This window comes from Glutamicibacter nicotianae (genome assembly GCF_006539525.1).
In the GTDB taxonomy this organism is placed as follows: Bacteria; Actinomycetota; Actinomycetes; order Actinomycetales; family Micrococcaceae; genus Glutamicibacter; species Glutamicibacter nicotianae.
The window spans coordinates 1-40,992 of the sequence record NZ_BJNE01000019.1 but is presented as its reverse complement, the minus strand read 5'-3'; the positions used below and the strand labels follow the sequence as shown (position 1 = coordinate 40,992).

General features: G+C 62.5%; 39 protein-coding genes. 15 read left to right on the top strand and 24 right to left on the bottom strand.

Annotated features, from left to right (window positions below; genetic code table 11):
* Positions 1–52 precede the first annotated feature (52 nt).
* The 6 genes from proC to ANI01nite_RS14950 form a co-directional block, all read right to left on the bottom strand.
* Positions 53–895 carry a pyrroline-5-carboxylate reductase gene (proC, locus tag ANI01nite_RS14975; RefSeq protein WP_141358936.1) on the bottom strand — a complete coding sequence of 281 codons (843 nt, stop codon included), beginning with the start codon at positions 893–895 and terminating at the stop codon, positions 53–55.
* Between the two features lie 4 nt (positions 896–899).
* On the bottom strand, positions 900–1,724 hold the full coding sequence (locus tag ANI01nite_RS14970; protein ID WP_038991673.1) for a sugar phosphate isomerase/epimerase family protein: 825 nt from the start codon (positions 1,722–1,724) through the stop codon (positions 900–902).
* Between the two features lie 53 nt (positions 1,725–1,777).
* Entirely contained in the window at positions 1,778–2,797 is a 1,020-nt protein-coding gene (locus tag ANI01nite_RS14965) for a Ppx/GppA family phosphatase (RefSeq protein ID WP_038991675.1), read from the bottom strand.
* 32 nt (positions 2,798–2,829) lie between these two features.
* Positions 2,830–5,619 carry a type I DNA topoisomerase gene (gene topA, locus ANI01nite_RS14960; protein ID WP_141358934.1) on the bottom strand — a complete coding sequence of 930 codons (2,790 nt, stop codon included), beginning with the start codon at positions 5,617–5,619 and terminating at the stop codon, positions 2,830–2,832.
* Between the two features lie 149 nt (positions 5,620–5,768).
* The gene (locus ANI01nite_RS14955; protein ID WP_255314566.1) at positions 5,769–6,341 is read right to left on the bottom strand and encodes an ArsR/SmtB family transcription factor; all 573 of its coding nucleotides are present in this window, start codon (positions 6,339–6,341) and stop codon (positions 5,769–5,771) included.
* Positions 6,342–6,364: 23 nt separating this feature from the next.
* Positions 6,365–7,954 (bottom strand): DUF7059 domain-containing protein, encoded by a 1,590-nt coding sequence (locus ANI01nite_RS14950; protein WP_141358932.1) that lies wholly within the window; start codon positions 7,952–7,954, stop codon positions 6,365–6,367.
* Positions 7,955–8,027: 73 nt separating this feature from the next.
* On the opposite strand from ANI01nite_RS14950, the gene ANI01nite_RS14945 reads away from it, so the two are divergent.
* The gene (locus tag ANI01nite_RS14945; protein WP_038991680.1) at positions 8,028–8,606 is read left to right on the top strand and encodes a GNAT family N-acetyltransferase; all 579 of its coding nucleotides are present in this window, start codon (positions 8,028–8,030) and stop codon (positions 8,604–8,606) included.
* 51 nt (positions 8,607–8,657) lie between these two features.
* Here the strand turns inward: ANI01nite_RS14945 and trhO are convergent, their stop codons facing one another.
* Positions 8,658–9,557, bottom strand: a complete 900-nt coding sequence (gene trhO, locus ANI01nite_RS14940) for an oxygen-dependent tRNA uridine(34) hydroxylase TrhO (protein WP_038991681.1) — start codon at positions 9,555–9,557, stop codon at positions 8,658–8,660.
* Positions 9,558–9,722: 165 nt separating this feature from the next.
* Between trhO and ANI01nite_RS14935 the strand changes: the two genes are divergently transcribed.
* Positions 9,723–10,379, top strand: coding sequence for a GNAT family N-acetyltransferase (locus tag ANI01nite_RS14935; protein WP_038991682.1), 657 nt, complete (start codon positions 9,723–9,725; stop codon positions 10,377–10,379).
* Positions 10,380–10,477: 98 nt separating this feature from the next.
* Positions 10,478–12,808: a DEAD/DEAH box helicase gene (locus tag ANI01nite_RS14930; RefSeq protein WP_141358930.1), complete on the top strand. Its 2,331-nt coding sequence runs from the start codon at positions 10,478–10,480 to the stop codon at positions 12,806–12,808.
* 14 nt (positions 12,809–12,822) lie between these two features.
* Here ANI01nite_RS14930 and ANI01nite_RS14925 read toward each other — a convergent pair whose 3' ends face one another.
* The 7 genes from ANI01nite_RS14925 to ANI01nite_RS14895 form a co-directional block, all read right to left on the bottom strand.
* Positions 12,823–13,218, bottom strand: coding sequence for an Rv3654c family TadE-like protein (locus ANI01nite_RS14925; RefSeq protein ID WP_141358928.1), 396 nt, complete (start codon positions 13,216–13,218; stop codon positions 12,823–12,825).
* Positions 13,215–13,550, bottom strand: a complete 336-nt coding sequence (locus tag ANI01nite_RS14920; RefSeq protein WP_141358926.1) for a TadE family type IV pilus minor pilin — start codon at positions 13,548–13,550, stop codon at positions 13,215–13,217. The genes ANI01nite_RS14925 and ANI01nite_RS14920 overlap by 4 nt, the downstream gene beginning before the upstream one ends.
* Before the next feature lie 3 nt (positions 13,551–13,553).
* Positions 13,554–13,736: a DUF4244 domain-containing protein gene (locus ANI01nite_RS14915; RefSeq protein WP_038991688.1), complete on the bottom strand. Its 183-nt coding sequence runs from the start codon at positions 13,734–13,736 to the stop codon at positions 13,554–13,556.
* A 126-nt stretch (positions 13,737–13,862) separates the two neighbouring features.
* On the bottom strand, positions 13,863–14,402 hold the full coding sequence (locus tag ANI01nite_RS14910; RefSeq protein ID WP_141358924.1) for a type II secretion system F family protein: 540 nt from the start codon (positions 14,400–14,402) through the stop codon (positions 13,863–13,865).
* Positions 14,399–15,073, bottom strand: a complete 675-nt coding sequence (locus tag ANI01nite_RS14905; protein ID WP_073705835.1) for a type II secretion system F family protein — start codon at positions 15,071–15,073, stop codon at positions 14,399–14,401. Before ANI01nite_RS14905 ends, ANI01nite_RS14910 begins: the two co-directional genes overlap by 4 nt.
* Before the next feature lie 3 nt (positions 15,074–15,076).
* A complete protein-coding gene (locus ANI01nite_RS14900) occupies positions 15,077–16,318 on the bottom strand; it encodes a TadA family conjugal transfer-associated ATPase (RefSeq protein WP_141358920.1) in 1,242 nt (413 codons plus the stop codon).
* Positions 16,315–17,439 (bottom strand): CpaE-like family protein, encoded by a 1,125-nt coding sequence (locus tag ANI01nite_RS14895; protein ID WP_170214666.1) that lies wholly within the window; start codon positions 17,437–17,439, stop codon positions 16,315–16,317. Before ANI01nite_RS14895 ends, ANI01nite_RS14900 begins: the two co-directional genes overlap by 4 nt.
* Positions 17,440–17,526: 87 nt before the next feature.
* Between ANI01nite_RS14895 and ANI01nite_RS14890 the strand changes: the two genes are divergently transcribed.
* Positions 17,527–19,176: a bifunctional 3'-5' exonuclease/DNA polymerase gene (locus ANI01nite_RS14890; RefSeq protein WP_141358916.1), complete on the top strand. Its 1,650-nt coding sequence runs from the start codon at positions 17,527–17,529 to the stop codon at positions 19,174–19,176.
* A 6-nt stretch (positions 19,177–19,182) separates the two neighbouring features.
* On the opposite strand, the gene ANI01nite_RS14885 is transcribed toward ANI01nite_RS14890, so the two are convergent.
* Together ANI01nite_RS14885 and nth are read right to left on the bottom strand one after the other, a co-directional pair.
* A complete protein-coding gene (locus tag ANI01nite_RS14885; protein WP_141358914.1) occupies positions 19,183–19,860 on the bottom strand; it encodes an NUDIX hydrolase in 678 nt (225 codons plus the stop codon).
* Positions 19,857–20,651: an endonuclease III gene (gene nth, locus ANI01nite_RS14880; RefSeq protein WP_038991694.1), complete on the bottom strand. Its 795-nt coding sequence runs from the start codon at positions 20,649–20,651 to the stop codon at positions 19,857–19,859. Before nth ends, ANI01nite_RS14885 begins: the two co-directional genes overlap by 4 nt.
* Positions 20,652–20,854: 203 nt before the next feature.
* On the opposite strand from nth, the gene acs reads away from it, so the two are divergent.
* Positions 20,855–22,831, top strand: a complete 1,977-nt coding sequence (gene acs, locus ANI01nite_RS14875) for an acetate--CoA ligase (RefSeq protein ID WP_141358912.1) — start codon at positions 20,855–20,857, stop codon at positions 22,829–22,831.
* A 130-nt stretch (positions 22,832–22,961) separates the two neighbouring features.
* Positions 22,962–23,414: a type II 3-dehydroquinate dehydratase gene (aroQ, locus tag ANI01nite_RS14870; protein WP_038991696.1), complete on the top strand. Its 453-nt coding sequence runs from the start codon at positions 22,962–22,964 to the stop codon at positions 23,412–23,414.
* Between the two features lie 9 nt (positions 23,415–23,423).
* On the opposite strand, the gene ANI01nite_RS14865 is transcribed toward aroQ, so the two are convergent.
* Positions 23,424–24,614: a MarP family serine protease gene (locus tag ANI01nite_RS14865; RefSeq protein ID WP_038991697.1), complete on the bottom strand. Its 1,191-nt coding sequence runs from the start codon at positions 24,612–24,614 to the stop codon at positions 23,424–23,426.
* Between the two features lie 204 nt (positions 24,615–24,818).
* Between ANI01nite_RS14865 and ANI01nite_RS14860 the strand changes: the two genes are divergently transcribed.
* The gene (locus ANI01nite_RS14860) at positions 24,819–25,496 is read left to right on the top strand and encodes a Crp/Fnr family transcriptional regulator (protein ID WP_022874282.1); all 678 of its coding nucleotides are present in this window, start codon (positions 24,819–24,821) and stop codon (positions 25,494–25,496) included.
* Positions 25,497–25,566: 70 nt separating this feature from the next.
* Here ANI01nite_RS14860 and ANI01nite_RS14855 read toward each other — a convergent pair whose 3' ends face one another.
* The 3 genes from ANI01nite_RS14855 to sp36 form a co-directional block, all read right to left on the bottom strand.
* Positions 25,567–26,481, bottom strand: coding sequence for an NUDIX hydrolase (locus ANI01nite_RS14855; protein ID WP_038991698.1), 915 nt, complete (start codon positions 26,479–26,481; stop codon positions 25,567–25,569).
* A gap of 61 nt (positions 26,482–26,542) precedes the next feature.
* Positions 26,543–27,019, bottom strand: coding sequence for a RidA family protein (locus tag ANI01nite_RS14850; RefSeq protein WP_073705829.1), 477 nt, complete (start codon positions 27,017–27,019; stop codon positions 26,543–26,545).
* Positions 27,020–27,051: 32 nt separating this feature from the next.
* The gene (gene sp36, locus ANI01nite_RS17270) at positions 27,052–27,207 is read right to left on the bottom strand and encodes a Sp36 family protein (RefSeq protein WP_141358910.1); all 156 of its coding nucleotides are present in this window, start codon (positions 27,205–27,207) and stop codon (positions 27,052–27,054) included.
* 139 nt (positions 27,208–27,346) lie between these two features.
* On the opposite strand from sp36, the gene ANI01nite_RS14840 reads away from it, so the two are divergent.
* The 4 genes from ANI01nite_RS14840 (at position 27,347) to ANI01nite_RS14825 (ending at position 34,437) form a co-directional block, all read left to right on the top strand.
* Complete coding sequence (locus ANI01nite_RS14840) at positions 27,347–29,560, top strand: transglycosylase domain-containing protein (protein ID WP_255314567.1); 2,214 nt, start codon at positions 27,347–27,349, stop codon at positions 29,558–29,560.
* A 120-nt stretch (positions 29,561–29,680) separates the two neighbouring features.
* Positions 29,681–30,634: a metallophosphoesterase gene (locus ANI01nite_RS14835; protein WP_073705827.1), complete on the top strand. Its 954-nt coding sequence runs from the start codon at positions 29,681–29,683 to the stop codon at positions 30,632–30,634.
* 174 nt (positions 30,635–30,808) lie between these two features.
* Positions 30,809–32,632: an ABC transporter ATP-binding protein gene (locus ANI01nite_RS14830; RefSeq protein ID WP_141358906.1), complete on the top strand. Its 1,824-nt coding sequence runs from the start codon at positions 30,809–30,811 to the stop codon at positions 32,630–32,632.
* Entirely contained in the window at positions 32,629–34,437 is a 1,809-nt protein-coding gene (locus tag ANI01nite_RS14825; protein WP_141358904.1) for an ABC transporter ATP-binding protein, read from the top strand. The genes ANI01nite_RS14830 and ANI01nite_RS14825 overlap by 4 nt, the downstream gene beginning before the upstream one ends.
* Positions 34,438–34,448: 11 nt before the next feature.
* On the opposite strand, the gene ANI01nite_RS14820 is transcribed toward ANI01nite_RS14825, so the two are convergent.
* The 4 genes from ANI01nite_RS14820 to purD all read right to left on the bottom strand — a co-directional run bounded on the left by ANI01nite_RS14820 (position 34,449) and on the right by purD (position 37,128).
* Positions 34,449–34,691 carry an iron chaperone gene (locus ANI01nite_RS14820; protein WP_141358902.1) on the bottom strand — a complete coding sequence of 81 codons (243 nt, stop codon included), beginning with the start codon at positions 34,689–34,691 and terminating at the stop codon, positions 34,449–34,451.
* Positions 34,688–34,810, bottom strand: a complete 123-nt coding sequence (locus tag ANI01nite_RS17065; RefSeq protein ID WP_255314565.1) for a hypothetical protein — start codon at positions 34,808–34,810, stop codon at positions 34,688–34,690. Before ANI01nite_RS17065 ends, ANI01nite_RS14820 begins: the two co-directional genes overlap by 4 nt.
* 110 nt (positions 34,811–34,920) lie before the next feature.
* A complete protein-coding gene (locus ANI01nite_RS14815; protein WP_141358900.1) occupies positions 34,921–35,826 on the bottom strand; it encodes a phosphoribosylaminoimidazolesuccinocarboxamide synthase in 906 nt (301 codons plus the stop codon).
* A gap of 15 nt (positions 35,827–35,841) precedes the next feature.
* Positions 35,842–37,128: a phosphoribosylamine--glycine ligase gene (gene purD / locus ANI01nite_RS14810; protein ID WP_141358899.1), complete on the bottom strand. Its 1,287-nt coding sequence runs from the start codon at positions 37,126–37,128 to the stop codon at positions 35,842–35,844.
* A gap of 278 nt (positions 37,129–37,406) precedes the next feature.
* Between purD and ANI01nite_RS14805 the strand changes: the two genes are divergently transcribed.
* From ANI01nite_RS14805 to purM, 4 genes are all read left to right on the top strand, one after another.
* Positions 37,407–37,787: a sterol carrier family protein gene (locus ANI01nite_RS14805; RefSeq protein ID WP_141358897.1), complete on the top strand. Its 381-nt coding sequence runs from the start codon at positions 37,407–37,409 to the stop codon at positions 37,785–37,787.
* A 4-nt stretch (positions 37,788–37,791) separates the two neighbouring features.
* Positions 37,792–38,118: a hypothetical protein gene (locus ANI01nite_RS14800; RefSeq protein ID WP_141358895.1), complete on the top strand. Its 327-nt coding sequence runs from the start codon at positions 37,792–37,794 to the stop codon at positions 38,116–38,118.
* A gap of 105 nt (positions 38,119–38,223) precedes the next feature.
* Positions 38,224–39,747 (top strand): amidophosphoribosyltransferase, encoded by a 1,524-nt coding sequence (gene purF, locus ANI01nite_RS14795; protein ID WP_073705820.1) that lies wholly within the window; start codon positions 38,224–38,226, stop codon positions 39,745–39,747.
* A gap of 79 nt (positions 39,748–39,826) precedes the next feature.
* Positions 39,827–40,969, top strand: coding sequence for a phosphoribosylformylglycinamidine cyclo-ligase (purM, locus tag ANI01nite_RS14790; RefSeq protein WP_141358893.1), 1,143 nt, complete (start codon positions 39,827–39,829; stop codon positions 40,967–40,969).
* Positions 40,970–40,992 lie beyond the last annotated feature (23 nt).

The window sequence follows — 40,992 nt, the reverse complement described above, 5'->3', positions numbered from 1 at the left end:
GGTGGCCGGCATCCAGTTGGTTGCCGGCCACCGCCGTTTCACGTGTTGGGGTCTAGCCGAGCTCGTCGCTCAATTGGGCCGCACGAGCCGCTGCCGCTTGGGTTCCGGCAGCAATGATCTTTGGAATGCCGTGCTCATCGAAGGTCGCGATGGCCTGCTCGGTGGTGCCTTTTGGACTGGTCACTGCCTTGCGCAGGGCCGCCGGATCCGCATCAGGGTCCGAGAGCATCTTGCCTGCGCCAGCCACGGTGGCACGGGCCAGCGCGATGGACAGCTTCTCGTCCAAGCCCATGGCCACACCGGCGTTGGCCATGGCTTCAGCGAGGTAGAAGGCATAGGCAGGGCCGGAACCGGAAATTGCGGAGAGCGCGTTTTGCTGATCCTCGCCGATGACGTGCACATCGCCGGAGCCGGAGAGCAGGTCGGTGACCAGCTGGGTTTGCTCGTCGCTGACGCTTTCAGCCGGGCTGATGCCCACAACGCCTGCACCGACCATCAACGGGGTGTTCGGCATGGAGCGAATCACCGGCTGGCCCTGCGGCAGATGTGCCTGCATGCTGCTCAGGGTGATTGCGGCGGCCACGGAAACAACGACCTTCTGTGCGTCCAGGGATCCGGAAATCTCTTCGCACAGATCGGTGATGCCGACCGGCTTCACTCCCAGGAAAATGATGTCGGCACTGGCCGCGGCCTTGCGGTTGGATTCTGGGTCGTCCTCGCTGACCAGGACGTTGATGCCAAGCTCACGCAGTTCTGCAGCGCGCTTGCCGCTGCGGACGGTGGCGGTGATGAGCTTCGGATCATGGCCTGATCCGATGATGCCACGCAGGATGGCGCCGTTCATGGAGCCAGCACCGAGGAAGGACAGGGACAGATTCTTTGTTGCTTCACTCATATGGCTATTGTGTCATTGGCTTGGGGTCACTGCCGACTGTTAAGTGCTGGCGGGCAAATTCTAGGGTCTTTCCCAGCCATTCTTCCTTTTGTCCCGCATTGCGCGCTTTGCGGGTGGACACCTCGACGGCTATGGTTCCGTCCCAGTTGGCATCGCGCAGGTATTGCAGAGTTTCGGCCACCGGTTGGGTTCCCAGGCCTGGCACCAGGTGCTCGTCCTTGCCGTTGTCCAGGCCATCGCACAGGTGCACGTGCGCCAGTCGCTGGCCCAGATCCTCGACTGCTTGGCGTGAATCCATATTGGCGATGGCGGCATGGGAGAAATCCCAGGTCACATTCTGGTAGTGCTGCGGGACGGGGTTCCAGTGCGGAAGATACATCTTAGCTTCTCGGCCCCGGGCACGCCACGGATACATGTTCTCCACGGCGATTTTCATCCCAGTGGTGTCGGTCAGCCGCTGCACGCCTTCGGCGAATTCCTCGGCGTAGGAACCTTGCCACCTGAATGGCGGGTGGGCGACAACCACGCTGGCGCCGACGGCTTGAGCCAGGATGACCGAGCGTTCAATCTTTGCCCAGGCAGAGCCCCACACCTGCTGGGTGAGCAGCAGTGTCGGAGCATGAATGGCCAGGATCGGCAGCTGGTACTTGTCCATCAAGGCTTTGAGCGCGGTGGCAGATTGGCTGGCCGCATTGCCGGTAATCAGCACTTCCAGCCCGTCGTATCCCACGTCTTTGGCCATAGCGAAGGCATCATGGACGGTCAGCGGATAAACTGACGCGCTGGAGAGGGTGACTGGCACCTTCATTGTGCTCTTCTGGTCTTCCATGCCTTGCCTCCTGTTACCGTGCCCACTTTGCAGGCACCGTTTAGCCAAGAAGGTTAGCTGCTGGGTTTGGCGAGAAACTTGTACTTCTCGTTGTCCAGCGCTACTTCCCCAACTCCCACGCTACTACTGAGCGGTGTCGCAGAGTCAAACATCACGTGATCAAATCGTCTCAGCATCAAGCCTTCACGGATAGCCCAAGGGCAAATTCGCACAGATTTCAGCTTCAGGGCACTCATGGCCTCGTGGGCTACGATCGCGCCAGCGAGCAATTGCGGGGCGCGGATCTCTGAAACGCCGGGCAATTCTGCACGTTCTGCCCAGCTCATCGCCGTCAAGCGGTTGGTCCATAATTTCAGTGCATCCCGATGGAGCACACGCTTGACGTAAGGACCCTCCGTGCTCGGCGCGGCGCCGGTGATGCGCGCCAGGGAACGGAAAGTCTTGGAAGTCGCGGTGGCCAAGGTGGGCTTGCCGTACTGGCGCAGTTCAGTGGTCGGGTCGGCGAGGACATCGCGTACGTATGTACGCAGTTCCTTGACTTCCTTCATCGACGGCAGATCGTTGGGAAGCCATTCGCGGGTCAGCCTGCCGGCGCCCAGTGGCACGGAGAATGCGGTTTGGGGGAACTCGTCAACGCCCAGGGCCAGTTCCAGCGAGCCGCCGCCCATGTCCAGGTTCAAGATGGATTCAGATGACCAGCCGAACCAGCGGCGTACCGAGTAGAAGGTCATGCCGGCTTCTTCCTCGCCGGTCAGTTCCATCAGGCTCACGCCCGTCTCGGCTTCGACGCGTTCCAGCACGGCAGCGCCGTTGGAGGATTCGCGGATCGCGGAGGTGCAGAAAGCCATGAAGTCCTCGACCTGGTGGTTTTCTGCAAACTGCGCAGCTTCCTTGATGAAGGAGATCAGCTCGAGTTGGCCTTCCTCGGTGATGGCGCCATACTCATTGAGGTAGCGCACCAGGGACAGGGGTCGCTTGTGCGAGGCATAGGGAACCGGGCGTGCGCCCGGATATGCGTCGACGAGCAAGAGGTGAACGGTATTCGAACCGATATCCAATACACCGAGTCTCATGGTGCGCTCCTCGTTAGGCCTGGCAAGAAAGACTAGTCAGTCTTTTTTGCGGTGGTCTTCTTGGCCGTTGCCTTCTTCGCCGGGGCCTTCTTGGCTGCCGGCTTCTTGGCCGGCGCCTTCTTTGCCGTGCGCTTCACTGGTCCGCGGGCACGCTTGTCCGCAAGCAGTTCGATAGCCTGCTCGCGGGTCAGCTCCTCCAGCGAGGTGCCGCGCGGCACGGTGATGTTCGTGACGCCGTCGGTGATGTACGGGCCGAAGCGACCGTCCTTGACCACGATGTTCTTCTCGCTGTTCGGGTCGACGCCGAACTCGGCCAATGGCGGCACCGCGGCACGCCGGCCGCGCTGCTTCGGCTGCGCGTAGATCGCCAGCGCCTCGTCCAGCGTGATCGTGAAGATCTGCTCTTCGCTCTCGATGGAGCGCGAATCGCTGCCCTTCTTCAGGTACGGACCGAAGCGGCCGTTCTGCACCGTGATCTCTTCGCCTTCGGCATCAGCCCCCAGCACACGTGGCAGGCTCATCAGCTTCAGTGCCTCTTCCAAGGTCACCGATTCCACGGTCATGGACTTGAACAGCGACGCGGTGCGCGGCTTGACCTTGGTTGGCTTCTTCGGCGGCTTGGGCTTGCCATTCTTGTAGTACTCGACCGGCAGCGCCGCCAATTCCTCCGCGGTCGGTTCCGGAATGATCTCGGTGACGTAGGCGCCGTAGCGGCCATCCTTGGCCACGATCTTGCGACCGGTTTCCGGATCATTGCCCAGGTCCTTTTCCGAGACCTGCGAATTCGCGAAGAGCTCCTCGGCTTTTTCGGCAGTCAGCTCATCCGGGGCCAGGTCCTCAGGCACGTTGGCGCGCTGCGGCTCGGTCCCTTCCTCGGCACCTTCCGGGATGGCACGTTCCAGATACGGGCCGAACTTGCCCACACGCAAGGTGATGTCGTCGGTGACCTTGATCGAGTTGATCGCCCGGGCGTCGATATCGCCCAGGTTGTCGACCACATGCTTCAGACCCTCGGTCTCGGCATCCGCGCCCTTGCCGAAGTAGAACAGGTTCAGCCAGTCGGTGCGGGCACGCTGGCCGTTGGCGATCTCATCGAGATCGTCTTCCAGCCGGGCGGTGAAATCGTAGTCCACGTACTTCGCGAAGTGCTCTTCGAGCAGGCGGATCACCGAGAACGCGATCCAGCTCGGCACCAGGGCGCCGCCGCGCTTGGTGACGTAGCCGCGGTCCATGATGGTCGAGATGGTTGGCGCGTAGGTCGACGGGCGGCCGATCTCGCGCTTTTCAAGCTCAGCCACGATGGAAGCTTCGGTGTAGCGGGCTGGCGGGGTGGTTTCGTGGCCTAGTGCGGTCAGCTCGTCGCCAGCCAGCTGCTGGCCCACGGCCAGCTGCGGCAGGCGCGCTTCGGCATTCTCTGCCGCGGCTTCTACAGCCTGCTCGTCCTTGCCCTCCTCATAGGCGGAAAGGAAACCGCGGAAGGTGATGACGGTGCCGGATGCCGAGAACTCTGCCACCCGCTGATCGCTGGCGGTGCCCTGCAGCTTGATGGTGGCGGTGAAGCCCTTGGCATCGGCCATCTGCGAGGCGACGGTGCGCTTCCAGATCAGCTCGTAGAGCGTGTATTCGTCCTTGGACAGCGAGGAGCGAACGTCCTTCGGGCGGCGGAACATGTCACCGGCCGGTCGGATCGCTTCGTGGGCTTCCTGGGCCGCATCATTCTTCGCCTTGTAGACGCGTGGTTTGGCTGGAACGGAATCGGCTCCGTACAGTTCGGTGGCCTGCTTGCGCGCGGCAGTCACTGCCTCGCCCGAGAGGAAGACCGAGTCGGTACGCATATAGGTGATGTAGCCGTTTTCATACAGGCGCTGGGCGATCTGCATGGTGATCTTTGAACTCCAGCGCAGCTTGCGGGATGCTTCCTGCTGCAATGTGGAGGTGGTGAACGGCGCTGCCGGACGACGGGTGTACGGCTTGTCCTCGACAGAGGTCACCTCGAAGTTGGTCTTCGACAGGTTCGCCACCAGCGACTGGGCCGATTCCTGGTCAAGGTGAGCCAGCTTGTTGCGGGTGGCCTTCAACTGGCCGCGGTCATCGAAGTCGCGGCCGGAGGCGACACGGGCGCCGTCCACTGCCGACAGCTTTGCCGCAAAAGCTTCGCCGTCACTGGTAGCGAAGTTGCCCTTCACGTCCCAGTATCCGGCGGGGATGAAGGCCATGCGTTCGCGTTCGCGCTCAACGACCAGACGGGTTGCCACGGACTGCACACGGCCTGCTGACAGGCCGCGGGCCACCTTGCGCCAAAGCACCGGTGAAATTTCGTAACCGTAGAGGCGGTCCAGGACACGGCGGGTTTCCTGGGCGTCGACGAGGTCGGTATCCAGTTCGCGCATGTTCTCCAGGGCGCGGGCGATGCCTTCCTTGGTGATTTCGGTAAAGGCCAGGCGGCGTACCGGAACCTTTGGCTTCAGGACCTGCAGCAGGTGCCACGCGATGGCTTCGCCCTCGCGGTCCGCATCGGTTGCGAGGTAAAGTTCGTCAGCTTCCTTGAGCTTCGCCTTCAGTTCGGAAACGCGCTTCTTCTTGTCCGGGTAGACCATGTAGTACGGCTCGAAGTCGTTGTCCAGATCGACAGCGAACTTGCCTACGGAGGTTTTCTTCAGCTCGGTTGGCAGTTCCGAGGGCTGCGGAAGGTCGCGGATATGGCCCACAGAGGCATCCACGTCAAAGCCTTCGCCCAAATACTTGGCGATCGACTTCACCTTGGCAGGAGACTCCACGATTACGAGTTTCTTACCAGTCTTTTCCTTGGCCTTGGGGGGCACAGCACTCCTTTAGACAACACGGACCTTCGGCACCCATTCCCGGGCCTTGCTCGATCCGCCATCGCAGCTTCGTTCTTCATGCCTACTCTATAAGCACATTTCTCGATGATCTTACACCGAAGGATCTGCGCTCCCTGAGCCGGGCATGCTTATGATGTCGCCTCCCCCATGCTCTGGTATTCGTACACGAGATCCAGCATCCGGCGGTTGAACTCGCGCTGCTTGGCCTCTGAGAGGAAGACCAAACCGCTGGTCAGCATCGGCGGGCGGTCAGGCTCCGGAGCGATTCCGGCCTTCGCTTCTGCCTCGCGGCGTTGGACTTCGGCATTAAGCCGCGTGCGGAATGCGTTCAACTGCACATTCAAGTACGCGGTCTTGGCGTTGGCCGAGTCGATCTGCGTGTTCAGTTCAAGCCGTTCACCGGCCGCACGCCAGCGGCGCTCGCGTGCGTCACCCTCGCTGGCGGCACGAATAACGTATCCGTACTTCTCCAGAGCTCGAAGGTGATAGCTCATTGCGCTGGGGGTCAACGCGCACAGCGATGCAAGTTCCGTAGCGGTGCGGGTGGTCTGCGAAGCAAAGAGCTCATCCAAGACGATCAGTCGAGCGTCATGCGCCAACGCTCGAATCGCTTGGGGGTCAGTGATCGAGACAACTTGTGGAATTTTTGCCGCATCTTGCGAGGCGGCTCCACCTTGTTCCTCAATTGTGTTCCGTGTCATAGGGAAAAACTTTAGCGCTTGTTTCACATTTTCTGAAGCAGGCCATGTCGCAAGAGCCGCTTCACTGCTTCATAAAGCACGTCCGAAAAGTCTTCCTGCCCCTCGCCTATCAGCGATTCCAGCGCATTGACTAGTTGCGATACAGATAATTCACCATCGCAGGCGGAAACAAATCCTGCCTGCGCAGTATCAAGCAATTCAGTTCGGCGCAGGCCAGCACCCTGGCGCAGCAGGATCACGCCCGGGTGCTCTGCCCCCGGACGCTGGTGGCGCTCCTCGGTGACATCCTCAGGCACCAGCAGGAGCCAATCCTTGTATCCTTCGCCGGCCGCTGCCAGCTGGTCAGCCATCGCGATATCGCGTTGCAATGTCGGGGCCAGCGGCTGTTCCACCTGATGCGAGATCTGCTCGTAGCGTTGCAGGACTGGGCGGCTTGCAACCGGGCGGCGGAAGTACACCAAGCCGAAGCCGATGGCCCCCACGCCGCGGGACTCGAAGTCATCGAGGTACGCGTTGTAGGCGGAGACATACGAGCTGCTGTCTTCGGTCTGCGAAGAGTCGCGCAACCAGGTTTCGGCGTAGCCGCTTGGGGTCGTCTGTTCGCGCTCAATCACCCATACGTCCAGCTTGTCGCCGAACCACTGGCGCACCCGGGCATCCCATGCTTGGTTCGATTCATCGTCTAGAAGAGGAATCTCCCAGTTTGAAAGCATTTGCATGGAACCACCCGGCTCCAAGAATTCAGGGGCCTGCTCGATCAGGGTGCTCACCAAGGTGTCGCCAGCCATTCCCCCATCACGGTAGGTGAAACGGTCCTTGGCCCGCTCTGTGCTGCTTCGCGGGGTGATGACGAACGGCGGGTTGCTGGCGATCAAATTGAACGTGGATCCTGCCACCGGCTCGAACAGGCTTCCCTGGAGCAAGGTGACCCGAGAATCGAGGTTCTCTGGATCCAGCGCCAAAGCCTGGTGGTTGAGCATCAGGTTGAACCGGGTGAATCCCAGGGCTCGGGCCGAAAGGTCCGTGGCGGTGACGTGTTCCGCATGCGAGAGCAGGTGGAAGAGCTGGATGCCGCAGCCGGTGCCCAAGTCCAGCGCGCGCTCGACCTTTTCGCGGATCGTGATCTGCGCCAGGGTCAGCGAAGCCTGGCCAATGCCAAGCACGTGGTCGGTGCGCAGCACGCCGGGGCGCTGGTGTGCGCCCAAGTCGTGGGCCACCCACAATTCGCCATCGGCATCCGATGAATGCAGTGCCAAGGCGATCTTGGCACGGTAACCGCTGGCCCAGGACTCGACGAGCCCCAGCTTGAGCAGGCCGTCAGTCTTGAGCGTCGGGAAGGCGGCATTGATGGCAGCTTCTTCCTGGGTCTGGCCCAATTGGAAGAGGCGGACTACGCAAGCCAGAGGGGCATCCTCCCCGCGCCGATCCAGATTGCGCAATGCAGGGTGCAGCTGGTCGCGCGCAAATGCTGCGGCGGCTTCCTCGCCCAGCAGCCCCTCGACATTTTCATAGTTGTACCCGACAGCAGTCAGGTCTTTGGCCAGCGAGTCGATGAGCAGTTGATTATGGCTCTGCGGAGCGTCATCAATGGAAGAAAATTCAGCAGCATTCACAACGCCAAGTCTACCGAGTAACGCAACCGGCGGGAGCTAGGCTAGGCAACTTGGCCCGACCTATGATGTGGGCATGACCCAAGTAACCGTGACCTATCTGCAACAGCTCAATCCTGCGGAGATCATCTCTTCGTCCAAATCCCTGCCCGAGGACGCCCGGATTGAACTGGCCGACGAAATCACCCCGGAATTTTCGCGGTTCCTGTACCAAAGCGTCGGCAGCGAGCTGAACTGGGCTGACCGCCTGGGCTCCACACGCGAGCAGTGGGACGAAGTGCTCCGACGTCCCGGCTCTGAAACGTGGGTGCTCTACCAGCAGGGTGCTCCCAAGGGATATGTGGAGCTCGTCACGGAAGTCGTGGAAGCCGGCAGCGAAGTCGAGATCTTCTACTTCGGGCTCTTTCCTGAAGCTACCGGTCGCGGCCTCGGCGGAGTGCTGCTCAGCGAAGCACTGCGGCAGGCTTGGGCCCTGGGCTCGCGCTGGACGCAGCTGCCTGCGGTCAGCCGGGTGTGGTTGCATACGTGTTCATTGGACGGGCCGGCGGCGCTGCCGAATTACCAAGCACGCGGGCTGAAGATTTACCGGACCGAGGTGGAACAGACCGAGGTCAAGGACGCCTCGACCGGCTTGTGGCCGGCGACGGCAATATAGGACTGCGGCCCGGACTTCGACAGTCCGGGCCGCAGTTGGTCCATGCGGTGATCAGGCGTCCACGGTGCTGCACTCTGGGCAGCGGCGCAGCTCTTCATCCTTCGCGCAGTCGTCGCAGAACAGGCGCAGATTGCGGCAGGCTGGGTTCGAGCAGTTCTCGAACTTGTTCGTCGGGCCCTGGCAGCCAACGCATTCACCGATAGTCACCGCGTCTTCGGTGAATTCTGTGTGCATGCGCTTGTCGAAAACGTACAGCGAACCTTCCCAGAGTCCTGCATCGCCGTACTTCTCGCCATAGCGGACAATGCCGCCCTGCATCTGGTACACCTCTTGGAAGCCGCGCTTGACCATCAAAGCAGAGAGCACCTCGCAGCGGATGCCGCCGGTGCAGTAGGTGACCACCGGCTGGTCCTTCAGGTGGTCGTACTTGCCCGAATCCAGTTCTGCAACGAAATCACGGGTGGTCTCCACGTCAGGAACGATCGCGTCCTTGAATTTGCCGATCTGCGCTTCGAAGGCGTTGCGGCCATCGAAGAAGTGCACCTTCTCGCCGGCCTTCTTCCTGCTGTCCACCAGTTCGTGCAGTTCTTCGGGGCGCAGGTGGGTGCCGCCACCTACCACGCCGTTCTCGTCGACTTCGAGTTCCCCAGGGGCGCCGAAGGTGACGATCTCGTCGCGAACCTTGACGGAGATACGCGGGAAGTCCTCAGCCGAGCCTTCAGACCACTTGATATCCATCTTCTTGAATGCGGGAAGTTCCCGGGTGGCCTTGACGTAGGCCTTGACTGCGGAGATCTCGCCACCCACGGTGCCGTTGATGCCGTCTTTGGAGATGATGATGCGTCCGCGCAGGCCCCAGCGCTCCAGCAGAGAGCGCTGCCAAAGGCGGATTGCCTCTGGATCTGGGAGCGGAGTAAAAGCGTAATACAGAACTATGCGATGAATGGCCACCCTACAATGTTAGTAGCTTCGGGCCGCGAAACGCCGAGGAAAAGAGCAATGTCACATTGATCTTCCCCGGGAATATCGGGCTCTCGGACAGTGCGATAGTTTCAAGTAGGCAACGATTAGTTCAATGTCAGCTAATTCCTAGGAAAGACAAGGTAGGGTCAAATTATGGCATCAAACGCAAGCGATGAACTGATTGGCACCTGGGTAGCAGGCTGGGCTGGGGCTCGTGGTTATGAAACTCGTAACGAAGGACGAGTCCACGCTGCGCTGCGCCACGACACCACAGAAGACTGGGAATACGTCATCTATGGCCCTTCCAAAGAGGAACTTGCAGCAGTCGCCGAAACTCTGGCGAAGCACCCAAACCGCCGCCTGACGGCATTCGACGACTCCGCCGAAAATCTGGTCGCAATGGCGACCGAAGTTGGCCTGCAGGTCACCGCCGACGACGAAGCGCTGATGGTCACTGAACTAGCCGTCCACGACGTCGAGGTCCCGCTGCCTGCAGACGGCTTCATTTTCCAGATCGAACGCGATGGCACGCATGCCTATGTGTCGCTGCATCCTGAAGACAACCAGGAAGTAGTTGCCGCCTCCGGCCACGTCTCGGCAGTCGACGGATATGCGATCTTCGACCGCATCATCACCGGCGCCGATTTCCGCCGCCAGGGCCTCGGCACCTTGATCATGCGTGCGCTGGCTTCGCTGGCCCAGGAACACGATGTTGATGAAGGCCTGCTGATCGCTTCCGTCGATGGCCAGCAGCTTTATGCTTCACTGGGCTGGACTTCGCTGGGCAAGGTTGTCATGTTCAAGGCCTAGCGCCTCCACAGTCGCTCTCATCGCCGTGCTTGACGTATCCGCGTCAAGCACGGCGATAGTCTTTAACTCCAGCAGTTCCCGGTCCGGAAGGCGTCCTCGTGAAGTCAGTGCGTTCTCTCTTAGATCCCTTCGACCGGACCAATGATCCAGACGCGGTGGTGCACCGCCGCACCAGGGCTGCCAAGGACGAGATCACCAGCCCATGGCCCCAGTGGCTCAGCGCCGAGCTCATCGAGATCTTCCAGGGCCTGGGCATCCAGCAGCCATGGCTGCACCAAGCCCAGGCGGCTAATCTCATCCACTCTGGCCATCACACCATCGTTTCCACCGGTACCGCTTCGGGCAAGTCCATGGCCTACCTGATGCCGAGCTTGGAACAATTGCTTAGAGCCAAGGACAGCGGGTTCAACGATGCCGATGCCGGAGCATCGGTGCTCTATATCTGCCCCACCAAAGCGCTGGCGGCCGACCAGCTATCCGCGGTGGAATCCTTGAAGGTTCCCGGTGTCCGAGCCGCTCCCTACGATGGGGATACCGATCAGGCAACGCGTGCCTGGGTACGCCAGCATGCCAACTTCGTTTTCACCAATCCCGATATGCTTCATCGCGGCATCCTGCCCAACCATCCGGCTTGGTCCCGGTTCTTCAAGCGCCTTCGCTACATCATCATTGATGAGGCGCATTCCTACCGCGGAGTCTTCGGCGCGCACGTCGCCAACCTGATGCGCCGATTGCGACGCGTTTGCGCCCATTACGGCAATTACCCGGTGTTCATCGGTGCGTCCGCTACGAGCTCAGACCCGGAAGAATCCTTCGGTCGCCTCATCGGAGCACCAGCGCAAGCGGTAACCAATGATTTCTCTGCCAGCGGCGAACTGGTGATGGCTTTGTGGGAACCTCCGATGAGCGAGCACAGAGGTGAAAACGGTGCGCCAATACGTCGCACCGCCGTTGCCGAAAGCGCCTCGATCCTCACCGACCTGATGTCCGACCATGTTCGAACCATTGTCTTCATCAAGTCTCGCCGGGGCGCTGAAACCATCGCAACGCTCACTCGCAAGCATCTGGAAAAATTTGCTCCAGAACTATCCGTCCGGCTTGCGGCCTACCGCTCGGGCTACCTGCCCAATGAGCGCCGAGCGGTGGAGAAGCAGTTGCGCAGCGGCGAGCTGCTGGGCGTCACCTCGACCTCGGCGCTGGAATTGGGCATCGACATTGCTGGTCTGGACGCCGTTGTGGTGGCTGGCTGGCCGGGTACCCGCGCGTCGTTCTTCCAGCAAATCGGCCGTGCCGGACGTTCCGGCCAGGATGCGCTCGCGATCTTTGTCGCGGCCGAAGATCCATTGGATACCTACCTGGCGCATCACCCCGAAGCCATCTTCGATTTGGGAGTTGAAGCAACGGTCTTTGATCCGCAAAACAAGTATGTGCTCAGCGGCCATCTCTGCGCGGCCGCGCAAGAATCTCCCCTGCGCCCTGAAGAGCTCGAACTTTTCGGTCCACAGACCGAGCAGCTTCTGGATTCGCTGGTGCAACGCGGATACTTGCGCCGACGCCCTGCCGGATGGTTTTGGACACATCCGCAGAATGCGGCGGCGATGTTCTCCATCCGCGCCGATGGCGGTGGACCAGTTGACATCATCGATGCGGAAACCGGCGCCTTGCTCGGCACCATGGATTCCCCGCAAACGCATTATCAGGCGCATCCAGGAGCCATCTATGTCCACCAGGGTGCGAGCTATCATGTGGAAGAACTTGACGAGCAGAACCACGTGGTGATCGTGACCCGGGTCAATCCCGACTACTACACCACAGCACGCGATCTCACCACGGTCGCCATCGAATCCGAGGAACGCGAGCGCAACCATCGGGACCTGACGATTCATTTCGGCGAAGTGACGGTGACCACCCAGGTCGTTTCCTTCCAGCGCAAGTCGGTGGCTTCCAACGAGGTGCTCTCAGAAGAGCCCCTGGAACTTGAAGCCAGGGATCTGAACACCAAGTCCGTTTGGTTCACGCTGACCGAGCAGCGGCTATTGCGAGCTGGCTTGGCGGTTGACCAATTCCCCGGAGCCTTGCATGCAGCCGAGCATGCCATGATCGGCTTGCTGCCCCTTGTTGCCACGAGCGACCGTTGGGATATTGGCGGAGTATCCACCGCGCTGCATATGGATACCGGGCATCCGACAATTTTCGTCTACGACGCCCAGCCCGGTGGTGCAGGGTTTGCCGAGCGCGGTTTCGAGCGCTTCACCGATTGGGTTAGGGCCACCCGAGATGCCATCCAGGCTTGCGAATGCCAGCACGGGTGCCCCAGCTGCGTGCAATCCCCCAAGTGCGGAAACCGCAATAATCCGTTGGACAAGGCTGGCGCCATCTTGCTGTTGACCGCCGTGCTCGATGACGTGGAACCAGCCCACCACCGCTGAATCCATGTGCCTGCTCAGGGCATCGGAGCATCCAGCGGTGGCGCTCCGGCCCGCGCCCGGGCTTCGGCCTGATACAGTTCCACGCCCATGGCACGGAATCCGACAGGAACATAGGTTGCTACACGCACCGACTCGCCACCGGGTTCCACCGTGCATGATGCCAACTGCGCACCGTTGGATTGCGCAAGCTGCGCAGCTACGGTGCAGGGTTCGCCGGGACGCAGCCCACGGGCCGTATCTGCGGCAGCCAGCGCCGACATGTCTGCAGCGCTGGCTGCCTGCATCGCAGCTCGTGTTGCTGCAACCCATGCCAGGACCGTTCCAGCGATAAGCAGCGCAACAACGACGAGCGCCGTCGCCATGACCGTCCCGCTGCCCTGTTCGTTTCGGAGGCGTTGCAGCTTGCTCATTCGACTGCCACGCTGGCTTGTCCGTGGACCTGCAGGCTGCCGACAATTGGAAGCCGCACGGTTTTGCTAACGTGCACTTGCGAGTAGCCGTTGGATGTTGACAGCGAGAATCGGGCTTGGTTTCCTGCTAGCCGAACCCCGCTGGCGCGAGCGGTGGCATCATCCTCGCCGCGGGCCAATTCCCTGGCCATGGCCCCGGCCGCCTGCTGAACTTGAATCTGTTGGATCCCAACGACACCAAAGCACAGAGCCAAGGACAGCATGATCGCAACTGCTGGCAGCAGCACCGCAAATTCTGCGGTGCTGCTGCCAGATTCATCACTGAATCTCATGGCCTACAGCGACAGTGCTTTAGTGATCAGGCCCATCAGCATGCCGCGTACGTCGCCGCTGGACAGGATGCTGATCAGCAGGCCGGCAAAGGCTACGGCAGCCAGGGTGACCATAGCGAATTCGGCTGTGGTGGATCCCTGCTCTTCCTGGAGCAGATCCCTGATTTCACGGAACCGTCGGTTCATTGTGTTTTCCTTTCTGGATACCTGTCCCCGGCGCCGATGCCGGGGACCTTGTGCTACTACCTTCGGCGAGCGCAGACGGCGCAGAGATCGGTTTCTTGCGAGCTGGGCATAACCTTGGACCGGGATTTACTGGAAGCTTGGGAACAGCGCGATGATCAGTGGAACGACGCCCAGGGCGATGAAGGCCGGCAATGCGCAGGCCCCCAGGGGAAGCACAAGGCGGGTACCGAGTTGCGCGCCGAGGCGTGCAACTTTCTGCGTATGCTCACGGCGTTGCAGAATCGCAGTATTGCGCAGCAGGTTGGCTGCCGGAGCGCCCGTCCTGTGCGCAAAGTGCAGGGCCTTCCTCAGCGGCGCGAGCCAGGCAGGCACGGCTTCCCAGGCTTTGTCCCACGCCATGTTCATTTCCAGGCAGCGCGCGACGCTGCGCAGGACCGCGCACTGTTCAATGCTGTTTCCGAGCAGATCCAGGATCTCGGTGATGGGCATTCCCGAATCCAGCAGACTGGCGCTGAGGTCCAGGACCAGCTCGATTGGCTTGTCGTTGTCCTGCCGTCTGTTCCAAAGCCATTGGGCTGCTTTGCCTTCGCCGCTTGTTCGCGCAGTGGACGGCCCTAGTGCCAATGCGATGGCGAGGGCGCCAAAGAGCAGAATCAAGAGGATCATGACAATGCCTGGCTAGAGGTTGCCTGCATGAGCAGCTGGCACCAGATCCGATTGGCGATCCAGAGCATTGCCCCAATGAGCACGCTGAGTTGCGCCGCCCATGATTGCGCTATCGTGCCCAGCACGTCAATGCCCAGAAGCAGGCCGAATCCAAACCCCACCAGCGGCAGCCAGGTCAGCAATTTGGTGGTTGCTTTCGGTCCTGCCATGGCCGCGTCAAATGCCCGTTGGGCTACCAGTGCGCTTTCGAGGTCTTCGGCAAGCCGTTCCAAGACGTCGGCAAGACTGGCCCCGCTGCGTTCGGAGAGTTCCAGGCACCAGTGCAGCCGTTGCACCGCCGGCACCTGCCCCTGTGCCGCATCTGGTCCGGGTACGCTGTTGCTGAGCCGATGGGTTGCTTGGAGATCCTTGAGCGCACAGATGATGTCCCCGGTGTCATCTTCAGCTTCAAGCAACGCATCAACAGCTGGATGGAACCCCAGTCCGCTTCGGAGCAGCGCCGATAATTCACGGATGATGCGTGCGTCGGTGCTCAGCAGCTGCTCTCCTGCCTGGTGGCGTTCTGCCCCGCGGTTCCACCGTCTGCGCGATGAGCCCGGGGCCCTTTTGCTGGCCGGGTGCGCGGGAATCCAGAGCCATAAGGCCAACGCGCCCAAGATGAGGATCAGCATGGTTCAATGCTCCTTGTTGCTTTCGTTACCCAGCGCCGTGGCGACGGTGCGTGCGAGTGCTTGGCCGAACCTGTCTGCCAAGAAGCGTCGGCCATATTCGGCAAGCGGTTCGGCACCCTCCAGATCGATCAGGTGCCTCATCTGCATCTGGCCGTCGCTACCGGTCTCCAAGCTGCCCAGTGCCACCGGTCCACGTTGCCCATGGCTGCCCCTGTTCATGTGAATGACGAGATCCAGTGCGCTGGAGGCCTGCAACGCGGTTGCCTGCACACTCCATCCGGCGAGTGCACCCAACGCCGCCAAGCGTGCCGGAACCGACTGCGGGTTGTTGACGTGCATGGTGCCCGCGGCTCCTTGATGCCCGGTGTTCATCGCCGCCAGGAAATCGCGTATCTCCGACCCGCGGCATTCGCCAACGACCAAGCGGTCGGGACGCATGCGCAGGGCCTGGACAACCAGATCCTTCAGTTCCACTTGGCCGGCGGATTCGACGTTGGCCGAACGGGTTTGCAAGGACACGACATGCGGGTGCGGCACCTGCAGCTCCTTCGAGTCCTCGACGATGACCAAACGGTGCTGCGGGTTGGTCTCGGCCAGCATGGCTTGCAGCAGGGTTGTTTTTCCGCTGCCTGTACCGCCGGTAATCAGGAAGTTCATCTGGCGCTGGACAATGGCTTGGAGCAGCGGCAGCCAAAAGCCCTTGGATCCTTCCAGAACCGCGCCCAGTTCAAGCTGGGCACTGCGCTTGACTCGAATCGAGATCAACGGACCGTCCGTGGCAATTGGCGGCAGCACGGCGTGGACCCGGTAGTTCTTCAAGCTCATGTCCATGAATGGGCTCGCTGAATCCAGCCGTCGTCCAGCGAGGGTCGCCAGATGCACGGCCAGCGTCCGCACCTGTTCCGGGGAGGAAAACCGGAATTCAGTGGGTTCCAGTCCGGCCGGAGAATCGGTCCAGACCCTCCCCTGACCGTCCACTAGGACATCGGTGACTTCGGGCCGCTGGGCGAAAGGCTCAAGGACAGACAATCCTGCCACTTCGTGCTGCAGCGATTCCAATGACTGGGCGGCGCCCTGCGATCCCAGGGCCACGCCCGAGTCGTGGACGGCTCCGGCCAAGGCAATCGCGTCGAGCTGCCCGCCGGTGAGCAGTGCCCGTTCACGCACTGATTCGAGAATCTTGGCATCGAGCACGGGCCCGCCCATTGCTGGGCTGGCATTGTGGCTGTGCCGTCCCGGGCTCATGGGTGCTGCTCCTTCACCTGCGGAATCAGGCACAGGTTGGACAGGTGCTGGCGCAGTGCCCGGGATTTGAAACTGTCGAAGAGCTGGCCGCGCTCCAGGGCCTTGCTGATCCGCGGAAGGACAGGGACGGCACCAAGTATCTCCGGAAAGCCTTGAGGGGTGCAGCGCAGTTTCTGCTCCCCGCACAGCACCACTTCCCCTGAAGCCGGCAAGGTCATGGAACTGGCGGTGGCGATATTCCGGTCGATGAACTGGTTCATCGCCAGCCGTTGCGGATGCGGTGCGCGGCCGGCATCCACCACCACGAGGTCGAACCCTTGCCGGGCCGCAGCCAGCAACCGAATCACCAGCTGGTCTTCCAGCTCCTGCGTTCGGTTGGCGCGGGACCAGGTCAGGATGGCTGTATCGCGCAGTTTCGGCAAAGTTTCGGCCAGTTGATGGGCCGCCAGCGCACCGCCGGATTGCTGTAATTCCTCCCAGCCGATTCCGATAGGCGGCTGCGCGCACACCAGCGGCCACGCTCCTTGGGAATGCGGATCCAAATCAATCATGGCGCTGCGCAGTCCGCTGAGTGTTCCAGCGTGCGCCAGCAGCAGGGAGAGGGTTGTCGTCCCCAACCCTCCGGCCGTGGAATTCAGCGCCAGCGTGTGCCCATGCCCTGCCCGCATGGCCCAAAGGCCGAGGTATTCGCCCAGCCATTGGCTGGCCGACGGCAGAACCGCCACCCGCGCCTTGGGAATCCTGCTGGCCAGAGACCAGATGAGGGCCTCGCTATCCTCCAAGCCGACCAGCACATCTACCGGCCGGCTCGTGTTTTCGGCCAGTGCTGCCATGTCGCTGCCCCACAGCACCGGCCCCGAACCATCGCCGGGCAAAAGCTGCGGGTCTGCGCATTGGTTGATTCGCACCGCCGCGCCGACCGCGATCACCGCGCATCGCTCAATAATCCGCGCGTCGTTGCTCACGATGGTGCAGACCGGTTCATCATCCGCAGTGCGTCCACCAGCTGCCGGCGCGCTGGTTCCCTTCTGCGGCAACTGCTCGAAATCCGATTCCGTCATCACAAATCGTTGCGCAACCTTCCGCGGCTGGGCCGATGGGGATTCTGATAGCCATTTCATGCATCGAGCGTGGCACCCATCCAATCATCTGCGTGCGGCCAGCCAACCGGCTGGGGATATCGTCCACTGGCACGGCACAATAGATCCATGAGTGCCATCGCCTTCCTTGCCGCCGACCCTGATGGCTATGCCCTCATTGACCTCCGCGACCAGCTCACTGGCAACTCGCTGCAGCCGGTCTCCTCTGTTTCCCGCGAAGAGCTGGCTGGCTTTGTCGCTGAAACCGAGGCACGGCATTCGCCCCGCTGGGCCATGCTCCGCACCACCCCATGGATGCAGCCTCTCGCGGCAGCCGGGGTTTTCCTGGCTAAGGCCTACATTCTCTCCTTGGCGCAGCGCATCCTGCACCGTTCCCCGCTGAGCACGAAGCCGCTCGATGACTTCAACCTTGAACAGCCAACCCAGGGCAGGGAATGGGCCAACCAGGATGCGCTCTTCTCCGCACCTGTCACCGGCGAGTCGCTGGCCGAGCTGATCGCCATGTACCTTGCCCAACGCGACGCACTGCCGCAAGAACCCGATGCCCGCCGTCGGCTGGAATTATTGATCCATGCAGAATCGGTAGGCGCCGTGATTGCTTGCGAGATGGAAGAGGCCGGCTTGCCGTGGGATGAAGCCGGACACCGCGCCCTGCTGCGCGAGCAATTGGGCGAACGCGTTTCCGACTACGGACGACCTCCCAAGCTGGCTGCCAAGGCCCAGCAGCTGGCTGAGGCGTTGGGCAGTCCCGGGCTCAATCCCGATTCGCCGCAGGAAATGCTGCGCGCCCTGCACAAGGCCGGCTTCGCAGTGGGTTCGGTGCGGGCATGGGAACTTGAGCAGATCAAGCATCCGCTGATTACCGAGGTCCTCGAATACAAGAAGCTCTCCCGCCTTGCCAGCACCCACGGCGATGCCTGGCTGGATCAATGGGTGGAAAATGGCAGGTTCCATCCGCACTACGTGCTGGGAACCGTCATTTCAGGACGCTGGGCGGCATCAGGCGGCGGTGCGCTCCAATTGCCGCATTCCATCCGGCAGGTCGTTCGCGCCCCGGCGGGGTCGACCTTTGTGGTGGCCGACGGCAGGCAGCTGGAACCGCGCATCCTGGCGGCAATTTCCCATGACCAGCAGCTGCAAAAGGCTGGCCAGCAAGACGACCTGTACCAGTGGCTGCTGGATGCCAAGCTTGTCGCCTCGCGCGATGAAGCCAAACTGGGCATGCTCTCGGTCATCTATGGCGGAGGTGGCGGTGCTTCGGGCAGCGTCGGCGCGGCGCTGACCCGCAGCTTTCCCACTGCCATGCGTTTTGTCGAACAGGCGGCGCAGGCTGGCGAACAGGGTGGAGGCGTGCGCAGTTTCCTTGGCCGCGGCTGCCCTCCCGCAGATGAGCAGTGGCTGCAGGCGCAGCGGGCCACCAGCGATGAGGCATCGCAGCGGGCCGCTGACTCCGCGGCGCGGGCCCGTGGCCGGTTCACCAGGAATTTTGTCGTGCAGGCTACCGCGGCCGAGTGGGCCTTGGTGTGGATGGGCCACGCGCGGCACCTGATCCATCAGGCTGGGTGGAGCCGCAGCTGCCGCCAGGTGTTCTTCGTCCATGACGAAATTGTCTTCGAATGCCCCACCGAATTGGCTGGGCAGCTGCAGGAGCTGATCCGCCACGCGGCGATGCTCGCCGGACGCTCGCTGTTCGGCCAGGCCTCGCCGCGTTTCCCGGTCAGTGTTGCGATTTCAGGGAATTACGCGGACGCGAAATAGCGGGCCTCAGGCCATGCGCAGTTCGCGCCGATTATCCCACGGACGGGTCCACCCCAGCTCGTTGAACAGACGGTCCAGCACGATCGCGGTGAAGCCCCAGATGATCCGGTCTTCGAAATCGAAGGCCGGGGACTTGAATTTCCGCGTGCCGCGATGCACAACCCCAGTCAAGCGGTTCTTCGGATCCAGCAGGTGCGCCACCGGGGCGCGGAATACCCCAGCGCTTTCTTCCGGGTCCGCCGGATACACCTCTGATTCGGTATGCCACCACCCGAGCACCGGGGTGACCAGGAAGTTCGACACCGGCAGCTCTGTTTCCCCCAAGGTACCCAGCACTTCGATGCCGGCGGTATCCACGCCGGTTTCTTCCCATGCCTCGCGCAGAGCGGCGCTGGCAACGCTCGGATCCTCCTGGTCGATGCCGCCGCCGGGGAAAGCGATCTGCCCGGCATGCTTGCGCAGGGTCGCTGCCCGCTCCACGAACAACAGGTCCAGGTCGTCCATCTGGGACTGCGGTTCCAGCGCCGCCTCGCCGGCCGCGCCGAACAGGATCAGCACCGCGGCCCGGCGCGCGGCTCCGAGCTCCATCTCGTTCATCACCCATTCGTTGGGCAGCCGCTGCGTTGCCCCGACCTGCGCCGTATGGCGGGCGATGACTTGTTCCAATTCCAAGCGTGCGCTCATGCGTCCAATCCGTATCCTTCAGCCCTCAGCTCGCGGCGAGTTGCTCCGGCGATCATTTTCGCCAGCAGCTCTTCCCGTCCTGGTGCAAGCTCATACTTGAGCAACGCTTTCGCCTTGGCCGGTATTTCCTCGCCGATGCCGAAGGACGGGCACAGCTTGGCGATGACGCAGGCTCCGCAGGCGGGCTTGCGGGCGTGGCAGACGCGCCGGCCATGGAATACCACCCGGTGGCTGAGCATCGTCCAGTCGCGTTTCTCGAATAATTCCCCCACCGCGTGCTCGACCTTCACCGGGTCGGTTTCAGCGGTCCAGCCCAGGCGGTTGGCCAGCCGCCCGAAATGGGTGTCCACGGTGATTCCGGGAACGCCAAAGGCATTGCCCAACACGACGTTGGCGGTTTTGCGTCCCACTCCGGGAAGCTTCACCAGCTCGTCGAGCTTGGCTGGCACGTCGCCGTCGAAGCGTTCCACCAGCGCAGCGGATAGCCCGAGCAGGGAATCGGCCTTGGCGCGGAAGAAGCCGGTGGGGCGGATCAGCTGCTCAAGCTCGGCACGCTCGGCTTGGCTCATTGCGAGGGCGTCGGGGAAACGGGCGAAGAGCGCTGGGGTTATGGCATTGACCCGCACATCGGTGGTCTGCGCCGAGAGCACGGTGGCTACCAGCAGTTCGAAGGGATTCTCGAAGTCCAGCTCGGGCACCGCGTAGGGATAGGCCTGTGCCAGTTCCCGGTTGATCTTGCGAGCCCGGCGCTTCAGCCCCAGCTCGGTTTCATTCTCAAGTTTCTTCGCCACGCTTTAGATCGTGTCATGAGCGCGCAGGGTTTTCACCCCGGGACACTGCCCAGGCATGCTGTTCATCGCGTTCAATCCACCGTTTGGCGCACAGATTACCCGATTTCCGCTATCGCAGTGACACAAAGCACATCTTCATCCTCAGAGGCTGTAACTTTGATCACAGAGAAACATTTGTGACTACGTGGAAGGACGCGAACACAGTGAGTGATTCGAAAACCCTGGACAACCTGTCGACCGAGACCCGCTCCTTTGCCCCAAGCAAGGACTTCAGTGATCAAGCCATCGCCACGCAGGCCCGTTACGACGCAGCCAAGGAAGACCGCTTGGGCTACTGGGCGGACCAGGCCCGCCAGGTACTGGCCTGGGACACCGATTTCACCGAAACCCTCGACTGGTCTGAAGCGCCGGTTGCCAAGTGGTTTGTCGGCGGCAAGCTCAACGCGGCCTATAACGCACTGGACCGCCATGTGGAGAACGGCCGGGGCGACCGCGTGGCCATCTACTTCGAAGGCGAGCCGGGCGATACCCGCAGCTACACCTATGCGCAGCTGACCGAGGAGGTCAAGAAGGCCGCCAACGCCTTCGGGTCCCTGGGCGTGGCCAAGGGCGACCGCGTGGCCGTCTACCTACCGATGATCCCCGAAGCGGTGATCACCATGCTGGCCTGCGCCCGCATCGGCGCCATCCACTCGGTGGTCTTCGGCGGCTTCTCCGCCGACGCGCTGCGCAGCCGCATCGATGACGCCGACGCCAAGCTCGTGGTCACCGCCGATGGCACCTGGCGCCGCGGCAAGCCGAGCCCGCTGAAGCCTGCAGTGGATGCCGCCCTGGAAGCACCGGGGCACACCGTGGAAAACGTGCTGGTGGTCAAGCGCAACGGCGAACCTACCGAATTCGGCGCGCTGGACAAGTGGTGGGATGACGTGGTCGGCAACGCCGCCACTGAGCACACCGCGGTGGCCCACGACTCCGAGCACCCGCTGTTCGTGCTCTACACCTCCGGCACCACCGGCAAGCCCAAGGGCATCGTGCATACCACCGGCGGCTTCCTCACGCAGACCGCGGTCACCCACCGCGACACCTTCGATTTGCACCCGGAAACCGATGTCTTCTGGTGCACCGCAGACATCGGCTGGGTCACCGGCCACTCCTACGTCACCTACGCGCCGCTGGTCAACGGCGCCACCCAGGTGATCTACGAAGGCACCCCGGACACCCCGCACCAGGGCCGCTGGTGGGAGATCGTGGAGAAGTACGGCGTCACCATCCTGTACACCGCGCCGACCGCCATCCGCACCTTCATGAAGTGGGGCCGGGAGATCCCGGACGGCTATGACCTGTCGAGCTTGCGCGTGCTCGGTTCGGTGGGCGAACCGATCAACCCGGAAGCCTGGATGTGGTATCGCGATGTCGTCGGCTCCAACAATGGCAAGAACGGCGAGAAGAAGGAGCATCCGGCCCCGATCGTGGACACCTGGTGGCAGACCGAAACCGGTGCGCACATGATCGCGCCGCTGCCGGGCGTCACCGCCACCAAGCCGGGTTCTGCCCAGGTGGCTGTGCCGGGCATCGCCATTGACGTGGTGGACGAGGCCGGCGAATCCGTGGCCGACGGCGAAGGCGGCTTCCTGGTCATCCGTGAACCATGGCCGGCCATGCTGCGCGGCATCTGGGGCGACATGGAACGCTACAAGGACACCTACTGGTCCCGCTTCGAGAACATGTACTTCGCCGGCGACGGCGCGAAGAAGGATGACGACGGCGACATCTGGTTGCTGGGCCGCGTGGATGATGTGATGAACGTGTCCGGCCACCGCCTGTCCACCACCGAGATCGAGTCTTCGCTGGTCGCCCACCCGTACGTGGCCGAAGCCGCGGTGGTCGGCGCGAAGGACGAGACCACCGGCGAGGCAGTGGTCGCGTTCGTGATCCTGCAGACCGAGCCTGCCGAGGGCGAGGATGTCGTGGCGACCCTGCGCAACCACGTGGGCAAGGACATCGGTCCGATCGCCAAGCCGAAGCATGTGCTGGTGGTTCCCGAGCTGCCCAAGACCCGCTCGGGCAAGATCATGCGCCGCCTGCTCAAGGACGTGGCCGAAGGCCGCGAGGTCGGCGATGCCACCACGCTCTCGGATTCGACGGTCATGAGCCAGATCGCGCAGTCCATGGGCAAGTAGCCGCTGCACGCACTGCCGAAAGAAGCCGCCGTTCTGCCGCACCGCTGGTGCGGCAGAACGGCGGCTTCTTGTATTACGGAGCCAGCGCAACGACGCTGGATTATGCCTGCAGTGTAATAGATTTGGGTTCATGACTGAGAACGCATCGAACACCATCTTGCTGCTCAACGGCCCCAATCTGAATCTGCTAGGCACTCGGGAGCCGGAAATCTATGGCCACGACACGCTGGCCGATGTCGAGCAGCTGGCCCGTGACACCGCCGCCGCCTACGGCCTGGAGGTGCGTGCGGTGCAGTCCAACCACGAGGGCGTGCTCATCGACGCGATCCACGAGGCCCGCACGACCGCGGCCGGCATCATCATGAATCCTGGCGCCTTCACCCATACTTCGGTAGCGCTGGCCGATGCGATCAGCGGCGTGCAGCTGCCGGCCATCGAGGTGCACATCTCCAATGTGCACAAGCGCGAGGCCTTCCGCCACCATTCCTATATCTCGCCGGTAGCCAGCTCGATCATCATCGGTGCGGGCGTGCATGGCTACAAGCTTGCGGTGCAGCAGCTCGCTCATTTGCTCGGCAAGTAGCCGCAGGCATCAGCCGGAAACGCAGTCGCCGGTCTTGATGCTGGTGCGCCGCTGGCTGCCAAGTTCCAAGGCTTGCTCGATCTCTTCGAGACTCAGGGCGAAGCCCACCTCGTCATCGCTGCGGGATTTGGCGAAGATCAGACCCACCACGTCGCCGGATTCATCCAGCAGCGGTCCGCCGGAATTGCCCTGCGCCACTTCCGCGGTGAGCTGGTAGACCGAAATCCGCGACGGGTCTTCGCCATAGATGTTGGCGATGGAGACGAAGGCGCGCGAGGCGATCAGCGCTCCGCGGATCTGCTGCGGTCCGCCCGCCGGGTGGCCGACGAATGTTGCCGGGTCGCCACGCATCAGGTCCTCGGCGGCCAGGTCGATGGGCTCTGCCTGCAGTCCCTCGACATAAAGCAGCGCGATGTCGGCCTGCGGGTCGAAATAAACTACCTTTCCGCGGTGAACTTCGTCACCGCCGACCTCCACGGTTGCAGCACTCAATCCTGCCACCACGTGTGCATTCGTCATGACCAATTCGTGGTCGACAACGAAGCCCGAACCGGTCAGGTTCACGCCGCATTGCACGGCGGTGCCGGAGATCTTGGCCGCCGATTGCGCGGCTGCCAGCTGCAGGTCGTTGGCGGCCCATTCGGTGTCCACTGGCGCCTGCACCGGAGGGGCGAAAGGCTCCAGGAACGCGGGCAGGGTTTCAGCGATCACCTTGGAGCGTGCGGTGGATATGGCCGCATCGACAAACTCGGGTGTCAGGCCGCGAATCGTGTCGATCATCTTGGACTTGCTGATCTCCAGCGAAAGCCTCGGGATACCCATGCTTGCCGTGGAAAAGGCCAAGCCACCAATGATTGTTGCGGTGATGAACACCGACAGCACGCCACCGGCGATGCGGTCTGCGGCACGCAGGAAATCGACATTCATCCAGTGCCTGATCCGGGTCGCGATCACCCGTCCCAGCGCTTGGCCGAGGATGATCAGCACCGCTGCGGTGGCGATCATCAGTCCGACACGCCACCAGGGGTTCGTGGCAAAAGTGGAGACCAACGGGATCGCGAAGAATGCGGCGACGCCACCGACGAGCAGGCCGAGCATGTCGCCAACTGTCAGCAGGAAACCTCGGCGAACTCCAACGATGAAGAACATCAGCAATACAGCGCAGATGACTACATCGAGCCAGCTGAAAATTCCCAGCACCCAGACCCCAGTTCATTCATAAAGTTCGTATAGACCCAAGGTACCCTTAGAAGCTGATGGATTTCTGCGAGCAGATTCGCGAGTTTTAGTCGAATGTGCGTGATTTTCAACATTTTCTTGGTTAAACCACGTGTGGAAACTGTCACATTGTTACCGAATACGGCACAATGAAGTAAGCGCCTACTACTGTTGACAGGAGATTTAATGGATATCGAGGTACTGCGTCGCGCGCCACTGTTTGCGTCGCTTGGTGATGAAGTTTTCGCCGCGCTAACCGAAGAATTGACCGAGGTTGATCTGTCCCGCGGTGCATCGGTGTTCCGTGAAGGCGATCAGGGTGACCGTCTGTACTTCATCGTTTCTGGCAAGATCAAGCTCGGCCGCACCTCTTCGGATGGTCGCGAGAACCTGATTGCTGTTCTTGGCCCGGGCGAACTGTTTGGCGAAATGGCCTTGTTCGATCCACACCCACGCAACGCTACCGCCACCGCCGTGTCGGAGACCCGCCTGGCTGGCCTGAGCCACGAGAACATGCGCAAGGCTATCCTGAACTCCCCTGAGGTCTCGATCCAGCTGCTGCAGGCTCTGGCTGCACGTCTGCGTCGCACCAATGAGTCCCTGGCCGATCTGGTCTTCTCTGACGTTCCTGGCCGCGTTGCCAAGGCGCTGCTGGACCTGGCTGACCGTTTCGGCCGCCCGGCTACCGACGGCATCCTGGTTGCCCACGAACTGACTCAGGAAGAGCTGGCTCAGCTGGTTGGTGCTTCCCGCGAAACCGTGAACAAGGCTCTGGCCGAGTTCGTCCAGCGCGGCTGGCTGCGCCTGGAAGCACGCGCCGTCGTGATCCTGGACATCCAGCGCCTGCGCCAGCGTTCGCGCTAAAGCACGACAAAGCATTTCAGGCCGAAAATCCTCAGAAGATTTTCGGCCTGTTGTGTTTTAAGCAGTGTGCTCAGTGCCCGGCAGTGGTCTGCCACGGCCGGGAGGACTCGGCGCTGATGGATCCCAGGACTTCCAGGTAGTAGATTCCATCGCGCACCAGCAGATCCGGATGCTTGAGGTTCAGCGATCGCGCCCGCGAGAGGTAGGCGATCACTCCGTTGGCTTCCGCCATGGCTTCCAGGATCATTTCCACCGCCGGGTAGCTGATCTCCGAGAGCGTGAGGTTCACCGTGTTGGGTTGGCCAATGCTGTCCCCCAGCTCGCTGGTGCCGCGCTTTGCCAAGATGTCTCCGGCAGCAGACCAACGTCCCCATTTTCCTTTGCCACGCAGCAATGAGGCTTCCTGGCGGTTCGGCACGGTGGCGGTGAAGTACCAGGTGTCGAAGCGGCGCAGGGCAAAGTTCGGATTGAGCCAGTGAGATACAGGACGCAGAAGGTCGGTACGCAAACCGAGTCCGCGGCGGCGCAGGAATTCGTCAAAGGCAAGATCTTGTCCGGCGATGGCTTCACGGGCGGTCATCCAGTCTTCGGCATCGGTCATTTCAACGACGGATTGCTCGTCTGTTCCGGCCAGCAGGATCCCGGTCTCTTCGAAGAGCTCGCGAATGGCGCAAACAAGATAGGCCTGGACCAGCTGCTGATCCAGCAAGTCCATGCGCTTGGACCACTGGGACAGGCTCGGGCCGAACCATTGGTAGGTGGCACGGTCGCTCGTCTCATGGCTGCCGCCCGGGAAGGCTACGTTGCCCAGAGGAGAGCCCCCAGGGCGATAAGTCAGGTAGGTTTCCACACCGTGGGAGGAATCCCTCACAAGGCACACAGAGGACGCTCGCCGCGGGGTACGCGGGGTGCGCGAACCGAAAGAGAACCAGTTTTCGGCGGTGGCAATCTGATGCGGCGGCAGGTCGAAGAGCCGTCGAACCATGCCGCTGCGCGGTCCCGACGGGAAAGCCCGTCGGGACCGCGCAGCGGGAAACTGGCCTGAATTACTCAAATTCGGCGATGACCTCAACCTCGACAGGTGCATCCAGCGGCAGTACGGCTACGCCGACGGCCGAACGTGCATGCAGGCCTGCATCGCCGAGAACTTCGCCGAAGAATTCGGAGGCTCCGTTGATGACTCCTGGCTGTCCGGTGAAGTCCGGTGCCGACGACACGAAACCGACAACCTTCACGATGCGCTTAATGCGATCTAGATCACCAATTTCCGCCTTGATGGCTGCCAGCGCGTTGAGCGCGGCGGTCTGTGCCTGGGCCTTTGCTTCCTCGGCTGAAACTTCGGCGCCAACCTTTCCAACCGCTGTGAGTTCACCCTTAATCAACGGAAGCTGACCGGAGGTGTAAACGTAGTTGCCGGAAGTAACGGCAGGCAGGTACGCCGCAACCGGTTTTGCCACGGCTGGCAAGGCATGGCCAAGCTCGGCCAGGCGAGCCTCGACACGCGAGGAAGTAGCTTCTTGCATGGGATTTCTCCTTCAGTAGATGTTGTTGCCCGTTAGACTTTCGGACGCTTCATGTAGGCCACTGGAGATGAGCCATTGGGGCCAGGAACGACGGTTACCAGCTCCCAGCCGTCATCACCCCACTGGTCCAAAATCTGCTTCGTAGCGTGAATCAAAAGCGGCAAAGTGGCGTATTCCCATTTAGTCATACTCGATACGTTAGCGCGTCCTTGTAAACTAGTGGGTATGGCAGCCAAGAAGTCCCCCTTTTTTGATACAGCTACCACTCTGGGAAAAGTCGTTGCATTCTTCGGAATCAGTGCCCTGTGTGGTGTGCTCGCAGCAGGCATGCTCGTGCCCATTGCAGCTATCGCTAAAACCGGTTTGACCACTGGTAACAACATCGTCAGCGCGCTCCCGAGCTCGTTCGAGAAGCTCCCTATCCCGGAGCCTTCCACGATCCTTGACGCGGATGGCAAGACGATTGCGACCTTCTACCAGCAAAATCGCCAGCCTGTGAAGCTAGATGACATCTCGCCGAACATGCGCAAGGCGATCATCTCGGTGGAAGACGAGCGTTTCTACGAGCACAAGGGCATCGACCCCAAGGGCATCGCCCGTGCAGTTGTCGGCAACCTCACCTCCTCGAGCCGCTCTGGCGCTTCCACCTTGACCCAGCAGTACGTCAACAACCTGCTGGTGAACAACCAGGTGCTCACTGGTTCGGAAGAATCCACCGTCTCCGGCCAGAAGGATTATGCGGACAAGATCCGCGAACTGAAGTACGCGGTGGCTATCGAAAAGGAAATGTCCAAGGACGAGATCCTGGAGGGCTACCTGAACCTGGTCCTCCTCTCGGGTCGCGAGTATGGCGTGCAGGCTGCCGCTCAGCGCTTCTATTCGGTCGACGCCAAGGACTTGAACTTGCAGCAGTCTGCCATGCTTGCCGGCATGGTCCAGCTGCCTAACGTCTACAACCCGATCAACAACCCTGAGCGTTCCATCGATCGCCGCAACAAGGTGCTGGGCAACATGTACCGCACCGGCGCGATCACCAAGAAGGAATACGACCAGGCAGTCAAGTCGGATCTTGAACTGGATCCGAGCATCTCGCCTTCCGGCTGCACCGCGGCCAAGGAAAATGCCTACTTCTGCGACTACGTCACCAACTTGATCCTTGCCGATGACACCTATGGCAAGACCAAGGAAGATCGCGAAAACCTGCTGTACCGCGGGGGCCTGACTGTCAAGACCACCCTGAACAGCAAGCTGAACAAGAAGGCTGCCAAGGACGCTGCGAAGGCCATTGACCCAGATGCCAAGTCCAACACTGACATCTACTCCTCCATCGTTTCGGTCGAGCCGGGCACCGGCAAGATCCTGACCATGGCGCAGAACACCACCTACGGTCCGGAAATCAAGAACTCGGGCAAGAACACCTACTACAACTTCGCAGTACCACGTGCGCTCGGCGGTGCTGGCGGCTTCCAGGGCGGTTCGACCATGAAGCCGTACACCACGCTGGGTTGGCTTGCTGAAGGCAACCGCATGTACGAGAAGATCAATGCCAAGAAGCAGCACTTCACTGCCGGCAACAAGTGGAAGGCCTCCTGCCTGCCCGGCGGCACCACCTACACCGCTGACTGGACCCCGAAGAACGCTTCCCCCGGCTTCTACCGCTCGATGACTGTGGACACCGGCCTGTACTGGTCGATTAACACCGCGACCGTCCAGGAAGCGTACAAGACCGACCTGTGCACCATCGCCGACTACACCAAGAAATTGGGGCTGCTCGATCATGGTGCCAAGGGCGGACCAGCTCCAATCAGCCCAGCAAACCCGTCGTTCATCCTGGGCGCTGCAGAAATCACCCCGCTGTCCCAGGCTGCAGCCTTTGCGGCGTTCGCCAACAAGGGCGAGTACTGCGAACCACGCGCCATCACCGGTGTATCCGACAAGGACGGCAACGAATACAAGGTCAAGAAGGAGACCTGCTCCCAGCAGGTCGACCCGACCTACATCGCCGACCTGAACGGCACGCTGCAGAAGATCGCCACCAAGCGCGTGTCCAAGGGGCGGGTCGACGGTCCGATCGCCGGCAAGACCGGTACCAACGACTACGCCACCTCGACCTGGTTCGTCGGCTACACCACCGGCATTTCCACCGCTGCTTGGGTAGGCCGCCTGGAAGGCAAGGCCGCAACCGAAAAGAACGAGATGCACGGTGCGATGATCAACGACGAAAAGGCGCCATGGATGGTCGACTCCTCGACCTACGCCGCCCCGCTCTGGGTCGACTTCATGGAAGAGGCTGTGCACGAATACGAGCGCAACAGCTTCGGTTCGGCCCGCCGCCAGCCGCCTCCACCAAAGCCGAAGGAAGAAGAGGATTCCAAGTCCGACTCGGATGAGAAGGACAATGACAAGGAAGAGTCGACGGACGATTCCAAGCCGAAGGAAGAATCCTCCTCGAAGCCTGACGCCCGCGACATTGGCCGGGGAAACGACAACGGCAATGGAAACGGAAACGGCAACGGAAACGGCAATAAGTCCGACGACTAGCCCGTGAGCTGCGAAGGCCGCGTTCAACTTTGGTTGAACGCGGCCTTCCGGTTTAGATTGGCATAGGAGAACTTCAGCTGAAGCGGCCTCAGGGCTTGAAAGGACGATGGCATAGAAGTCATGGTTGAACAGAATAATTTCGTTTCGGCGTTGCGCCATGCCAGTGGCACGGCGGCACTTGCCGCCAGCGGCGCCCTGGCCATCGGCGGCGCATTGGTGGGCTACGGCATGCTGGAGGCCCAGAAGTTCGGGCTGCGCCATGAGACGCTCAAGGTCCTGCCGCGCGGATACGGCGACATCAAGGTCCTGCACCTGTCGGACATCCACATGGTTCCGGGGCAGGAAGCCAAAACCCGGTGGCTGCGCAGCCTGGCAGATCTGGAGCCCGACTTCGTCATCAACACCGGCGACAACCTCAGCCACCGCAAGGGCGTACCGGCCCTGATCAAGGCGCTGGAACCGCTGATGGCTTTCCCCGGCGCGTTCGTTCCCGGCTCGAACTGCTATTACGCTCCGAAGCTGAAGAACCCGTTCAAGTACTTGGCTCCCTCAACCGGAACCCCCAGTCCAGCCTCCCGCGACAAGCTGCCGTTCGAAGAGATGCACCGTGCCTTCGGCAGCGCCGGCTGGATCAATATGTCCAACCGCGCGCATTCCACCGTGCTCAACGGCCTGCGCCTGGACCTTTCAGGAGTCGATGATCCGCACCTCGATCTCGACCACTTCGCGGGCTGGCCGCGCGGGTCCTCCTCCAGCAACCAGGCGCCCCACGTGCGGATCGCGCTCACCCACGCGCCCTACCAGCGGGTCCTGGACCAATTCACCGAGGCGCAGGCCGATGTCATTTTCGCCGGCCACACCCATGGCGGCCAGGTTTGCATCCCCGGGTACGGCGCATTGGTCTCCAACTGCGACCTGCCGACTTGGCGTGCCCGCGGCTTGACCGATTGGGACTACAACGGCAACACCGTTCCGTTGAATGTTTCCGCCGGCATCGGCACCTCGCGCTTCGCCCCGATCCGCTTCGCCTGCCCGCCGGAGGCCGTGCTGGTCACCCTGGCGGCCCGCGGCTAAAGCAGGAAATTCTTCCAGATCATCCCCGGTCTAGCACCTTGCTGGTGCTCGGCCGGGGATTATTAGCATCCATTGTGAAGCACTTCTTTCCCAAAGTGGCGCATTGATTGAATTATCCCAACTACTGCCGGTAGTCTGTAGCTCTGTCGAACTTCTGGATGAATGCGGGGTACCGTGGCTCAGGCTCAACCGAATGGATCCAATGATCCGGTCCCGCTCACTGCAACACTGAAGCGTCTCGCTCCCTTCGTCAAGCCGATCTTCCCTCGGCTCTTTTGCGGTTTCCTCTGCGCGCTCGGAGCAGGCATTGTCGCCCTGGCCATCCCACAGGTCCTCGCCTGGCTGGTGAACGTCGTGCTGCAGCGTGATGGAGCGGCCTCGGAAGTGTGGATTTCCGTCGGCATCATCGCCGCGCTGGGCTTCGTCGAAGCGCTGCTGATCTTCCTGCGCCGCCAATTCGTGCTGAACCCCGCAGCAGGCCTTGAAGCGCAGATGCGCATCCGCTTCTACAAGCACCTGCAACGCCTGCCTGTGGCATTTCACGAACGCTGGGGCTCGGGACAGCTGCTCTCCCGGTCCATGTCGGACCTGTCCCTCTTGCGCCGCTGGCTCGCCTTCGGCGCGATGATGCTGGTAGTTGAAACCGTCACCGTCGTCACCGGCCTGGTGCTAATGTTCACCCATTCGTGGATCCTGGGATTGCTCTACCTGCTGGGTTCCATCCCGATTGCCATCAAGGCCTACCGCTTCCGCAACGACTACCGGGCCGCCAGCCGGCGCAGCCAGGACCAGGCCGGCGACCTGGCCACCGCCGTGGAAGAATCCGTGCACGGCATCCGGGTCATCAAGGCTTTTGGCCGCGGGCCACACGTCTACGAGGGCTTCAACGCCCAGGCCAAGTCCCTGCAGGAAACCGAAATCACCAAGGCCAAGACGCTGGCCAGCTTCCTGCTCACCGTCGTAGCCGTCCCCGAAACCATTCTGGGCATCGGCTTGGTCATCGGCCTTGCCCAGGTCGCCAACGGCACGTTGAGCGTCGGCTCGCTGGTGGCCTATTTCGCGATCGCCGCGGTCATCGCCGGCCCCGTCGAAGGCATGGGCATGCTGCTGGGCATGACGCTGAGCACCAAAACTGCCCTGGACCGGCATTTCGAAGTGATGGATTCAATCAACGACATCGCCTCCCCCGCACAGCCGCAGATCCCGGCAGAACGCGATGGCAGCATGAAGCTGGAGCATGTGCGCTTCGCCTACCCTGATACCGCCGGCACCCACCGGCCGATCCTGGCCGACATCAATCTGGAAATCCGCCCCGGGGAAACCATGGCCCTGGTGGGCATCACCGGTTCGGGCAAGTCCACCTTGCTGAACCTGGTGCCGCGCCTGCACGAAGCCACCGCCGGCAAGGTGCTGGTCCATGGCCAGGACGTCAAGGACTGGGACCTTGAGCAGCTGCGAGCGGAAATCGCCGTGGCTTTCGAGGACACCACCTTGTTCTCCACCAGCATCCGCGGCAATGTGCTGCTCGGCGCACCGGAACACCTCGATGAGCGGCAGCGCGAAGCGCTGCTTGCAGAAGCATTGGACGTCGCCCAGGCGCAGTTCGCCTATGCCCTGCCCGACGGGGTGGACACCCTGATCGGCGAGGAGGGCCTTTCGCTCTCCGGCGGGCAACGCCAGCGCATCGCCCTGGCCCGTGCCATCGCGGCACGCCCGAGCGTCCTGGTCCTCGACGACCCGCTGTCGGCCCTGGATGTGCGCACCGAGGAACTGGTCACCGAGCGGCTGCGCGACGTGCTGGCCGGGACCACCACGCTGATCGTGGCGCATCGGCCCTCAACCGTGATGCTCGCCGACCGGGTCGCATTGCTGCGCGATGGCCGCATCGATGCGGTGGGCAGCCACACCCATCTGCTGAGCACCAATGAGCATTACCGTTTCGTCATCGCCAGCCTGGACGACGAAGAGCAGCCAGCCACCTCGGAGGTTTCCCGATGAGCAAGACCCTGGGCGTTGCCAATGAAGACGCCATCAAGCTCTCGGCGGCCGAACGCAAGGTCGTGCGCCAGCGCTCCTTCCGGCTGCTGGCCGCCCTGGCCATGCCGCAGAAGAAGCTTTTCATCCTCACCGTGGTTCTGGTGCTGGTATCCAATGCGGCGCGCGTGCTGCTACCGGTGCTGATCGCCTTCGCCATCGACTGGACCTTGCCGCAGGTGCGCGAAGGCAACTGGGGCGCATTGGGGTTGACCGGTGCCTGCTACATCCTCGGTGCGATCCTCAGCGGCGTGCTGCTCTCCTGGTACATCACCAGCGCGGCACGGATCTCCCAGGCGATGCTCTTGGATCTTCGCCAGCAGGTCTTCCGCCATACCCAGCGCTTGAGCCTCGAATTCCACGAGAACTACACTTCCGGGCGGATCATTTCCCGGCAGACCTCTGATCTGGAAACGCTGCGCGAACTGCTGGACCAGGGCGTTTCGGAACTAGCCTCCTCCTGCGTGTTCGTGGTTTTCACCCTGGCCTCGATTTTCTTCCTCGACTGGCGCAGCGGGCTGGTGGTCTGCGTGGCCGCCATCCCGGTCACGCTGCTGTTCTTCTGGTACCAGCGCCGCTCCGAGCTCCTGTACCGCGAATCCCGCGTGGTGTCGGCCAGGGTCATCTCCACTTTTGTGGAGACGATGACCGGCATCCGCGCGGTCAAGGCGTTCCGCCGCGAGGCAGCCAACGACGAGAACTACTCGGATCTCGCCGAGCAGTACCGGGTGAACTCGGTACGTTCCTTCAACCTCTTCGGCGTGCTGCAGCCCGGCCTGGTGCTGATCGGCAACCTGACGGTGGCCTCGCTGCTGGCCTACGGCGGGTTCCGCATCATCGACGGCACCATGCAGGTCGGCGCGATGGTGGCCATCCTGCTCGCATCCAAGCGCCTGTTCCAGCCAGTCGAGCAGATCGCGATGTTCTACTCCTCGCTGCAGTCGGCCACCGCCGCACTGGAGAAGGTTTCGGGATTGCTGGAGGAGGAACCGAGCGTGCGCGAGCCTGCTGCCCCGCGCAGCATCGGAAAGGTGGCCGGCGAGCTGGTCTTCAAGGACGCGGTTTTCGGCTACGGCGACGGCCCGGTGATCATGGAGGAATTCGACCTGCGGATCCCCGCCGGGCAAACAGTGGCAGTGGTGGGCCAGACCGGTGCCGGCAAGTCGACGCTGGCAAAGCTCATTGCCCGCTTCTACGACCTTCGTTCGGGCACCCTGGAACTGGATTCGGTGCCGATCAACGAACTGTCCAACAAGGAATTGCGCCAGCACGTCGTCATGGTCACCCAGGAGGCCTTCCTCTTCTCCGGCTCGGTCGCCGAGAATATCGCGCTGGGCCGTCCGGGTGCCTCGCTGGATCAGATCCAGGATGCGGCCCGCGCGGTCGGAGCCCACGAGTTCATCATGGACCTGCCCGAAGGCTATGACACCGACGTGAACAAGCGTGGCGGACGCGTCTCGGCCGGCCAGCGCCAGCTGATCTCCTTCGCCCGCGCCTTCCTGGCCGATCCTGCGGTGCTGATCCTGGATGAGGCCACGAGCTCCTTGGATATCCCTTCGGAACGGGCAGTGCAGCGCGGACTGCAGACCCTGCTGGGCAACCGCACCGCGCTGATCATCGCGCACCGCCTGTCGACCGTGCAGATCGCTGACCGGGTGCTGGTGGTCCACGACGGCAAGATCGCCGAGGACGGCACCCCGGCCCAGCTGATTGCCGATGACGGGCGCTTCGCGGCCCTGCACAAGGCATGGAAGGACTCGCTGGTGTAGCCTGGCGGCGGCTACTGCCTTCCAGCGTCAATCTCCCGGACATGGACGAGCACGATATCCCTGACCAGGTCGTCGGGCAACGGCGCGGCCGGAGTGAATCGGATTGCATGGACGGTCTTGCTGAAGCCAGCCAACCGGTCTTCCAGCTCCTCAATGGCCCAGCAGGATGGGTAGAAGCTCAGGTGCTTCTTCGACGCGGTGAAGTAAACCAAGGCACGCGGCTTGTACTTCAGTATGGGCATCGAATAGCTCATGGTTTCTTTGCTTCCGGAACCAGCTCCTTCACCAGGGCCCGAATCCTTTCGAGTTCCGCCCGGAAATCCGGTTCCAGCGCACCGAGATATTCTTCCACCGTTGCCGCTTTGCCAGCCATGCCTTGAGTCTAGCCACCCGTTTCCAACCGCCGCCAGATGGCTCGGCTTAAGCCCAGGACCCCGCACTGCCTTAATCGGCGGTACGGGGTCCTGTCGCTGGGCATCCGGGCTAGGCGTTGAAGGCCTGTCCGGTCAGCCGTTCATAGGCCTCGATGTAGCGGGCACGGGTCTTCTCGATGATCTCCGCTGGCAGCAGCGGCGGCTCTTCGCCCGAGTTCTTGTCCCAGCCCGATGCGGCCGAGGTCAGCCAATCGCGGACGAACTGCTTGTCGAAGCTGGCCTGCGCCTGGCCCGGTTGGTAGGTTTCGGCATCCCAGAAACGCGAGGAATCCGGGGTCAGCACCTCATCGCCCAGGGTGATCTCGCCAGTGGCCGGATCGGCACCGAATTCCACCTTGGTATCGGCCAGGATGATGCCGCGTGCGCGGGCGATCTTCTCTGCCTGCTCGTACAGGGCCACGGTCTTCTCGCGCAGCGCTTCGGCGACCTCGGTGCCCACGCGGTCCACGGTCTGCGCGAAGGAGATATTCTCGTCATGCTCCCCCACCTCGGCCTTCGCCGACGGGGTGAACAGCGCCGGCTCCAGGCGCGAACCATCCACCAGCCCCTCTGGCAGGGGCAGCTCGCACACGGTCTGCGAGACCTTGTATTCGGCCAGGCCCGAACCGGTCAGGTAGCCGCGGGCGATGCACTCGATCGGGTACATCCCAAGCTTCTTGCACACCATCGCGCGGCCGGCCACGGCGGCCGGCACATCGGTGGAGATCACATGGTTGGCGAAGCCGCCCAGTTGCTCGAACCACCAGAGGCTGAGCTGGGTGAGCACCTTGCCCTTGTCGGGGATCTCGCTGGAGAGCACGAAGTCGTAGGCGCTGATGCGGTCGGAGGCCACCACGAGGACCCGGTCGGTCTGCTCGAAACTGGCTCCTGCTGGCACGTACAGGTCGCGCACCTTGCCCGAGTAGAAATGGTCCCAACCTTCGAGGTCGAGCACTTCGGTCTGGAATCCTGCCATGAGTTCTGCTGTCCTCTACTTGCTGTCGTTGGCGATGACGATCTCGCCGCGTTCGGCCTTCAACGCAATGTCGGTGCGCGACTGGGCGCCATCCCAGCTGATCTCGGCGACCCCGGCGTAGGCGGCGGCGCGGGCCGCCGCCAGGCCATCGCCCAGACCCACCACTGCCAGCACACGGCCGCCGGAAACGATGGTGTTCCCGTCCGCATCGGCGGAGGTGCCTGCATGCATCACGTGCACGCCCTCGATCGCGTTGGCTGCGTCCAGGCCGGAGATCACCGCACCCTTGACCGGGGTGTCCGGGTAGTTCTCCGCGGCGATGACCACATCGACCGCGGTCTGCGCGGACCAGGTCAGCTGCTCGGCATCATCCAGCCGGCCCGTGGCGGCAGCCAGCAGCACCCCGCCCAGCGGCGTCTTCAGGCGTGCAAGCACAGCCTGGGTTTCCGGGTCGCCGAAGCGCGCGTTGAACTCGATCACGCGGATGCCGCGCTTGGTGATGGCCAGGCCGCAGTACAGCACGCCGGTGAACGGCGTGCCGCGCTTTTCCATTTCGCGCAGGGTCGGGTAGGCGACACGGTCCATGACCTCGTCGACGAAGTTCTCCGGCAGCCATTCCAGCGGCGAGTAGGCACCCATGCCTCCGGTATTCGGGCCTTCGTCATTGGCGAAGATGCGCTTGAAGTCCTGTGCCGGGGACAGCGGGACGGCATGCTTGCCATCGCAGATGACAAACAGGGACACTTCCGGGCCGTCGAGGAATTCCTCGATGACGACAGTGCCGCCGGCCGCGAAGCAGGCATCTGCATGCTCCAGTGCTTCTTCGCGATCGCTGGTGACCACCACTCCCTTGCCGGCGGCCAGGCCGTCGTCCTTGACCACGTACGGCGCACCGAAGTCATCCAGCGCATTGGCGGCTTCCTCGCGGGTCGCGGCCACATGGGCCATCGCGGTGGGAACCTCGGCGGCAGCCATGACATTCTTGGCGAAAGCCTTGGAGGCTTCGAGCTGCGCGGCGGCTTGGGTCGGGCCGAAGACCGGGATCTGCGCGGCGATCAGGGCATCGGCGACGCCCGCGGCCAGTGGCGCTTCGGGTCCGACAACCACCAGGTCGCTGCCCAGTTCCTGGGCCAGCGCGACGACTGCTGCAGGGTCCTGCGCGTCGATTGCGTGGGTGGTGACGTCCTGTGCGATACCGGCGTTGCCGGGGGCGCAATGAACTTCGTTGACATAGGGGTCTGCACTCAGTGCACGGACAATTGCATGTTCACGGCCGCCTGGGCCAATAACCAGTACCTTCACGCGGTCGAGTTTACCGGAGAATCCATGGGCCAACCGCGTCTATGACGCACGCATGGCCAGCGCCCAGCCCTGCACTCGAACGGCTGCCGGATCCCCGCACGCCGGGCGATTTCGCTTCCGGTACTGCACCTGAGCACCCTCGAAGCTGTCAGCTGGCGTTCGGCGAGCTGGACTAGAGTTGGCATGGCTGGATATACGGTTTTCCCGGATCCGCGGCAGGGATCCCGAACAGAGGAATATGACGTTTCTCTGTCATTGAGAGAAAGTGGAATCGACCCATGGCAATCAAACGGCGCGTTGATGAAACCGCTGGCCGCGCGGCCTTGCGAGAATGGTCCTCAACCGCGCGGGGGCAAGGAAAAACAGCCCGGCCCGTGCTCGCCATGGCAGTGCGGTTCTCGCTGGAGGAGCTGGCTTCCCGCGCCGAGGGCAATTCGGTCGAGGTGCGTGTTCCGCCCTTCGGTGTGACCCAGTGCATAGCCGGGCCTCGGCATGCCCGCGGAACTCCCCCGAATGTGGTCGAAATGCCTGCTGAACTCTGGCTTTCCTTGGCTACTGGCCGCATAGGTTGGGCCGAAGCCATGCAAACTGGGCAATTGCACGCTTCGGGACTTAGGGCAGACTTGTCAGCACACCTACCACTTATTGAGTACCCTTAAAGGCATGGAGCAACACCCCGCTACACCGTCGCCTGCCGATCAGGGCGTTGAAGTGCAAATTCACTCATCGCCCAAGTTCTGGCCATTCATTCTGACCTTCGCGGTCTTCGGCGCGCTAGTCGGCCTCATCATCGGCCTGCTTGGCGAACCGTCGCAGGAATACACCCGTGCCTCGGCCTCCGGATTCTTTGCAATCTTCGGCGCAGGCTTGGGCGTAGGCATCGGCGCACTGGCATATGTGATTGTTGACCGCGTGACCTCACGCAAAACCACCAAGCATCTGGCAGTTCCTCTGGCCGAGGACACTGACTCCAGCGGACAACAAGGCTAGGCAGCTTTTCTCCTGAATTAGAAGAGCAGGCGGCCGCGCACCTGGCCGCCACCCACCACATTCTTGGTCGGTGTCGACCAACCGGAACATGAGAGAATAACCAACATGGCGCGTGGCGATGGATTCTTAAATCACGACCTGCTTCCAAGCGACAAGGGCCCGCAGGATGAATGCGGCGTTTTCGGCGTTTGGGCTCCTGGCGAAGAGGTCGCAAAACTCACCTATTACGGCCTGTATGCCCTGCAGCACCGCGGACAGGAATCCGCCGGCATCGCCACGAGCGATGGCGCGCGCATCAACGTCTACAAGGACATGGGCCTGGTCTCCCAGGTATTCGACGAGAATACGCTGAACTCCATGACGGGCCAGCTGGCCATTGGCCACTGCCGCTACTCGACGACGGGTGCCAGCCACTGGGCCAATGCGCAGCCGACCCTGGGCCCGACCCGGACCGGCACCGTCGCGCTGGCCCACAACGGCAACCTGACCAACTCCGCCGACCTGGCCGACATGGTCTCTGCCAAGCAGCAGGCCGAAGGCGGCAAGGTGCGCGGCGAGCTCGCCCAGGGCAACACCACCGATACCGCTCTGGTCACCGCCCTGCTGGCTGGTTCCGAAGGCCAGAGCCTGGAGGACACCGCTCTGGAGCTGCTGCCGAAAATCGAAGGCGCTTTCTGCTTCGTCTTCATGAACGAGGACACCCTGTACGCGGCCCGCGACCCGCACGGCGTTCGCCCGCTGGTCCTGGGCCGCTTGGATCGCGGCTGGGTAGTTGCCTCCGAGCAGCCTGCACTGGCTACCGTCGGCGCCTCGTTCATCCGCGAAATCGAGCCAGGCGAAATGATCGCCATCGATGAGAACGGCGTGCGCTCCACCCGCTTTGCCGAGTCCACCCCCAAGGGCTGCGTCTTCGAGTATGTCTACCTGGCCCGCCCGGATGCCGCCATCGCCGGCCGCTCGATCTACGAATCCCGCGTGGAAATGGGCCGCCAGCTGGCCCGCGAGAACAGCGCGGAAGCGGACATCGTGATCCCGGTGCCGGAGTCCGGAACCCCGGCCGCCATCGGCTACGCCGAAGAATCCGGCATCCCGTTCACCCACGGCTTCGTGAAGAACGCCTACGTGGGCCGCACGTTCATCCAGCCGTCGCAGACCCTGCGCCAGCTGGGCATCAAGCTCAAGCTCAACGCCCTGGAAACAGTGCTGCGCGGCAAGCGCGTGGTCGTGGTCGACGATTCGATTGTCCGCGGCAACACCCAGCGTGCCGTGGTGCGCATGCTGCGCGAGGCCGGCGCCGCCGAGGTGCATGTGAAGATCTCCTCGCCGCCGGTGAAGTGGCCCTGCTTCTACGGCATCGACTTCGCCTCGCGGGCCGAGCTGATCGCCAACGGCGCGGCCGTGGACGAGATCGCCACCTCCATCGGCGCCGACTCGTTGGCCTACATTTCCGAAGACGGCATGATCGAAGCAACCCGCCAGCCGCGCGAACGGTTGTGCACCGCGTGCTTCACCGGTGACTACCCGATCGCCCTGCCGAATGAGGAGCGCCGCGGCAAGAACCTGCTGGAGCGCAGCAACCAGGCCGGCTGCGAGCCGGGCCCTGATGCCGAGTTCGAAATCAACAGCTAATCCCCTTCACGATCCCCAACCATCCCGTTGCAAAGGGTGCCGGAAGACGGCTCCCCGAACAGAAAAGGAACCGACTGCCATGAGCGGCAATGATCAGCAGCCAACTTCCATCACCTATGCCGGTGCCGGCGTTGACGTTGAGGCCGGTGACCGTGCCGTTGAGTTGATGAAGGGCGCGATCAAGGCAACCCACACCTCCGGTGTCGTGGGCGGGGTCGGCGGCTTCGCCGGGCTCTTCGACGTATCGTTCCTCACCGGCTACAAGAAGCCGTACCTGGCGACCTCCACCGACGGCGTGGGCACCAAGGTGGCCATCGCCCAGAAGCTGGACATCCACGACACCATCGGCCACGACCTGGTCGGCATGGTGGTTGATGACATCGTCGTGGTGGGTGCCAAGCCGCTGTTCATGACCGACTACATCGCCACCGGCAAGGTGGTCCCGGAGCGCATCGCGGACATCGTGCGCGGCATCGCCGAGGGCTGCAAGCTGGCCGGCACCGCGCTGGTCGGCGGCGAGACCGCCGAGCACCCGGGCCTGCTGGCCGAGGACGAGTACGACGTGGCGGGTGCCGCCACCGGTGTCATCGAGGCCGACCAGCTGCTCGGCCCGGAGCGCGTGCAGGCCGGCGACGTGGTCATCGGCATGGCCTCCTCCGGCATCCACTCCAACGGCTACTCGCTGGTGCGCCGCGTCATCGCCCACGCCAAGTGGGAGCTGGACCGCGAGGTCGCCGAGTTCGGCCGCACCCTGGGCGAGGAACTGCTGGTTCCGACCCGCATCTACACCACCGCCTGCCTTGATCTGGTCGGCGCGCTGAACGACGGCGAGAACTTCGGCGTGCACGGCTTCAGCCACGTCACCGGCGGCGGCCTGGCGGCCAACCTGGCCCGCGTGCTGCCCCGCGGCCTGATGGCCCGCGTGGACCGCTCCACTTGGGCGCTGCCAGCAGTCTTCTCCACCATCGCGCAGCTGGGCAACGTGCCGCAGCCTGATCTGGAGCGCACCCTGAACCTGGGCGTGGGCATGGTTGCTGTCGTTGATCCTGCCGTCGCTGATCGTGCAGTCGAGCTGCTGAACGCTGCGGGCATGGGCGCGTGGGTCATGGGCGGAGTCGAGAACATCGATCCGTCGGCTGCCGATGCCGGACTGGACTTCGTCCAGGGCGCCAAGGGCGTGGACGGCGGCGCAGTGCTGCTGACCGGCAACTACGCCAAGTAGGCCACCGAAAGCTCCTATAAACC

Excerpts from the sequence above, each read along its gene's own strand:
- proC (WP_141358936.1), bottom strand. The coding sequence starts at position 895 with ATGAGTGAAGCAACAAAGAATCTGTCCCTGTCCTTCCTCGGTGCTGGC.
- ANI01nite_RS14970 (WP_038991673.1), bottom strand. The coding sequence starts at position 1,724 with ATGGAAGACCAGAAGAGCACAATGAAGGTGCCAGTCACCCTCTCCAGC.
- ANI01nite_RS14965 (WP_038991675.1), bottom strand. The coding sequence starts at position 2,797 with ATGAGACTCGGTGTATTGGATATCGGTTCGAATACCGTTCACCTCTTG.
- ANI01nite_RS14955 (WP_255314566.1), bottom strand. The coding sequence starts at position 6,341 with ATGACACGGAACACAATTGAGGAACAAGGTGGAGCCGCCTCGCAAGAT.
- ANI01nite_RS14945 (WP_038991680.1), top strand. The coding sequence starts at position 8,028 with ATGACCCAAGTAACCGTGACCTATCTGCAACAGCTCAATCCTGCGGAG.
- ANI01nite_RS14935 (WP_038991682.1), top strand. The coding sequence starts at position 9,723 with ATGGCATCAAACGCAAGCGATGAACTGATTGGCACCTGGGTAGCAGGC.
- ANI01nite_RS14925 (WP_141358928.1), bottom strand. The coding sequence starts at position 13,218 with ATGAGCAAGCTGCAACGCCTCCGAAACGAACAGGGCAGCGGGACGGTC.
- ANI01nite_RS14920 (WP_141358926.1), bottom strand. The coding sequence starts at position 13,550 with ATGAGATTCAGTGATGAATCTGGCAGCAGCACCGCAGAATTTGCGGTG.
- ANI01nite_RS14915 (WP_038991688.1), bottom strand. The coding sequence starts at position 13,736 with ATGAACCGACGGTTCCGTGAAATCAGGGATCTGCTCCAGGAAGAGCAG.
- ANI01nite_RS14910 (WP_141358924.1), bottom strand. The coding sequence starts at position 14,402 with ATGATCCTCTTGATTCTGCTCTTTGGCGCCCTCGCCATCGCATTGGCA.
- ANI01nite_RS14905 (WP_073705835.1), bottom strand. The coding sequence starts at position 15,073 with ATGCTGATCCTCATCTTGGGCGCGTTGGCCTTATGGCTCTGGATTCCC.
- ANI01nite_RS14900 (WP_141358920.1), bottom strand. The coding sequence starts at position 16,318 with ATGAGCCCGGGACGGCACAGCCACAATGCCAGCCCAGCAATGGGCGGG.
- ANI01nite_RS14895 (WP_170214666.1), bottom strand. The coding sequence starts at position 17,439 with ATGAAATGGCTATCAGAATCCCCATCGGCCCAGCCGCGGAAGGTTGCG.
- ANI01nite_RS14890 (WP_141358916.1), top strand. The coding sequence starts at position 17,527 with ATGAGTGCCATCGCCTTCCTTGCCGCCGACCCTGATGGCTATGCCCTC.
- ANI01nite_RS14885 (WP_141358914.1), bottom strand. The coding sequence starts at position 19,860 with ATGAGCGCACGCTTGGAATTGGAACAAGTCATCGCCCGCCATACGGCG.
- aroQ (WP_038991696.1), top strand. The coding sequence starts at position 22,962 with ATGACTGAGAACGCATCGAACACCATCTTGCTGCTCAACGGCCCCAAT.
- ANI01nite_RS14860 (WP_022874282.1), top strand. The coding sequence starts at position 24,819 with ATGGATATCGAGGTACTGCGTCGCGCGCCACTGTTTGCGTCGCTTGGT.
- ANI01nite_RS14855 (WP_038991698.1), bottom strand. The coding sequence starts at position 26,481 with ATGGTTCGACGGCTCTTCGACCTGCCGCCGCATCAGATTGCCACCGCC.
- ANI01nite_RS14850 (WP_073705829.1), bottom strand. The coding sequence starts at position 27,019 with ATGCAAGAAGCTACTTCCTCGCGTGTCGAGGCTCGCCTGGCCGAGCTT.
- sp36 (WP_141358910.1), bottom strand. The coding sequence starts at position 27,207 with ATGACTAAATGGGAATACGCCACTTTGCCGCTTTTGATTCACGCTACG.
- ANI01nite_RS14840 (WP_255314567.1), top strand. The coding sequence starts at position 27,347 with ATGCTCGTGCCCATTGCAGCTATCGCTAAAACCGGTTTGACCACTGGT.
- ANI01nite_RS14835 (WP_073705827.1), top strand. The coding sequence starts at position 29,681 with ATGGTTGAACAGAATAATTTCGTTTCGGCGTTGCGCCATGCCAGTGGC.
- ANI01nite_RS14825 (WP_141358904.1), top strand. The coding sequence starts at position 32,629 with ATGAGCAAGACCCTGGGCGTTGCCAATGAAGACGCCATCAAGCTCTCG.
- ANI01nite_RS14820 (WP_141358902.1), bottom strand. The coding sequence starts at position 34,691 with ATGAGCTATTCGATGCCCATACTGAAGTACAAGCCGCGTGCCTTGGTT.
- ANI01nite_RS17065 (WP_255314565.1), bottom strand. The coding sequence starts at position 34,810 with ATGGCTGGCAAAGCGGCAACGGTGGAAGAATATCTCGGTGCGCTGGAA.
- ANI01nite_RS14815 (WP_141358900.1), bottom strand. The coding sequence starts at position 35,826 with ATGGCAGGATTCCAGACCGAAGTGCTCGACCTCGAAGGTTGGGACCAT.
- ANI01nite_RS14805 (WP_141358897.1), top strand. The coding sequence starts at position 37,407 with ATGGCAATCAAACGGCGCGTTGATGAAACCGCTGGCCGCGCGGCCTTG.
- ANI01nite_RS14800 (WP_141358895.1), top strand. The coding sequence starts at position 37,792 with ATGGAGCAACACCCCGCTACACCGTCGCCTGCCGATCAGGGCGTTGAA.
- purF (WP_073705820.1), top strand. The coding sequence starts at position 38,224 with ATGGCGCGTGGCGATGGATTCTTAAATCACGACCTGCTTCCAAGCGAC.
- purM (WP_141358893.1), top strand. The coding sequence starts at position 39,827 with ATGAGCGGCAATGATCAGCAGCCAACTTCCATCACCTATGCCGGTGCC.